We start from the raw sequence: 44590 nt of genomic DNA, 5'->3' as shown, positions 1-44590 counted from the left end.
GGCGTGTAGGGGAGGCCGTGCGCCTCGGCGACGTGGTCGTAGACGAGCGCGCCGGCCTGCGTGTTGAGGCCGCGGGCCGCCCGCCCGGCGGCCGCCCGGTCGCGGGCCAGGAACAGCGCGCACAGCGCGCCCACCAGCGTCGCGGCGGCCAGCGCCCATCCGGTGCCGTACTCGGCGTGCCGGGTCGAGCCGCCGGACTCGGCGAGGGAGAGGAACAGCGTGCCGGCGGTGGCGATGCCGATCACCTGGGCCAGCTGCATCAGCGTGAGCAGCAGCCCGCTGGCGTCGGCGGCGTCCTCGGCGGGGACGTGCCGCAGCGCGGTGGTCATGATGATCGGCATCACCCCGAGGCCGAACCCGATGACGGCGGTGAGCGCCTCGTAGGCCGCGCCGCCGCCGGCGAGCGGGCCGACGCACAGGTAGCCGGCCGCGGCGATCGCGAACCCGGCGGGGATCAGCCGCCGGTGCCAGCGCGCGGGCAGCCGCTGCCAGCTCAGCCCGACCAGCGCGAAGGCCGCCACGCACGGCACGAACGCCAGCCCCGACTCCAGGGGCGACATCCGCAGGTCGCCCTGCAGGTGCAGGGTGGTGGTGAACAGGAACGCCGCCCAGCTGCACGGACCGAACAGGATCGCGACGCAGGCCGGCACGAGCAGCGGCGCGCGCAGCACCCGCACCGAGATCAGCGGCTTCCCGCCCGCGGCGGCCACGCGGCGCTCCACGGCGACGAACGCGGCGAGGAATACGGCGCTCGCGGCGAGCGACGCCCATCCCCACGCCGGCCAGCCCAGCTCGTGGCCCATGATCAGCGGGACGACGAACAGCAGCACCGCGGCGGCGAGCGTCAGCAGCCCCGGCAGGTCCAGCTGCGCGCGGAGGTTCCGGAGGCCGGGCACGTCCTCGTCGCGGGGCAGCACGCGCGGCCCCGCGATCAGCAGCGCGATCCCGATCGGCACGTTGACGAGGAAGACCGTCCGCCATCCGGTGCCGAACAGGTCGGCGCTGACCAGCAGCCCCCCGGCCGCCTGGCCGACCACGACGGCGCCCGCGATGACGGCCGAGTAGAGGCTCAGCGCGCGGGCCCGGGCCGCGCCGGTGAAGTTCCGCTGGATCATGGACATGACCTGCGGGGTGAGCAGCGCGGCCGCGGCGCCCTGCAGGAAGCGGAACGCCACCAGCGCGCCGGTGGACGGCGCCAGCCCGCACGCCAGCGACGCCGCCGTGAACGCGGCGAGGCCGAGGTGGTACAGGCGGCGGTGCCCCGCGAGGGCGCCGAGCCGCGCCCCGGTGATCAGCAGGACGGCGAAGGAGATGATGTATCCGGCGACGACGAGCTGCAGCCCGGCCCCCGAGGCCTGCAGGTCCGCCCGCATCGTCGGGAGCGCGACGTTGACGATGCTGGCGTCGAGAACCCCCATGAACTGGCCGAGAAGGACGACGGCCAGCAGCAGGCCGCCGGGTCCGCTCCGCGACCCCCTTTCGGGAACAATCCCGCGCAGATCGGTTGTCTGTGTCATGTGTACGAGCGTGCGGCGACGCCGGTACCCGTAACGAGAGCCTGTCGATACTGGTACTGACAGCACCCGGCAGACGCCTGGTGGGCGCCGCCCGCGGGGTGCAGGCTGGGAGACGTGACGATGACCAGTGCAGAGACCAGCGCGTCCGGGCGCCCGGCCCGGAACGGGACGGGGCCGCGCCGGCGCACCGAGCTGGCGGCGTTCCTGCGCAGCCGGCGCGAGCGGATCACGCCCGACGACGTGGGGATGCCGCCGGGGCCGCGGCGCCGCACGCCGGGCCTGCGGCGGGAGGAGGTCGCGCAGCTCGCCGGGGTCGGCGTGACCTGGTACACGTGGCTGGAGCAGGGCCGTCCCATCAACGCGAGCACGCAGGTGCTGGACGCGGTGGCGCGCACGCTGCGGCTGGACGGCGCCGAGCGCGAGCACCTGTACCGGCTCGCCGACGTCCCCGACACCGCGGTGGCGGAGGAGGCCGACAACCTGCCCGAGGACGTCCAGATCGTGCTGGACGCGCTCAGCCCCATGCCCGCGTCGGTCACCAACGGCCGGTGCGACGTCCTCGCCTGGAACGCCGCCTACGCCGCGATCCTCCCCCAGCTCACGGTCGTCCGGCCGTGCGAGCGGAACACGATGTGGATGGCGTTCACGCTGCCGCCGTGCTGCAACCCGGTCGCGAACCTCGCCGAGACGGCGCCCGGGCTCGTCGCCGCGTTCCGGCACCGCTACAGCCGGCACCTGGACGAGCCGGGCTGGAAGATCCTCGTCCGGCGGCTGCAGGAAGTGAGCCCGGAGTTCGCGCGGCTGTGGGCTTCCCACGACGTCGCGCTGCCGGGGGCGAGCATCAAGATCTTCCGGCACCACGCCGCCGGTGAGATCCGGACCCGGACCATGCACCTGGAGGTCAGCGCCGCGCCGGGCGCCCGGATGGTCACCTACACGCCCATCGACGAGGAGAGCCGCGAGCGGATCGACTGGCTGCTCGCCCACCCGGAGGCCGCAGCCGCGGACCACCGCCACTGAGGCTCAGGTGCGGGCGCGCCGCGCGATCACGACGAGGTCGATCGCGGCGATGACGGCGACGGCCGCGCAGATGCCGGCCGCCGCCCACGCCCCGTCGTCGCCCTGCGCCCCGACCGCGAACACGATCGCGGCGCCGACGGAGACGACCAGCGCGATCCCGGACAGCACGGCCCGCAGCCGCAGCGGGCTGCGGGCGTTCAGCGGCTCGCTGCCGCGCGGCTGCTCGTGCCGGTAGGGCCCGCGCGAGCCCGGGCCGAGGAACTCCGGGCCGTACGGCTCCGGTTCGCGGCCCTCGGGGTCGCGCCGGTCGGGGTCCCGCCGGTCCGGGGAGCCCCTGGGGTCCTCTTCCATGTGCTGGTCGTGCCCGGTCGCGCCCGGTCGATGCGCGGCCGATCAGTGCGCGCTGGAGGCCGCCCAGATGTTGATGCCCGCCTCGACGGCGTCCCGGTCGATGGCGGCCAGCTCGTCCGCGGTGAAGTCGAGCCGGTCCAGGGCCGCGAGGTTCTCCTCCAGCTGCGCGACGCTGCTGGCGCCGATCAGCGCGGAGGTGACCCGCCCGTCCCGCAGCGACCAGGCCAGCGCCATCTGCGCGAGCGTCTGCCCGCGCCCCTTGGCGATCTCGTTCAGCGTCCGGACGTGCCGCAGGTTCTCCTCGGTCAGCAGGCCGGAGGAGAAGGACGTGCCCTTGCTCGCCCGCGACCCCTCCGGGATCCCGTCCAGGTACTTGTCGGTCAGCATCCCCTGCGCCAGCGGCGAGAACGCGATGCAGCCGACGCCCTCGCGGCCGAGCGTGTCCAGCAGCCCGCCCTCGATCCAGCGGTTGAGCATCGAGTAGGACGGCTGGTGGATCAGCAGCGGCGTCCCCATCTCCCGCAGGATCGCCGCCGCCTCGGCCGTCCGCTCGGGGGAGTACGACGAGATCCCCGCGTACAGCGCCTTCCCGGACCGGACGGCCCGGTCCAGCGCGCCCATCGTCTCCTCCAGCGGCGTCTCCGGGTCGAACCGGTGGCTGTAGAAGATGTCGACGTAGTCGACGCCCATCCGGCGCAGCGACTGGTCGAGGCTCGCCAGCAGGTACTTCCGCGACCCCCACTCACCGTAAGGACCGGGCCACATGTCGTACCCGGCCTTGGTGGAGATGATGATCTCATCCCGATAGGGCGCGAGGTCCTCCCGCAGCACCCGGCCGAAGTTGATCTCCGCGGACCCGTACGGCGGCCCGTAGTTGTTGGCCAGGTCGAAGTGCGTGACGCCGAGGTCGAACGCGCGCCGCAGGATGGCCCGCTGGACGTCCATCGGCCGGTCGTCCCCGAAGTTGTGCCACAGCCCCAGCGAGATCGCCGGCAGCCGCAGCCCGCTGCGCCCGCACCGCCGGTAGGGGATCCGCTCGTACCGCTCACCGTCCGCAACATAGGTCATGGTCACGAGTATTTCAGCCGCGCCCGGCGCGCCGCGCCGGATGCGCGGCAGCACGCCCGGCAGCGCGGTGAACCGGGGAACAGATCCACAAGAGTTGTTCCTCTGATTCGCGCTAAACCGTCCACGAGTACACAAACGGAACCCGTCCCGGCTGTCATCTCTGCGAGGCGTGAACGAAGCTCGAAGGTGGCAAGAAGACTCAGGAGATATGGACGAGGAGGTCCCGGTGGTCGTGCTGCGCAGTTATGTGTCGGGTTCATGGCGTGCTCCGGACGACGAGGGCGAGCCTTTGCACGACGCCGTCACGGGGGAGGAGATCGCCCGGATCTCGTCGTCCGGCGTCGACATGGGCGCCGCGCTCCGGTACGGGAGATCGGTCGGCGGCCCGGTGCTGCGGGAGCTGACGTTCCACCAGCGCGCGTCCCTGCTCAAGGCGCTCGCCTCCCATCTGAGGGAGCACAGGGACGAGCTGTACGCCCTGTCGGCGCGGACGGGCGCGACGCTGAACGACGCGAGGTTCGACGTGGACGGCGGCATCGGGGTCCTGTTCGGCTATGCGAGCAAGGGGAAGCGCGAGCTGCCGAACGACCGGGTGCTGATCGAGGGCGACGTCGAGCCGCTCGGCAAGGGCGGGACGTTCGTCGGGCAGCACCTGTGCACGCCGTCGCGGGGCGTCGCGGTGCAGATCAACGCGTTCAACTTCCCGGTGTGGGGGCCGCTGGAGAAGCTGGCGCCCGCGTTCCTCGCCGGGGTGCCGAGCCTGATCAAGCCGGCGAGCCAGACCGCCTACCTGACCGCCCGGCTGGTCGAGCTGATCGTCGAGTCGGGCATCCTGCCCGAGGGCACCGTGCAGATGGTCTGCGGCAAGCCGCGCGACCTGCTCGACCACCTCACCGAACAGGACGTCGTCGGGTTCACCGGGTCGGCGTCCACGGCGCGGCTGCTGCGCACGCACCCGGCGATCGTGGGCAACGCGGTGCGGTTCAACGCCGAGGCCGACTCGCTGAACTGCTCGATCCTCGGGCCGGACGCCGTGCCCGGCACGAGCGAGTTCGACCTCTACGTCGGGCAGCTCGTCCAGGAGATGACCGTGAAGGCCGGGCAGAAGTGCACCGCGATCCGCCGCGCGCTCGTCCCGGCCGCGCTGATGGACGACGTCGCCGAGGCCGTCCGCGACCGGCTGGCGGAGGTCACGGTCGGGAACCCGGCGGACCCGGACGTGCGGATGGGCGCCCTCGCCACCCTCGGCCAGCGCGAGGAGGTGCGGCGCTCCCTGAAGGCGCTCATGGACGCCGGCCGCGTCGTCTTCGGCGACCCCGAGCACGTCGAGGTCGCCGGCGCGGACGCCGAGCGCGGCGCGTTCCTCTCCCCGGTGCTGCTGCGCGCCGCCGACGCCGCCCGCGCCGAGCCGCACGAGGTGGAGGCCTTCGGCCCGGTCAGCACGCTGCTGCCGTACGAGGGCGCCGAGGAGGCGGTGGAGCTGGCGGCGCGGGGACGCGGCAGCCTCGCCGGGTCGGTCGTCACCGCCGACGCGGAGTTCGCGCGGGAGGTGGTCCTCGGCACCGCGCCCTGGCACGGGCGCCTGCTCGTGCTGAACGCCGAGGACGCGAAGGAGTCCACCGGGCACGGGTCCCCGCTGCCGCCGCTCGTCCACGGCGGCCCCGGCCGCGCGGGAGGCGGCGAGGAGATGGGCGGGATCCGCGGGGTCGTGCACCACATGCGGCGCACCGCCGTCCAGTCCGGGCCCGCGATGCTCACCTCGATCACCGGGCGCTGGGTCCCCGGCACCGACCGGACCGTCACCGACGAGCACCCGTTCCGCAAGCACCTGGAGGACCTGCGCGTCGGCGACACCGCCGTCGGCGGCCCCCGCACCGTCACCCTCGGCGACATCGAGCACTTCGCCGAGTTCACCGGCGACACCTTCTACGCCCACATGGACGAGGAGGCCGCCAAGGCGAACCCGTTCTTCGGCGGCCGCGTCGCGCACGGCTACCTCGTCGTGTCGTTCGCGGCCGGGCTGTTCGTGGAGCCGTCCCCCGGCCCGGTCCTGGCGAACTACGGGCTGGAGCGGCTGCGGTTCCTCACCCCCGTCAAGCCGGGCGACGAGCTGACCGTCACCCTCACCGCCAAGCAGATCACCCCGCGCGAGGGCGCCGGCTACGGCGAGGTGCGCTGGGACACCGACGTCACCAACCAGGAGGGCGCCTCGGTCGCCAAGTACGACGTGCTGACGCTGGTGGCCAAGAGGCCGAGGCACGACTAGACCATGTAGAGGGAGGCGTCTGCGGGGGAGACGCGCACACGGAGCCGAACGGGGTGCGCCCATGATCAGTCCCCTGCACATCCAGACGGTCCGCGAGGTGGTCCGCACCGGGTCGTTCGCGGACGCCGCCCGCAACCTCGGGTACACCGCGTCCGCCGTGTCCCAGCAGGTCGCCGCGCTGGAGCGCGCGTGCGGCCTGGTGCTGTTCGAGCGACGGGCGCGCAGCGTCCGGCCGACCAGCGCCGCGTTCCTCCTGGTCAGCAAGGGCAACGACGTGCTGTCGGCGCTGGACACGCTGGAGCGCGAGCTGCGCGCCGTCGCCAGCGGCGAGCGCGGCGCGCTGCAGCTGGGCAGCTTCCCGACCGCCAGCTCCCGCATCCTGCCGCGTGTGCTGGCGGAGCTGTCCCGGGTCCGGCCCGGAATCGAGATCACGCTGTCGGAGGGGGAGCCGGACGAGCTGCTGCCCGAGCTCCTCGACGGCGACCTCGACCTCCAGCTCGTCTACCGGTACGACCTGTTCCCCCGCGGCTGGCCCGACCAGATCATCGAGACGCCCGTGATGGACGAGCACCTCGTGCTGTGCATGCCCGAGGAGCACCCGCTGTCCGGCGGCGGCACCGTCCGGCTGCGCGACCTGCGCTCCGAGACGTGGATCGCGAGCCGGCCGGAGAGCAGCGGCGCGCAGGCGCTGCTGCGGCTGTGCGGCACGGCCGGGTTCACGCCCAACATCGCCTTCCGCAGCAACGACTACGCGGTGGTGTGCGGGCTCGTCGGCTGCGGCCTCGGCATCGCGCTCGTCCCGGCGCTCGGCTGCGTGCCGGCGCCCGGCCTGCGGACGGTGCGGCTCGGCGGGCTCGACCCGCGCCGGCACGTCACCGCGCTGCGCCGCACCACCAACACGAACCCGCTGGTCAAGGACGCCATGCGGGGGCTGACCGAGGTCGCCCGCTGCGTGCAGGCGGAGATCGGGGGAGCCGCCGGGCCGTGAGCGCGGCGGCCGCCGCGTCAGACCCGGTTGATCTCCGGGCGGAGGCGGTCGCCGGCGAACCGCGCGGCGTGCAGCGGGCCGATGCCGATGGACGGCTCGCGCCCGAGGTACAGGTCGCGGACCGCCTCGCCGACGGCCGGCCCCTGCAGGAACCCGTGGCCGGAGAAGCCCGTCGCGTACAGGAACCGGGACACGCGCCGGTCCTCGCCGATGAGCGCGTTGTGGTCCGGGGTGACCTCGTAGAGGCCCGCCCATCCGCCGGTCAGCCCGACGTCCAGGAGCCGCGGCGCGCGGGCGGCGATCGCCTCGGTGAGCCTGGGCAGCCACGCGTCGGACATCTCCAGGGAGAATCCCGGCGTCTCCTCCGGGTCGGACATGCCGAGCATCAGCCCCTCGCCCTCCGCGTGGAAGTAGAACGAGGAGGTGAAGTCGATCGTCATCGGCACGGGGCGCGGCAGGCCGGGCATCGGCTCGGTGAACACGATCTGGCGGCGCAGCGGCCGCACCGGCAGGTCGACGCCCGCCATCGCGCCGACCGCCGCGGACCAGGCCCCGGCCGCGCAGACGACCGCGGACGTCGCGACGCGGCCCTCGGACGTCTCGACCGCCGTGATCTCGCCGCCGCCCGCCTCGATGCCGAGGACCTCGCAGTGCGTGACGATCTCCGCGCCGTGCCGCCGCGCGCCCGTCGCGTATCCGAGGACGACCGACTCGGGCGTGCAGTGCCCGTCGTCGGGGGAGAACGCGGCGGCCAGCAGCCCGTCCGCGCTGATCAGCGGGGAGAGCCGGCGGGCCTCGGCCGCGGAGACCATCCGGCTGGGCACGCCCAGCTCGTTCTGCAGCGCGACACTCCGCTCGAACGACGCGACGTCCTCGGGCCGCGACAGCAGGAACAGGTACCCGACCCGGTGCAGGTCGATCTCCTGGCCGGGACGCTCGCCGAACCGGGCGAACGCCTCCAGGCTGCGGGCGCCGAGCCGGATGTTCACCTCGTCGGAGAACTGCGCCCGCACCCCGCCCGCCGCCTTGCACGTCGAGCCGGACCCCAGTTCGTCCCGCTCGATGAGGACCACGCCCCGCACGCCGGCCTCCGCGAGGTGGAACGCGATGCTCGTGCCCATGACGCCGCCGCCGACGATGGCGACCTCCGCCTCGGTCACCACGGCGGGCCCCTAGAGCCGGAAGCCGAGGTCGGGCTCGATCTCCAGGACGTCCATCTGCGCCTTCTGCAGCCTCCCCGAGTAGTCCCAGTTCATCGACTGCCAGCGGGTGAACTGGTCCAGCACCCACACCCCCGACTGGCGGCTGCCGTTGCCCGACCGCCCGTTGCCGCCGAACGGCAGGTGCGCCTCCGCGCCGGACGTGGAGTTGTTCACGCTCACCATCCCGGCCGAGATCCGCCGCCGGAACGCGAACACCTTCGCCGGGTCGGTGGTGTAGATGGACGCGGAGAGGCCGTATCCGGGCGCGTTGGCGAGCGCGATCGCCTCGTCGAGCGCCCGGTACCGGGCCACGCCGATGACCGGGCCGAACGTCTCGTTCATGAACAGCTCGTCGCCGGGGGCCACCCCGTCCACGATCACCGGGTGGTAGTACAGCCCGGCCTCGGCGTCGCCGGTGAACCCCTCGCGCGGGTTCGCCGCGGTGATCCGCCCGGTCCCGGTCGAGCCGTGCACGGTGTGGCCCGGCCCGATCCAGCCGAGCGCCTTCTCGAAGCCGTCGGCGAACCGCTCGCTGATCATCGGCCCGTACAGCACGTCGCCCGCCGGGTCGCCGACGACCGCCGCCCGCGCCGCCTCGTCCAGCAGCCGCACGAACTCCCCGTGCACCGCCTCGTGCACGATCGCGGTGCCGAGGGACGTGCAGCGCTGCCCGGCCGTCCCGAAGCCGGAGAACAGCGCGCCCTCGACGGCCAGCGGCAGGTCGGCGTCCTCGGTGACGACCATCGGGTTCTTGCCGCCGAGCTCCAGGCAGGGCGTCTGGAGGTGGCGCCCGCACAGCTCGCCGATCCGCGACCCGACCTCGGTGGAGCCGGTGAAGCCGACCTTGTCGACGAGCCCCTCGCCCAGGGCCCGCTCCAGGCCCCGGAACGTCTCTGCTCCGTCGGCGTACACGACGTTGAGGACGCCGCCCGGCAGCCCGGCGTGCGCGAACAGCTTGTAGAACGCCTCGGCGCACGCGGCCGCGTACTCCGCCGGCTTCCACACCACCGCGTTCCCGCACAGCAGCGCCGGGACGATGTACCAGGACGGCACGGCGACCGGGAAGTTCCCCGCGGTGATGACGGCGACGACGCCGACCGGGTCGCGGAACGTGAACAGCTGCTTGTCCGGCATCTCCGACGGGACGGTGCGCCCGTACAGCCGCCGCCCCTCGCCGAGGAAGAACGCGCAGGTGTCGGCGATCTCCTGGACCTCGCCGAGCGCCTCGGCGTACGGCTTGCCGACCTCGCGGGTCACGACGCGGGCCAGCGCCGCCTTGTTCGCCTCGACCAGCCGGCCGAGCGCGGCCACGGCCTGCCCGCGGACGGGCGGCGGCACGTCCCGCCAGGCGTCCTGCGCGGTGCGCGCGGCCCGGCAGGCATCGGCGAAGCCGCCGGCGTCCGCCAGGGAGACCTCGGCGACCGTCTCGGACGTGCGGGACGGGTCGGTGGAACGGTACGAGCGCGGCCCCGCCGGTATCCGGGCGCCGCCGATGACGGAGGAGAGCACGCTTCCAGCGTGAACGGACCGCGGCGCCTGAGCCAAGGCCGGGCAGAGCACGGCTTCCTTACCGCCAGCCCAAGCACGGCTGAGCCTCTGCCCGCACGGGGGTTAAGCGATCCTTGGCCAAGTCCCAACCGGTTCGCGGCCTCGCCGAGCTTGGCCCCGGCGCCGCCCGCGTCCGATGCTCGACGCATGGCCGAACCCGCCGACGCCCATTTCCTGGAGGCGGCCGCCGCCCTGGCGCCGCCGGGCCCGCCCGCCCCCGCCGGGCCGCTGAGCGGCGAACGCCTCCTGGAGCTGTTCGACGCCCAGCTCGGCAGCCGGCACCTCGACCTCGCCGCGCGGTGGCTCCGGGCACGGGGCCGCGGCTTCTACACGATCGGCTCGTCCGGGCACGAGGGCAACGCCGCCGTCGCCGCCGCGCTCCGTCCCGGCGACCCCGCGCTGCTGCACTACCGCTCCGGCGCGTTCTTCCTGGAGCGCGCACGGCAGGTGCCCGGCCGGACCCCGCTGCGCGACGTGCTCCTGGGCCTGGTCGCCGCCGCGGAGGAGCCCATCGCGGGCGGACGCCACAAGGTCTTCGGCAGCCACCGGCTGAACGTCGTCCCGCAGACGTCCACGGTCGCCTCGCACCTGCCGCGCGCGCTCGGCGTGGCGTTCGCGATCGAGCGCGCCGCACGCCTGGGCCTCGGGACGCCGTGGCCGCGCGACGCCGTGACCGTGTGCAGCTTCGGCGACGCCTCCGCCAACCACTCCACCGCCGCGGGCGCCATCAACGCCGCCGTCAACTGCGGTTACCAGGGCCTCCCCATGCCGCTCCTCCTGGTCTGCGAGGACAACGGCATCGGCATCAGCGTCCGCACCCCGCCCGGCTGGATCCGCGCCGCCTACGGCTCCCGCCCCGGCCTCGCCTACTTCCACGCGGACGGCTGCGACCTCGCCGACGCCTACGCGGTCTCGGCGCGGGCCGCGGCGCGGGTCCGCGAGCGGCGCCGCCCCGCGTTCCTGCACCTGCGCACCGTCCGCCTGATGGGCCACGCCGGCTCCGACGTCGAATCCTCGTACCGGACGCCCGCCGAGCTGGCCGCCGACCTCGACCGCGACCCCCTGCTGCGGACCGCCCGCCTCCTCGTCGAGCGGCGGGTGGCGACGCCCGCCGAGATCATCGAGCGCTACGAGGCCAAACGTGCCGAGGTCATGGCCCTGGCCGAGGAGGTCGCCGACGCGCCCCGCCTCTCGTCCGCCGCCGAGGTCATGGCGCCGCTCCGGCGCACCGCGGCGGAGACCCCCGGCGCCAGGCCGGCGCACACGCCTCCCGGCGCCGCGCCCGCGGCGTCCGGGACGGGCGCCCCCGGCCCGGGAGACGCCCGCGGGGGAGGGGGAGAGGGGGTGACGGTGGCGCAGGCGATCAACCGGACGCTCGGGGAACTGCTCGACGAGCGGCCCGGCATGGTCGTGTTCGGCGAGGACGTGGCGCGCAAGGGCGGCGTGTACGGCGTCACCCGCGGGCTGCTGGGGAGGGCCGGGGCCGCGCGGGTGTTCGACACGATCCTGGACGAGCAGTCGATCCTCGGCCTCGCGCTCGGTCTCGGCCTCGCCGGGATGGTGCCGGTCCCGGAGATCCAGTACCTCGCGTACCTGCACAACGCCGCCGACCAGATCCGGGGCGAGGCGGCGACGCTGCCGTTCTTCTCCTCGGGCCGCTACCGCAACCCGATGATCGTGCGCATCCCCGGCTACGCCTACCAGAAGGGCTTCGGCGGCCACTTCCACAACGACAACGCGGTGGCAGCGCTCCGCGACATCCCGGGCCTTGTGATCGCCTCGCCGTCCCGCCCGGACGACGCCGCCGGGACGCTGCGCGCCTGCGCGGACGCCGCCCAGGCCGCCGGCCGCGTCTGCGTGGTGCTGGAGCCCATCGCGCTCTACCACGTCCGCGACCTGCACGAGGACGGCGACGGCGGCTGGCTGGCCCCGGCCGGGGGAACGGTGCCGCTCGGCCGGGCCCGCACCTACGGGGACGGCCGCGACCTGACCGTCGTCACGTTCGCCAACGGCCTGCGCATGAGCCTGCGCGCCGCGCGCCGCCTCGCGGCCCGGGGCGTCCGCTGCCGGGTGCTCGACCTGCGCTGGCTGGCCCCGCTGCCCGTCGAGGACCTGCTGCGGGAGGCGCGCGCGACCGGCGCCGTCCTGGTCGCGGACGAGACGCGCCGCACCGGCGGCGTCTCCGAGGCCGTCCTGGCCGCGCTCGCCGACGCGGGGTTCCGGGGGCGCGCGGCCAGGGTCGCGAGCGAGGACAGCTTCATCCCGCTCGGCGACGCCGCCGGCCACGTCCTCCTCTCCGAGAAGGCGATCGAGGACGCGGCCGAGAAGCTCGTCAAGTCCCTTCTATGACCGGGTCGCCGCCGAGGTAGGCGGCCTTCACGCGGTCGTCCCGGGCGAGCTCGGCGGCCGGGCCCTCCAGGACGATCCGGCCGGTCTCCAGGACGTAGGCGCGGTCGGCGAGGCGCAGCGTCTGGTGCGCGTTCTGCTCCACGATCAGGATCGTCGTGCCCTGGTCCCTGATCTCCCGGACGACCCCCAGCACCTGCTGCGCCGTCCGCGGCGCGAGCCCCATCGTCGGCTCGTCCAGCGCGAGCAGCCGGGGCCGCAGCATCAGCGCCCGGCCGATCGCGAGCATCTGCTGCTCGCCGCCCGACAGCAGGCCCGCGAGCTGCCCGCGCCGCTCGCCGAGCCGGGGGAACATCGTGTAGACCTCCTCGCGGCGGGCCGCGACCGCCGCCCGGTCGCGGCGCCGCAGGTAGCCGCCGAGCAGCAGGTTCTCCGCGACGTTCAGCGCCGGGAACACCCGCCGCCCCTCCGGGACGTGCCCGAGCCCGGCGGCGACGACCCGGTGCGCGCCGAGCCGGGTGATGTCGCGGCCGGCGAACTCGACGCGCCCCGACCGGGCGCGGTGCAGGCCGGTGACCGTGCGCAGCGCGGTCGTCTTGCCGGCGCCGTTGCTGCCGAGCAGCGCGACGATCTCGCCCTCGCCGACCTCGAACGAGACGCCGGACAGCGCCTCCACCGACCCGTACCGGCTGTGCAGGCCGCTCACCCGCAGGAGCGTCACCGCAGCACCTCCGTGACGAGGTCGGTCTCCGGGTCGTCCGGGACGCCGAGGTAGGCGGCGATGACGCGCGGGTCGTCCTGGACCTCGGCGGGCGGCCCCTCGGCGATCGTCCGCCCGTACTCCAGGACGGTCACCCGGTCGGAGATCGACATGACCAGCGCGACGTCGTGCTCGATCAGCACGACGGCGGCGCCGAGCGCGCTGATCCGCGCGATCAGCGCCATCAGCGCCTGCTTCTCCGTCGGGTTCGCGCCCGCCGCCGGCTCGTCCAGCAGCAGGACGCGGGGCTCGGCGGCGAGGGCCCGCGCGATCTCCAGCCGGCGCCGGTCGCCGTAGGGGAGCCCGCCCGCCGGCCGGTCCGCCGCGTCGAGCAGGCCGACGAAGTCCAGGCAGCGGCGCACCGCGTCCAGGTCGGCGCGCGACAGCGGGCGCAGCAGCCCCCGGTCCCGGGCGAACCGGCCGATCAGCACGTTCTCCGCGACCGTCATCCCGTCGAACAGCCGGATGCTCTGGAACGTCCGGGCGAGCCCGGCGGCGGCCACCCGGTGCGGGGACAGCCCCCGCACGCTCCGCCCCGCGAGGACGACGGTCCCGGCGGACGGCGGGATCATCCCGGTGATGCAGTTGAACGCGGTCGTCTTGCCCGCGCCGTTCGGGCCGATCACGCTCACCACCTGCCCGGCGTCCGCGCGGAGGGAGAGCCCGTCCACGGCGGTGACGCCGCCGAACCTCCGGGACAGGCCCTCCACCTCCAGGAGCGTCCCCGGCGCGGACGGCGGCTCCGGGGCCGGCCCCGCCGCGTCGGGAAGGCGCAGGCGGCGCGGCCGGTACGGCCACACCCCCTGCGGGCGGAGGATCACGATGAGGATGAGCAGCAGCGCGAAGAACAGCCCCCGGTACTCCTGGACGGTCCGCAGCACCTCCGGCAGCGCCACGATCACGACCGCGCCGATCATGACGCCCGGCCGCGACCCCATCCCGCCGATGATCACCACGAGCAGGATCATCAGCGAGGTCAGGAAGGTGAAGCTGGACGGGTCCACGGTGCCGAGCTGGGCCGCGTTCAGCGGCCCGGCGACCGCGCCGACCATGGCGCCGAGCACGTACGCGAGCAGCTTCACCCGCCGGGCGGGGACGCCGACCGCCTCCGCCGCCGTGTCGTCGGCCCGGATCGCGCGCCACGCGTAGGCGAGGCGCGACCGGGCCAGCAGCGCCGTCGCGGCCAGCACCGCGACGAAGAACGCGAGCGCGAGGTAGAAGAAGTCCTGCGGCAGGACGATCTGCCGGCCGCCGACCGACACCGGCGGGATCCCGGTCAGCCCGTTCGGCCCGCCGGTGACCTCCAGGTTCACCACCGTGATCCGGATGATCTCCCCGAAGCCGAGCGTGACGATGGCGAGGTAGTCGCTGCGCAGCCGCAGCGTCGGGTACCCGATCACCGCCCCGGCGACGGCGGCGGCCGCGATCGAGGCGGGCAGGGTCGGCCAGAAGCCCCAGCCGAGCTTGAGCATCAGCAGCCCGGACGTGTAGGCGCCGATCGCGAAGAACGCCGCGAAGCCGAGGTCCAGGAGCCCGGCGTAGCCGACGACGATGTTGATGCCGAGCCCGAGGATCGCGTAGACCAGGATCGTCCCGGCGACCGTCAGCGCGTAGTCGTCGAGGCCCTGCCCGGCGGCGAGCGCCAGCGCCACCAGCAGCGGCCAGCCCCCGTACCGGACGGCCGCCTCCGCGCCCGCCGGCCGCCTCATGCGCGCTCCACGACGCGCTCGCCGAACAGGCCGGTCGGCCGCAGCGCCAGCACCGCGATGAGCAGCCCGAAGATGATCACGTCCGTCCAGCGGGACGAGACGTACCCGGCGGAGAACGACTGGACCAGCCCGATCGCGACGCCCGCGACCATCGTCCCCGGCAGGTTCCCGATGCCGCCGAGCACGGCGGCGGTGAACGCGCGCAGCCCGATGAGGAACCCCATCCCGAAGCTGATCTGCACGTAGTAGAGCCCGTACATGACCCCGGCGGCGCCCGCCAGCAGCGAGCCGATGAAGAACGTGACCAGGATGAGCCGCTCCACGTTGATGCCCTGCAGCCGGGCGGCGTCGCGGTCCATCGCGAGGGCGCGCATCGCCGTCCCGGTCATGGTCCGGGTGACGAACAGCCAGAGCGCCGCCATCAGCACCACCGACAGCACGACGAGGGCGAGCTGGCCCCAGGTGACGTGGACGGCGCCGCTGAAGATGCGGCCGCCGTCCAGCGCGTTCGGGTACGACTTGAACCGGGCGTGGGTGAGGACCTTCACGCCCTCCTCCAGCGCCAGCGACACCCCGATCGCCGAGATCAGCAGCGCCAGGCGCGGCGACGACAGCAGCGGGACGTAGGCGGCCTTCGCGATCCCGGTGCCGACGGCGCCGGTGGTGAGCGCGCCGACCAGCACGGCCGCGACGATCGCGGGCAGCGCCATCCCGCCGGTCGCGCCGAGCGCGGTCAGCGTCCCGAACCCGGCGAACGCCCCGATCATGAACACGTCGCCGTGCGCGAAGTTGATCAGCCGGACCACCCCGTAGATCATCGAGTAGCCGAGCGCGATCAGCGACAGGAACGCCCCGATCGTCAGGCCGTTCACCAGGTACTGGACGAACTCGGTCATGTCACGACGTCTTGGCGTCCACCCAGGTGGCGCCGCTCTTGTCGAGCTTCTTGTAGGCGGTGAACGCCCCGTCCCGGACGCGGACGGTGATGTAGAGCGGGTCGGTCCGGTCGCCCTTCTCGTCGAACGTGATCGGCCCGGTGATGCCGGGGAAGTTCGCGATCTTGTGCAGGGCCTCGGTGATGTCCGGCCCCTTCGTGGAGCCGGCGTCGTCGATGGCCTTCGCGACGACCTTCACCGCGTCGTACTCGTACACCGAGAACGGGCCGGGGTCGGCGCCGTTCGCCGACTTGTAGGCCGACACGAACTTCCCCGCCGCGGGCAGGTCCTTGGCGAGCGGCGCGGTCGTCGCGATGTAGCCGTCGGCGGCCGGGCCGGCGGTCTTCAGGACGGTCGAGTCGGTCGTCGCGTCCCCGCCCATCAGCGTGAACTTCAGCCCGAGCTGCCTGCGCTGCTTCATCAGCAGGCCCGCCTCGGCGAAGTAGCCGGTGAAGTACAGCACGTCCGGCCGCGTCGAGGCGATCTTCGTCAGGACGGGGCTGTAGTCGGACTGGCCGGGCTGCAGCGCGTCCTCGTAGACGACCTGCCCGCCGACCTGCTTCAGCGAGTCGGCCGTCGCGTCCGCGAGGCCCTTGGCGTAGGTGGTGTTGTCGTGCAGCAGCGCGATCCGCTTGGCGCGCAGCTCGCCCGTCATGAACTTCGCGGCGACCACGCCCTGGTTGTCGTCGCGCCCGCAGGTGCGGAACACCTTGCCCTTCCCGGTGTCGGTGAGGGACGGGTTCGTCGACGCGTCCATCACGAATGGGACGTTCCGCCGCCCGTAGATCGGGATGGCCGGCACCGCGGCGCCCGAGCAGTACCCGCCCGCGACGGCGACGACCCCGCTGTTCAGCAGCTTCTGCGCCGCCTGCGCGCCCTGCTGGGCGCTGCACTGGTCGTCGGCCTGCACGATCTCGATCTGGCGGCCGTCCACGCCGCCCGCCCGGTTGATCTCGGCGGCGGCGACCTTCGCGGCGGCGAGGATGTCCTGCCCGGCCGAGGCCGAGTCCCCGCTCAGCGGCGCCGGGACGCCGATCTTGATGGGGCCGGACCCGCCCGCGCCGTCCGAGCCGCAGGCCGCGGCGAGCGGCACGAGCAGCAGCCCCGCGCCGGTCGCGGTGAGGAGGCGGAACCGGCGGCCGCGGTCCCGCGGTGCCGGCTGGTTCATCGGCGAGGTCATCGGCGCATCTCCGTCGCTCGCGGGCCGGATGATGTCAGCGTGGAACGTCCCGGGACGGCCGTCGAGGCGGCCGAGCATGCGATCTCATGTAGTGATCGGTAAGAACCGCTTGCCCTTCCGCCCTCGACAGCGCCGCCGCGTCCTCGCGAGGATCACCCCATGGCCGATGTCCTGCTGCTGTCCGCGGCCGACGTGCGCGCAGTGTTCGACCTCCCGGCGGCGATCGCCTCGCAGCGGGCCGCGTTCGGCGCGCTCGGCCGCAAGGAGGCGCGGCTCGCGCCCCGGCTGCTGCTGGACGGCCCGGACGGCGACGTCGCGTTCTGCTACGTCTCCCGGCTGCCCGGCACCGGCGCGGTCGCCAAGTTCGGCAGCGTCAACCCGGGCAACGCGGCGCGCGGGCTGCCGACCGTCGCCGCGCTCGTGACCGTCCAGGACCCGGTGGACGGGCGGCCCGTCGCGATCATCGAGGGGGAGGCCGTCACGACGCTGCGCACCGCGGCGGCGAGCGCGGTGGCCGCCGACCACCTCGCGGTCCCGGACGCGTCCCGCCTGGCGGTGGTCGGCTGCGGCGTGCAGGGCCGCGCGCACGTCCGGGCGATGGCCGCGGTCCGCCCGATCGAGCGGGCCGCCGTCGCCTGCCGCCACCCCGACACCTGCACCGCCGCCGCCGAGCTGTCGGCCGAGCTGGGGACGCCGGTCGAGCGGGCGGCGTCCGCCCGCGCGGCGGTCGAGGGCGCGCAGATCGTCGTCACCGCCACCACCAGCGCCGAACCGGTCGTCCTCGGCGCGTGGCTCGGCCCCGGGTGCACGGTGCTGAGCGTCGGCTCGTTCGCGCCGGACCGCGCGGAGGTGGACGACGAGGTCCTCACCCGCGCCGCCGCCATCGTCGTGGACGACGTGCCCACCGCCCTCGACCACGCCGGCCCCGTCGTGGCCGCCGTCCGCGCCGGGCACCTGAGCCCCGCGGACGTCCGGCCGCTCGGTCCGGTCGTCGCGGGCCTCGCCGCCGGCCGGGAGGACCCGGGCGGCATCGTCTTCTACAACAGCGTCGGGATCGGCGTGCAGGACACCGCCGCCGCGTCCGTCATCGTGGAGCGCGCCCGCGAGGCCGGCGTCGGCCGGCGCGTGGAGCTGTGAGCCGGGTCAGCCGACCCACACGGTCTTGGCGTTGCAGAACGCGCGCAGGCCGTCCGCCGACAGCTCCCGCCCGTAGCCGGAGCGCTTCACCCCGCCGAACGGCAGCTCCGGGTAGGAGGTCGTCTTGCCGTTGATGAACACCTGCCCGGCGTCCAGCTCCCGGACGAACCGGTCCCGCTCGGCGGCGTCCCGCGTCCAGGCGTTCGAGCCCAGCCCGAAGCCCGTCGCGTTCGCGAGCTCCACCGCCTCCGACACCCCGCGCACCCGGAACAGCGACGCGACCGGCCCGAAGACCTCCTCGTGGTACATGCGCATCCCGGGCGTCACCCCGGAGACCACGGTCGGCGGGTAGAACCAGCCCGGCCCGGCCGGGCGCTCCCCGCCGCACAGCACCGTCGCGCCCTTCTCCACGGCGTCCGCGACCAGCGCCTCGACCTCGGCGCGGCCCTCCTCGCTGACGAGGGGGCCGACGTCGGTGGCGTCGTCCATCGGGTCGCCGACCTTCTGCGCGCGCATGTTCTCCACGAAGAGCCGCTCGAACTCGTCGGCGCAGCCGATGTCGGAGATGAACCGCTTCGCCGAGATGCAGCTCTGCCCGTTGTTGAGGCACCGCGACTCCGCCGCCGTGCGCGCCGCCGCCTCGATGTCGGCGGACGGCATCACCACGAACGGGTCGCTGCCGCCGAGCTCCAGCACGCTCGGCTTGATCTCGTCCCCGGCGATCGCCGCGACCGACCGCCCGGCGGGCTCGCTCCCGGTCAGCGTCGCGGCCTTCACGCGCGGGTCGCGCAGCACCCGCTCGACCTTCGCCGAACCGATCAGCAGCGTCTGGAACGCGCCCTCGGGGAACCCGGCGCGGCGGAACAGGTCCTCCAGGAACAGCGCCGTCTGCGGGACGTTCGAGGAGTGCTTCAGCAGCCCCGTGTTCCCCGCCATCAGCCCCGGCGCCGCGAACCTGATCACCTGCCAGAGCGGGAAGTTCCACGGCATGACCGCCAGCACCGGCCCGAGCGGCTCGTAGCGGACGTAGGCGTCGGACGCCCCCACGTCTGCCGCCCCGGCGGGCCGCCGGTCGGCGAGGAACTCGGCCGCGTGCCCGGCGTAGTACCGGCACGCCTTCGCGCACTTCTGCGCCTCCGCCCCGGCGGCCTTCAGCGTCTTGCCCATCTCCGTCGTCAGCATCGCGCCGATCTGCTCGGCCTCCCGGTCGAGGATGTCCGCCGCCGCGTTCATCCACTCCGCGCGCCGCTCCAAGGGCGTGTGCCGGTATGAGGCGAACGTCTCAGCCGCCAGCGCGATGCGGCGGTCGACCTCCTCGTCGGTGTGGGCGTCGAAGGTCTTCTCGACCTCGCCCGTCGCGGGGTTGGTCGTCGCGATCGTCGTCATGTCGGGATGCTCCCTGATAGTCCGGTCCGTTGACCGGCACGTGCCCGGGTGGCCTCCCAGGAAACGCCCGTCAGGCGGGGACCACGCACACCGGCGACGGCACGGCGAGGGGCGTTCCGGCCGGCACCGGGACGCCGTCGCCGCCGATCCGGAAGGTCGTGATCGTGCCTTCGCGCTCGTTCGCCACGTGCATCCACTCGGCGTCCGCGTGCAGGTCGCGGGGCCAGTGCCCGCCGGACGGGACGTCCGCGACCGGCGCGAGCGCCGCGCCCCCGTCCAGCACCCGGTGCGCCGTCACCACGTCCGCGCCGCGCATGGAGGTGTACACGAACCGGCCGCCGTCCCCGAGCTTGATCGCCGCGCCCTGGCCCGTGCCCGGACCGGCCGTCGCCGGCGACTCGGCCGCGACCTCCAGGGCCGCGTACCCGCCCAGCGGCCGCAGCACGAGCACCGCCGCGGCCAGCTCGGTCAGCACGTACACGTGCCCGCTCGGATGGACCGCCAGGTGCCGCGGCCCGTACCCGGCCGGCAGCGGCGTCTCCCCGGCGAGCCGCAGCGCGCCGCCCTCGACGCGGAACGACCGGACGAGGTCGGCGCCGAGGTCGGTGGTGAGCACGGTCCCGTCGGGGGCGTGCACCGCCATGTGGGCGTGCGGGCCCTCCTGCCGGTCGGCGCGCGGCCCGCTGCCGTGCCCCTCGGCCACGCCGGCGTCCCCGGCGAACCCGCCTCCGGCCGCCAGCGGGTAGGCCCGGACCGTCCCCGACCCGTAGTCGGCGGCGACCAGGTGGCTCCCGTCCGGCGCAACGGACAGGTGGCACGGCAGCGCACCGGCCTCCCGCCGCCCGATCTCCCGCAGCCGCCCGCCCTCGGCCGCGTAGGCGGTGACGCCGCCCGCGTCCTCCTCGCGCACCGCGTACAGGGCGCCCCCGTGCACCGCCAGGTAGGACGGGCAGACCGCCTCGGCCGCGAGCTCCGGCGGCTCCAGCGCCCCGCCGGCGCCCCGCAGCACCCGGTAGATCCCGGCGCCGTCCCCGGCCTCGCCGGTGTACGTGCCCACCCAGAACGCCCGCTCGCTCACCCGGCCCCACCCCGATCGTGATCCACACTGAGACGGCCGACGGCGAGCCTAGCCCCGGCCGCGCCCGAGATCCCCCGCGACACGGCCACCGGGACCCGACCCGGCGGAACACGATGAACCGCGGCGAGCGGCCGAGTGCGGGAGTCAGCGCAACGAGGCGACGACGGCTCGGGCGATCCGCTGGGCGTCGCGGTTAGCGGTGGCCTGGTCCAGCCCGGTTCCGGTGGTCACCGCCCAAGGACGGGAGTAGTCCTGCCCTTCCCAGTCGATCACCATGTTGACGTTCTGGACGCGGCAGTACAGGTAGCGGCCGCTCATCGAGTAGTCCTGCCGGGGGTCTCCGATCACCCCGCTCACGGCGTTCTTGCGTGATATCCGGAATCCCAGGCATTCGTCCGCGATGTTGGCCACCTTCTCGACCGGCCCGGTCTCCACGACCTGCCGCCCCTCGCGCGTCCGGTCGTCCGCCAGCTCTTTCCGCACGTACGAGGCCTTCTTCTTCGCCTCCGCGATGCCGGCCTTCAGCGTCACCTGGAGGGTGAGGACGCGATTGCGCCGGGCGCCGAGCACCGTCCAGGAGAAGTGCTCCTCTCTCGTCCGGTTGTTGAACGGGTCGCTCCAGAGCTTGCTCCCGGCGAGATCGGCGGGGAGCGCGCCGGAGACGGCGCGGTCGATCTCGGGAAGTCCGGTGACAAGGCCCTCCGCGTTCGTTTCGACCGCGGACGGCGTGCCCGGAGCGGGCGCCGCGGAGTCGCGGCCGTCGCCCGTCGCGTCCGAGAGCGGGCCGCACGCGCCCGCGCCCACGATGCAGAGGAGCCCTATCACGGCCCTTGCCCCGCCGCGCCTCACGCCGTTCGGATGCGGCGCCGTCATGGCCGGCACCTCACTTGCCGAAATGCTCGGTGACCTCACCGAGCTGGGACACGACGCCGCCGACCGTGTTCACGGTCTCACCGGCCGGCTTCAGCGGCCCGATGAGCCCCATCAGATCGCCGACGGTCTGCGCCCCTCCGCCGATCTTCTGCATGTCCGCTCCGACGGTCTTGGCATCCAGGTTCAGGCCCTCAAGGTGCTCTTTCTCCGATTTCAGCTGCTTGCTCAGTTCGTCGATCCGCGGGGAGTACCACTGGACCTGCCCCTGCCGCAGGAGCCCGCCGGGATCCAGCTGCCCCACCTTGGACTTGCCGCGGTAGTAGTTGAGCATTTCCAGGAGCACTTCACCGATCTTCGCCAGCTCTTGGGCGGCTATCTCGCGGGCCTCCTGGGCCTGCTTTATGTACTGAGCGCCTCGATGGACGTATTGGCTCATCAGGGTGTTCGATCCGGGATAATCGAGATTGGGGCGGGGCGCGCCCGTCTTCTCCCAATCGTGCCCCCGCAGGAAGTAGCCCTTCTCCAGGCCTTCGCTCACCTCCTGCTCGATCGCGTGCTCAAGGGTGGCGAGCTTCTCCGCGAGATGATCGACGATGCCGGCGGTGGCGGCCACTATCTTGTCCAGTGCGGAGAGCATGGACGAATCCTGGCCGTAACTGGCTCTGAAGGCCCCGGCGCTCCGGCCGCTCCACTGCACCCCGTCCTACCTGTCCAGCAGTTTGTTGACCGTGCCGCGCAACTGATCGACGAGCGGGTTCCCCTTCAGCGCCAGATCGTAGAGCGAGGTCGCCAGGTTCTGCAGGCCGTAGAAGTCGCCGTGCACGTAGTGCCCCCATGTGGGGGGAAGGTAAGGGCGCACATCCGGCATCTCGGCGGGAGTGAACGCGTGAATGGCCGGTGCGTCCGGGTCCGGGTCCGGTGCCACGGTGGTCCTCAGCCTTTCGGTCCGGTGAGTGCGCTGAAGTTGGGCAGGTCCGTCCGCAGGGTGGAGGCGGTCACCGCGGCCTGCATGATGGAGGCGATCGACTCGTCATCGGCCGCCTGGTAGTTCTCGGCCACCAGCTGGAGTTTCTCCCCGTGCTGCCATACGGCGTCCGCGAGGGCCCCGTGCACCAGGTAGATCATGTCCAGGACGGTGCCGAGCGTCTCGTCCGTGTGCGGGTCGCCCGTCGGGGGCTTCGCCAGGCTCCCGGACGTTACGTAGCTCTTATATTCTTCGGCCACTTTCTTGAAGCCGTGGCCGGCATAGATGATCGCGTCGATGTCGGCTTGGTATCCGCCCATCTCATCCCCCTGTTCGCGTGATGGCGCTAGCCGATGGCCGATCTCAAGGCCGGGTCGACCACGACGGGAACCCTTCCGGCCACCTGCCGGAGAAGTTCGATGATCTCGACCTCCACGTAGTTCTGCTCCGCGCCCAGCACCTGGAGGAGCTTGTCAGGTGATGTGTAGACGGCGAGTCCCGCCGTTCCCTCGTTCAGTTCCCGCAGCTCGTAGGCCGCCCCGGTTCGTTCCGTCGTCCCCGAATGCGGTGCCGACGTGGGGACGAACACGAGAGAGGACGTCCGCTGGGAGTCGGGAACGGCTCGACGGCCGTTATCCGCCTGCGGTGGCGCTCCGGGACTTTCTCCCGTGCCGGGCGGCGAACTTCGCAGGCGGCCGGCCGCATCCTCTGGATCGCTCGGGGCGAAAGGGGTCGCGTGATTCAGCAAATCATTCAGTCTGTCAGACATGCCGGCCCCTTCTTCTAGAGTGCGAGGGTTAAGCGGAGCGTGCCTCGTCTTACAGGCAGGTTGACTCGATGCTAGATGTCGATGGCCGCCCAGGCAGTCCCCAACCGTGCACTTCGGTATCCGTTTCACGGGTAATGGACGACTGAAATGGGGCGCGGGAATCGGGGACGCTCCGCAGGGTGCGGACGTCCACTGTGAGGCCGGCTCCGCCGACGAGACTCCGCTACGGCGCGCCGCAGGTCGCCGCGCTCGTGCTCACCTGGCACGACTTCGCCATCAGAGGCATCCGGCTCACCTGCCGCACCAGCATCGCCTTCCGGCACCCGCCGCTCGGTTCCGCCCGACGACGGTCCTCAAAGACGGCCGGGAAACGGACATCGGTGTCGGCTGCGGGCAATTCGACGGTGCCGGGTCGTCCGGGCCCGGTCAGGGGGCGGGGCGTAGGAGGGCCTCCTGGGCCACCGAGGCCAGGAGGGTGCCGTCCGCCGTGTGGAGCGTTCCGCGGGCCAGGCCGCGGGCGCCGTGGTTGGTGACCGGGGCGACCGAGTACAGCAGCCACTGGTCGACGCGCGGCGGGCGGTGGAACCACATGGCGTGGTCCAGGGTGACGGCCGTGACCAGGTGCTTCGGCGATCCCGGGGCGCGGGCGCTGCTGACCACCGCCATGTCGGACAGGTAGGCGACCAGGCACGCGTGCAGGGCCGGGTCATCGCCGATCGGCGCCGACGCGCGGATCCAGAACGGGTGCGGCATCGGGAACTCGTCCTCGGCGGGCGTGTTCACCAGCCGGATGTCGAACCCGATCGGATGCTTGAAGAACGAGGGGAGCGCGGGCGCGCTCAGCCCCTCGGGGCCCGGGACGTCCGGGGGCGGGGCGGCCTGCCAGTCGAAGCCGTCCTCCGGGTCGTGGAACGAGGCGATCAGCTCCAGGATCGGCTTGCCGCCCTGGCTCGCGGTGACGTGCCGGGTCGAGAACGAGCGGCCGTCGCGGGTGCGGGCCACGTCGAACGTCAGCGGCTCGTCCGGCGTCCCCGGGCGGATGAAATAGGCGTGCAGGGAGTGCGGCGGGCGCCCGCCGGCGGTCAGGCACGCGGCGCGCAGGCTCTGCCCGGCGACCTGCCCGCCGAACAGCCTCGGCCGCCCCACCGACGGCGAGGCCGCCAGGAACGAGTCCTCGCCGAGCGGGGTCAGGTCGAACATCCGCGTGATGCCGTCACTCATCCGGGAACCTCCTGCAAGCGGTGACCCTACTGGGCGGCGGGACGGTCCCGGTGATCCGGGGCGGTCGCCTGCGCGGCCGGGGACGGCCCTGATACGGTCACGCGCGGTCGACCTATGATCGCCGTGGGGAGGGCGCCCGGGGGACTTCGGCGCCCGCCCGCGAGGAGATGAGAGAGGCAATGGCTGATATCACCGAGTCGCCCGAATGGTCCGCGCTGGCCGAGCACCACGCCGCGCTCGCCGGGCGGCACCTGCGCGACCTGTTCGCGGACGATCCGGGGCGCGTCGACCGCATGACGGTGACCGCGGGGGACCTCCACCTGGACTACTCCAAGCACCGCGCCACGGGCGAGACCATGGAGCTCCTCGCGGCCCTCGCCGAGCGGGCCGGGCTGCGCGCCCGGATCGAGGCGATGTTCACCGGGGAGCACATCAACGTCAGCGAGGACCGCGCCGTCCTGCACACCGCGCTGCGGCTCCCGCCCGGCGAGGCCCTCACCGTCGACGGGCAGGACGTCGCCGCCGACGTGCACGCCGTCCTGGACAAGATGTCCGACTTCGCCGGACGCGTCCGCTCGGGGGAGTGGACGGGCTTCACCGGCAAGCGGATCACGACCGTCGTCAACATCGGCATCGGCGGCTCCGACCTCGGCCCCGCCATGGCCTACGAGGCCCTCCACGACTACGCCGACGCCGGGATCGCCTGCCGGTTCGTCTCCAACATCGACCCCGCCGACATCGTCGGCAAGCTCGCCGGCCTCGACCCCGAGCAGACCCTGTTCGTGATCAGCTCCAAGACGTTCGGCACGCTGGAGACCCTCACCAACGCCAAGGTCGCGCGGCGGTGGCTCACCGAGCGGCTCGGCGACGACAAGGCGGTCTCGCGGCACTTCGTCGCCGTCTCCACCAACGCCGAGCGCGTCGCGGACTTCGGCATCGACACCGCCAACATGTTCGGCTTCTGGGACTGGGTCGGCGGCCGCTACTCCTTCGACGGCGCCATCGGCCTGTCCCTGATGATCGCGATCGGCGGCGAGGCGTTCCGCGAGATGCTCGCCGGGTTCCGGGAGATCGACGAGCACTTCCGCAGCGCCCCGCTCCAGGCGAACATGCCGGTGATCATGGGGCTGCTCGGCGTCTGGTACACCGACTTCTTCGGCGCGCAGACCCGGGCCGTGCTGCCCTACAGCCAGCGGCTGTCCCGCTTCCCCGCCTACCTCCAGCAGCTCACGATGGAGTCCAACGGCAAGTCGGTGCGGGCCGACGGGGCGCCCGTCGTCGCGCAGACCGGCGAGATCTTCTGGGGCGAGCCCGGCACCAACGGCCAGCACGCCTTCTACCAGCTGCTGCACCAGGGCACCCGGCTCGTCCCGGCCGACTTCATCGGCTTCGCCGAGCCGTTCGAGGACCCTCCCGTGGACGGGCCGGCGGGGATGCACGACCTCCTCACCGCGAACATGCTCGCGCAGACGTCGGCGCTCGCGTTCGGCAAGACCGCCGAGGAGATCGCCGCCGAGGGCGCGCCCGCCGCGGTCGTCCCGCACAAGGTCATGCCGGGCAACCGGCCGAGCAGCACGATCCTGGCGCCGAAGCTGACGCCGAAGACGCTCGGCTCCCTCGTCGCCCTCTACGAGCACATGGTCTTCGTCGAGGGGACGATCTGGGGCATCGACTCCTTCGACCAGTGGGGCGTCGAGCTGGGCAAGGTCATGGCGATGGACCTCGCGCCCGCGCTCACGTCCGAGGAGCCGCCGGCGCAGGCGCCCGACCCGTCCACCGCCGCGCTGGTGCGCCGGTACCGGGAGCTGCGCGGCCGGCGGGTCTGACCCCCGGCGCTCGAACAGGGCGAACAGGGCGCGAACGGGGCGCGCATGCGAAAGGCCCGCCGGAGACGTCCGGCGGGCCTTCTCCGTCCGTCAGGCGCCGGCGGCCGGCAGCGGCCCCTCGACCCAGCCCTGGGACTCCATGATCGCGCGGAACTCCTCGTAGGAGATGAACCCGTCGAGGTTGCTGTCCGCCTGCTCGAACCTGTCCTGCGTCTCGGCGCGTGTCCAGGCGAGCCCCAGCTCGTCCAGCACGAGTGTGAACTCCATCAGGTCGAGCTTCTGGTCGCCGCCGAGGTCCGCGCGCGTGAACACCGCAAGAAGGTCGTCCTCGGTCGGTCGTGTCGTCATCTCGCTCCTTCGGTCCGATGGTAGCCACGCATCATCTCATAGGGAGCGATCCAGGCAATGTGTAAAACGCCGCAGGAAGACGGCGTGTTCCGGCTAGCCGCCGCCGGTCAGCTCGGGGACGCGGTGCCGGTAGCGGGCGAGCAGCGCGGCGTTCATCTCGTCGCCGCCGGGGACGTTCGCGCTCGTCCAGCGCGGCGGGTCCACGCCGCGCTCGGCCGCCAGGTCGTCCAGGGCGGCCAGCACGCGCGACCACGCGTACGCGGCGAGGATCGTGGACGCCGCGGCGGTGCGCGGCGCCGCCGCCGGATGCAGCACGTCGCCGGGCGGGACGCGCGTGTCCAGCACGATGTCGGCGTGGTCGGCCAGGGTCGTCTCGGTGCGCGCCGCAGCGCCCTCCGACGCCCGCGTCGACGTCACCGCGACGACCGGCACGCCCCGCGCCCGGCACTCCGCCGCGACCTCCACCGGGTACGGGTTGCGGCCGCTGGTGGAGAACACCACCGCCACGTCGGGCGGGGCGGGCGCCGCGTTCCGCACCACCGCGCGCCCGACCCCGTCGCGCCGCTCGATGCGGGTGCTGCGCACCGCGTCCCCGATCGGGGCCACGCGGGGATCCCAGATCGGGCGGACGGCGGCCAGGCCCCCGGCCCGGTAGAACGTCTCGAACACCATCGCGAGGGAGTGCCCGGCCCCGGCGACGTGCACGATCCCGTCGGCCTGGACCGAGTCGAGGACGAGCGCGGCGGCGGCGCCGATCGCCTCGCCCGACGCCGCGTCCAGGTCGTCCAGCAGGGCCCGTACCCGGTCGGGGAAGCTCGGCCGGGCGGCGTCAGGCATCGGGCAGGGCCTCCTTCAGGGCGCGGGCCATGTCGTCCTCTCCGGCGGCGGCGCGGAGCCGGCCGGCCAGGCCGCCGGACAGCGCCCGCGCCAGCCCGGACAGGACGCCGACGTGCGCGTCCGGTTCCGGGGTGCAGAACGCGAGCAGCAGGTCGACGGGGTCGTTGTCAGGATGACCGAATTCGACCGGCGCCGCCAGCCTGGCCGCGCCGACGCCGACGGCCAGCCCGCCCTCCTCGGGCCGCGCGTGCACCAGCGCCAGCCCCTTGGTCAGCACGATGTACGGGCCGTTCTCCTCGACCACCCGGACGCACGCGTCCGGGTAGCCCTCGCCGGCCGCGCCCGCGCCGACCAGCACGGAGGCCGCCTTCCGCACGGCCTCCCGCCAGTCGCGGGCGGCGACGCCGTCGCTCACCGCGATGACCGTCATGAGAGCCAGCCCTGCTCGGCCAGCCGCTCCCTGAGCTGCGCTTCGAGGCCCTCCTTGTCGAGGAAGTCGCTGATCGTGATCACGACGGGCGCCAGGCCGGCGATCTCGCTGGTGTGCATGCCCTGGCCGATCACCACGTCGGGCGACATCCCGCGCGCCGTGGACACGTCGGTGTTCTCCACCCGCGCGTCCACGCCGAGCGAGCGCAGCGCGTCCTCGGCGGTCATCTTCAGCATCAGGCTGGAGCCCATGCCGACGCCGCAGACCGCGAGGATCTCCAGTTGCCGGTCCAGTGCCATCTCGGCTCTTCTCCCTCGGTCGGTTCGGTCAGGTCTTCGCCGACGCCGCGTCGTCGGGCGCCGCGTCACCGGGCGCCGCACCCTCGGGCGCGGCCTCGCCGGGCGCGTCCTCCTCCTCCGCCGCGGCGCGGCGCTTCTCGGCGCGGCCGAGGAGCAGCAGCGACGCGACCATCGCGGCCAGCGCCACCGCGGGGACGAGCCAGACCGCGCGGCCGCCGGCGACGGGGTCCACGGCCTTCAGCAGCCACGCGATCGCGTACCAGTCGGGGTCGGCGAGGGTGGCCAGCTCGGGCGCGGTCTTCTCGTACAGGTCCCAGGTGACGGCCTGCCCCACCGCGAGGATCAGGCCGGTGATCGCGCCGCCGAGGACGGCGCCGCGCCAGCCCGCCACCACGTTGCCGAACAGCGCGGCGGCGCCGCCGACGAAGAACAGCATGATCATGGGCGGGGCGAGGGTGAACCAGCCGGCCGCGGCGAACACGCCCAGGCAGACCAGGAACACTGCGGTGGAGGCCACGAAGCCGACCATGACGGCGGTCGGCGCGACGGGGAACACGGTCGGCGCGTCCAGCGCGGGGCGGGTGCCGGGGATCACCCGGTCGCTGAACCCCTTGAACGCCGGGACGATCTCGGCGAGGAACATGCGCACGCCGAACAGCAGGATCGCGATGCCTCCCGCGAACCGGAGGCCGACCAGGATCGCCCACACCCACGGGGACAGTTTGTCGTCCATCTCGGCCGCGGCCTTGGCTACCACGCCGCCGTCGGCGAGCGCGACCCCGATCAGCATGATCACGGTGATGACCAGGGCGGTGCTGACGTTGACGTCCTTGAAGAACGACAGCTGCCGGGGCAGCTTCAGCTTCTCGGTGTCGTGCTTCTCGCGGCTGCCGAGCGGCCGCGCGGCGTACCCGGCGATCAGGCAGGCGAGCGAGCTGGTGTGCGCGAACCCGAACCGGTCGTCGGGCATGACGCGGCGCATCAGCGGCCGCATCCACAGCGGCTGCAGCGTCCAGTACGCGGCGACGAACCCGGCCCCGCACAGCACCAGCGTGAGCTGGTCGGCGTCCGGCGCGATCGTCACCAGCGACGCGACCGTCACCGTGCTGATCCAGAACATCAGGTGCCCGGTCAGGTACAGGTAGCGCGCCGCGGGGAACAGCCGGACGACCAGCACGTGGACGAGGAACGCGACCGTGATGACGAGCGCGATCGTGCCGCCCTGCTGGGCGAGGAAGTCGGCGAGGGTGTTGTCCGCCTTCGGCGGCGCGGTGTCCATCGCGCTGGCGAGGACGGTCTGGAAGCTCGTCAGCCCGCCGGTGAACACCTCGACGCCGATGAACAGGATGACGACGCCGATCGTGGCGCGCAGCGCGCCGGCGAAGACGTCCTCGAACCGCTTGCGCTGCAGGATCAGCCCGATCAGCGTGATGAGCCCGATGAGGATGGGGACCTGGCCGAACACGTTGTCGGCCAGGAAGGTGAGGATGTCCTTGATGACGTCCATGGTGAAGTCGCCTCACTTCCCGGGGTGGGGGACGGTCAGTGGGTCGGCGGCCGGAGGTCGAGTTCCAGCCGGTAGCGGTCGCCCCGGTAGACGGATCGGACGTATTCGAGGGGCCGTCCGTCCGGGTCCTTGGTGATGCGCTCGAAGAGGAACGCCGGCATGTGCACCGGCACGCCCAGCTCGGCGGCCTCCTCGGCGGTGGTGACGGTCGGCTCGATCGTCTCGGTGCCCGAGGCGATCACGATGCCGCGGCCGCGCAGCAGGTCGTAGAACGACTGCCCCTCCAGGTCGTGCCGCCGCAGGTCCGGCAGCAGCGCCCGGGGCAGGTACAGGGTCTCGATGGCCATGGTCGCCTCGTCGGCCAGCCGGAGCCGCCGAATGGTAAATACCTCTTCCTCGGGCGGGAGGGCGAGCCGCCTGCCGATCCGCGCCCCCGCGGTCTCGGTGCGGAACGACAGGACCCGGCCGCCCGGCTTCATGCCCCGCCTGATCATGTCCTCGGTGAACGACGTCATCGTCAGCGACACCGCGATCCGGGGTTCGGCCACGTAGGTGCCGCTGCCGTGCCGCCGCTCCAGCAGCCCCTCGGCCGCGAGGCCGTCGACGACCTGCCGCAGCGTGGGCCGGGAGACGCCGAGCTCCTCGGCGAGCCGGCGCTCGGACGGCAGGGCGTCCCCCACGTCCAGGCCGTCCATCATCGCGAGCAGCTCGCGGCGCACCGCCTGCCGTTTCGTGCTCCCGGACCGGGCCTCACCGGCGGATGGCACGCGGTTCACCTCCGTGGACGCTGTTCCTGTGGTTGCACACGGTATGTCCCGTTCATGCGACTGGTCAATACCACTTTGCGATGTTCGCCGCGGCGGCCGTCCGGCGGCCCGGCCCGCGGCCGCGCGATGGGGCATCGCGCACGCGGCGCCCTGGCGATGGCGCGTTCGGCGCCGGCTGGACGTGGGAGGGGCCGGGCGGCGCCCTGGCCGGCCGCGGCGCCCGGCCCGGCGGGTCCGCCCACCCGGACCGGTTCATGACCGGCGATCCGCTCATGAACTTCTGCGAGGGATCTGCGCAGGTGGACGGCATCCGGTTGTACGTTCCAATGTAAGAACGTCCGAGGCGGGGGCTAAGGTCCGGATGATCTCGCCCACGCCGCGCCACGGGGGGCCTCGTGACACAGCAGACCGCGACGGGACGGGCGCCCGAGCCGTCCCTCGCCGACCCCTGCGCGGAGCGGGAGCAGGCGGGGGAGCGGCTGCGCGCCGGCGGGGGCGGCCGGGTGCTGGACGTGTTCCTGTCCGGCCAGGTGTTCATGGACATGATCTTCACCGGGCTGCCGAGCCTGCCGCCGCCCGGCACCGAGATCGTCACCGACGGGCTCGGCTCGGCGCCCGGCGGCGTCGCCAACATCGCGGTCGCGATGAGCCGGCTCGGGCTGCGGGTCGGGCTGGCGGCGCCGTTCGGCGACGACATGTTCGGCGCCTACCTGTGGAGCACCCTCGCCGAGCAGGAGGGCGTCGACCTCGGGCTGTCGCGGCGGGTGCGCGGCTGGTCGACGCCCGTCACCGTGTCGATGGCCTACGACTCCGACCGCAGCATGGTGACGTTCGCCAAGCCCGTCCCGTCCTCGCCGGACGACCTGGGCGCGCCCCCGCCGGACGCGCGGGCGTGCTTCGTCGACGTCGGCCGCCCGGTGCCGCCGTGGGCGGCGGAGATGCGCGCGGGGGGCGCGCTGGTGTTCGGCGACCTCGGCTGGGACCATACCGGCGCCTGGCCGGCCGAGGTCCTCGACCGGCTCGCGCACGTGGACGTGTTCCTGCCGAACGCGGCCGAGGCGATGGCCTACACCCGGACGGACGCCCCGGCGGACGCGGCCGAGGCGCTCGCCGAGCGGGTGCCGGTGGTCGTGGTCAAGCGGGGCGGCGACGGCGCCATCGCGATCGACGGGGAGACGGGGGAGCGGGCCGAGGTCGGGGCGCTGCCGGTGGAGGCGCTCGACCCGACCGGCGCGGGCGACGTGTTCGCCGCCGGGTTCGTGTTCGCCACGCTCGCCGGGCTCCCGCTCGCCGAGCGGCTGCGGTTCGCGAACCTGTGCGCGGGGCTGTCGGTGCGGCACCGCAGCGGCTCGCTCGGCTCGCCGTGCTGGGGCGAGATCGCCGCGTTCGGCGAGTCGGGGGAGGTGTCCGAGGCGGTGCTGGCGGAGTACGCGTTCATCGTCCCGTTCATCCCGGACGCGGCGGACGACTCGCCCGTCCGCGCCGAGCCCACCCTGCGCAAGCAGCAGATGGCGGGCCGCCGGGCCGCGCCGCGGAGGCCGGCCTAGCGGGAGCCGGCGCGGTACTCCTGCGGGCTCACGCCGTGCTCGCGCTTGAACGCGGTGCTCAGCGCGAACGCGGTTCCGTAGCCGACCTGGCGGGCGATGGCGTCGAGCGTCGCGTCGCTCTCTCGCAGCAGGTCGGCGGCCTGCGCGAGGCGGGCGCCGGTCAGGTACGCCATGGGCGGCTCGCCGATCAGCCTGGTGAACCGCTGCGCGAGCGCGGCCCGGGACACCCCGACCTCCGCGGCCAGGTCGGCGACCGTCCACGGGTGCGAGAGGTCGGCGTGCAGGAGCCGCAGCGCGGGGCCGGCGACGGGGTCGCCGTGGGCGCGGTACCAGCCGGGCGCCTCGGCGTCCGGGCGGGAGAACCAGGCGCGCAGGGTCGCGATGAGCAGCAGGTCGAGGAGCCGGTCGAGGACGACGTCCTGGCCGGGCTCGTCCTTGCCGATCTCCTCGCCCAGCACGTCGACGAGCGGCGACTTCCACGTGTCGCCGCGGACGACCGCGATCGGCGGCAGCGCGGACAGCAGCCGCTGGGTCACGGCGCCGCGCATCTGGTAGGTGCCGATCAGCATGACGGTCGTGCCGGCCGGGTCGTTGCCCCAGGCGCGGACGCCGAGGTCCATCGCCTCCGACAGGCTCGTCCCGTCGGGGGTGGTGCAGCGCTGCCCGGGATGGATGACGATCTGCGGCTCGGTCGCGGGATCGTCGCTGACGGTGTAGGGGTCGGGCCCGCGGAAGATGACCATGTCGCCGGGGCCGACGCGCTGCGGCTCCCCGTCGTCGGGGACGAGCCAGGCGTCGTCCCGGACCATGGAGAGCAGCGTCAGCGGCGCCTCGTCCTGGATGCGGATCGACCAGGGCGGGGCGAGGGTCGAGCGGAGCATGAACGCCCCCCGGGCGCGCGGCCCGTCGAGGAGGTCGGTGAGAGCGTCCACGGGTCAAGCGTAGACGCTCGCGTATGGGGGCGAGCTTCTCAACGATGGTCGCTGGAGACGCCCGGCTGTTGACTCGAAGGCATGACGAACACGGCATCCGAGAACGGCCTCACCCTCGTCCTCGGCGGGACCGGCAAGACCGGCCGCCGCGTGGTGGAGCGGCTGGAGGCCCTCGACGTCCCGGTCCGGATGGGCTCGCGGTCGGCGTCCCCGGCCTTCGACTGGCAGGACCGGTCGACCTGGGCGCCCGTCCTGCGGGACGTCGAGAAGGTGTACCTGTCCTACTACCCGGACCTGGCGGCGCCCGGCGCCGCAGAGGCCGTCGCCGCCTTCGCCGCGCAGGCGGCCGGGGCGGGCGTGCGGCGCGTGGTCCTGCTCTCCGGGCGGGGCGAGCCGGAGGCGCGGGAGTGCGAGCGGATCGTCCAGGGCGCCGGCCCGGAGTGGACGGTCGTGCGGGCCGCCTGGTTCGCGCAGAACTTCAGCGAGGACTACCTGCTCGACCCCGTCCGCGCCGGCGAGGTCGTGCTCCCGGCGGGCGACGTGCCGGAGCCGTTCGCGGACGCCGGCGACATCGCGGACGTGGCCGTCGCGGCGCTCACCGGGGACGGGCACGCCGGCGAGGTCTACGAGGTGACCGGCCCGCGCGCGCTCACCTTCGCGGAGGCCGTCGCCGAGATCGGCCGCGCGGCCGGGCGGGAGATCGCCTTCGTCCCGGTGAGCGCGGACGACTACGCGGCCGCCCTCAAGGAGCACGGCGTGCCCGACGAGGTCGCCGGGTTCCTCCTCTACCTGTTCACGACCGTCCTGGACGGCCGCAACGCCCGCCCCGCCGACGGCGTCCGGCGGGCGCTCGGCCGAGCCCCGCGCGACTTCGCCGAGTACGCGGCGGAAGCCGCCGCCAGCGGCGTCTGGAACCTCTGACCCGGAAAGTGGGACGACGATGAGAACTGCGTTCGCGGGCGTCTCGGTGACGCTCTCCCTCATCATGGCGGCCGGCATGGCCGGGACGTTCTTCGGCTTCTCGACCGGCGTGATGCCCGGCTTGGACGCGGCGAAGCCGGCATCGGCGATCGACGCGATGCAGAGCATCAACCAGCGCATCCAGAACCCGCTGTTCGTGGCGATGTTCCTGCTGGTACCGGTGCTGGCGATCGCGGCGGGCGTGCTGCTGCTGACCCTGGAGCAGAGGTCGGCGGCGATCCTGTTCTTCGCCGCGGCCGGCGTCTACTTCGCCGGAGCCCTCCTCCCGAGCTTCGCGGTGAACATCCCGATGAACAACGACCTGGACGGCGTGACGATCCCGGCGGACGCCGCGGAGGCCGCGAAGACCTGGTCGGACTACTCAGGCCGCTGGACGGCGTGGAACACCGTCCGCGCGGTGTCCAGCTGGGCGAGCCTCCTCGCGATGAGCCTGGGCGTCTACTACTGGGGCAAGAACGACTGACCATGAGAAGCGGCCCGCTCCCCGGCCAGGGGCGCGGGCCGCTTGCCGCGCCGCCCGGCGAGGCCGGGTCCGCGGCGGGCTTACGATCTCTGGATGGGCGGTGTCTACGCGATCAGCGACCTGCACGTGGGGTTCCCGGAGAACCGGGCGTTCGTCGAGGGGCTGCGGCCCGAGTCCGGAGACGACTGGCTGATCGTCGCCGGAGACGTCGCGGAGCGGTTCTCCGACGTCGAGTGGGCGCTCCGCACGCTGCGCGAGCACTTCGCCACCGTGGTCTGGGTCCCCGGCAACCACGAGCTGTGGACGACCGGGAACGACCCGGTGCGGCTGCGCGGCGAGGCCCGGTACCGGCGCCTGGTCGACATGTGCCGCGGCCTCGGCGTCCTGACCCCCGAGGACCCGTACCCGGTGTGGGACGGCGAGGGCGGGCCCGTCACCGTCGCGCCCCTGTTCGTCCTCTACGACTACACGTTCCGGCCGGAGGGGACGTCCACCAAGGAAGAGGCCCTCGCGGTCGCGCACGAGTCGGGCGTCGTGTGCACCGACGAGGTCTACCTGCATCCCGACCCGCACCCGACGCGCGACGCCTGGTGCGAAGCCCGCGTCGCCTACAGCGAGAAGCGCCTGGCCGCCCTGGAGCCGGGGACCCGGACCGTCCTCGTCAACCACTGGCCGCTCGTCCGCGAGCCCACCCGCGTCCTGTGGTACCCGGAGTTCGCGCAGTGGTGCGGCACCGAGCGCACCGCCGAGTGGCACGACCGGTTCCGCGCGGTGTCGGTCGTCTACGGGCACCTGCACATCCCCCGGACGATCTGGACCGGCGGCGTCCCGCACATCGAGGTGTCGGTCGGCTACCCGCGCGAGTGGCGCAAATGGCGCGGGTCGCCGCGCGGCCCGCGCCGGATCCTGCCCGACCCCGAGACGAGCTGACCTAGCGGCGGCCGGGCACCATGCCTGCCGCGGCGAGCGACAGCAGCCGCCCGGCCGCCTCCGGCTCCCGCTCGGTGACCGCCGCGATCGCGCCGGTGAGCCACAGGACGTCGGCGAACGCCGCGCCCGCCGGCGCGTCCCCGGCCCGCTGCGCGCGGGCGAACAGCGCCTCGCCCGCCTCGCACATCGCCCGCCGCGCGGCCGCCCCCTCCGGCCGCCCGTCCCGCAGCGACACCACCGCCGACGCGGCCAGCCCCCGGAACACCGTCACCCGCGCCATGAACGTCCGCAGCCAGGTCATCAGCGCCTCGCCGGGCGCGGGCGCGACCATCAGGTCGCGGGCCGCCGCGGCGAGCTCCTCGTAGGCGTCGGCGAGCAGCGCCTCCAGGAGGTGCTGGCGGGTCGGGAAGTGGCGGTAGAGCGTCCCGATGCCGACGCCGGCGGTGCGGGCGACGCCCTCCAGGGACGCGCCGGCCCCCTCGCGCTGGAACGTCTCGCGGGCCGCGGCGAGCAGCCGCGCCCGGTTGCGGCGCACGTCGGCGCGCACCGCGCGGGCGGGGGCCGTCGGCGTGTCGTCGCTGGTCACGTGGGTCCTCGGTCCTTTCCCGGCGGGTATGGGCCTGCGGCGATTCGGGGGGATCCGCGGCTTTGGAACGGTCCCTCGATACTATCCGCGCCGGGCCGCCCGTTCCGCGCCGGGAGGGGCCGGCCCGCCGCGGCCGGTGCCGCGGCGGGCCTGCGCCGACCTGCGCCGACGTCAGGACGGGCCGGGGGAGACGGGCAGCTGCACCCGCCCGCCCGCGGCGCGGAACTCCGCCGCCTTCTCCCGCATCCCGGCGGCGAGGGCCGCCTCGCCGTCCAGCCCGCGCTCGTCGGCGTACCGCCGGACGTCCCGGGTGATCTTCATCGAGCAGAAGTGCGGGCCGCACATCGAGCAGAAGTGCGCGGTCTTCGCCGGGGCCGCCGGGAGCGTCTCGTCGTGGAACGCGCGTGCCGTGTCCGGGTCGAGGGACAGGTTGAACTGGTCCTCCCACCGGAAGTCGAACCGCGCCTCCGACAGCGCGTCGTCCCACGCCCGCGCCCCCGGATGGCCCTTGGCCAGGTCGGCGGCGTGGGCGGCGATCTTGTAGGCGATGACGCCCGCCTTCACGTCCTCGCGGTCCGGCAGCCCGAGGTGCTCCTTCGGGGTGACGTAGCAGAGCATCGCGGTCCCGTGCCAGCCGATCATCGCGGCGCCGATCGCCGAGGTGATGTGGTCGTAGCCGGGCGCGATGTCGGTGGTCAGCGGGCCGAGCGTGTAGAACGGCGCCCCGTCGCACCACTCCTGCTGCAGGTCGACGTTCTCCTTGATCTTGTGCATCGGGACGTGGCCGGGCCCCTCGTTCATCACCTGGTTGCCGTGCTCGGCCGCGATCCGCGTCAGCTCGCCCTGCGTGCGCAGCTCGGCGAACTGCGCCTCGTCGTTGGCGTCCGCGATGCAGCCGGGGCGCAGGCCGTCCCCGAGGGACCAGGTGACGTCGTAGGCGGCGAAGATCTCGCACAGCTCCCGGAAGTGCGTGTACAGGAAGTTCTCCTCGTGGTGCGCGAGGCACCACGCCGCCATGATCGAGCCGCCCCGCGACACGATGCCCGTCTTGCGCCGCGCGGTCAGCGGCACGTACCGCAGCAGGACCCCCGCGTGGACGGTCATGTAGTCGACGCCCTGCTCGGCCTGCTCGATCACCGTGTCGCGGAACAGGTCCCAGGTCAGCTCCGCGGGGTCGCCGCCCGCCTTCTCCACCGCCTGGTACAGCGGGACGGTCCCGACCGGCACCGGCGAGTTGCGCAGGATCCACTCCCGCGTCGTGTGGATGTCCCGGCCGGTGGACAGGTCCATGATCGTGTCGGCGCCCCACCGGGTCGCCCAGGTCATCTTCTCGACCTCGTCCTCGATCGAGGACGCCACCGCCGAGTTGCCGATGTTCGCGTTCACCTTCACGAGGAAGTTCCGCCCGATGACCATCGGCTCGATCTCGGGGTGGTTGACGTTCGCGGGCAGCACCGCCCGGCCGGCGGCCAGCTCGTCCCGGACGAACTCCGGGCGCACGCCCTCCCGCAGCGCCGCGAACTCCATCTCCGGCGTGATCTCGCCCCGCCGCGCGTACGCGCGCTGCGTCACCGCGCCGCCGGTCGCGCGCCGCGGCCGGCGGGGCGGGAAGTCCTCCCGCGCGGGCGCCCGCCGCCCGTCGTCCCCGGGCCGCGCCGGGCGCCCCTCGTACGGCGCGGTGTCGCCCCGCTCGGCGATCCACGCCTCCCGCAGCGCAGGCAGCCCCCGCCGGACGTCGACCTCCCGCGCCGGATCGGTGTACGGCCCCGACGTGTCGTACAGGACGACGACATCGCCGTTGGTCAGCGGCACCTCCCGCATCGGGACCCGGAGGTCCGGCCGCGACCCCTGCAGGTAGGTCTTGCGGGCAGCTGGAACCACACGTTGTGTCATGACGACTCGATCTCTCCCTACGCCGGCATTACCCGGTCAGGTTCATGCGGTCAGCGGCCGTCCCAGCCGCTATCTCAGCCCGGTTCGCCGGGCACCCGCGATCTGTCGCCCCCGACGCTAACCCGCGGCACCCCGGTTGCCGCAACCGCCGCCTCCGGGGTAGAACGCGCCCGCGCGAGGCCCTGAGAGGATCGGGGCATGTTCGACCCTCACCAGGAGTACACGCTGACCCCGGTCGGCCATGTCTCGTCCGCGCTGACCGACCGCGAGTCCGCGCCCAAGCAGGGGACCGAGGGCGCGCCCGAGGCATGGCTGGTCTTCGAGCCGGCCGTGCTCCCGGCGCTGGAGGGCCTCCGCCCGGGCGACCGGGTCTTCGTGCTGACGTGGCTGCACCTGTCGCCCCGGGACGTCCTGCGCGTCCACCCGCGCGACGACCCGTCCACCCCGATGCGCGGGGTGTTCGCGACGCGCTCCCCGGACCGCCCCAACCCGATCGGCCTGCACCCGGTCGAGGTCCTGGAGGTGACGGGCCGCTGCGTCCGCGTCAGCGGCCTGGAGGCCCTCGACGGCACCCCGATCGTGGACGTGAAACCGATCCTCGCCTGCGAACCCGGCGGGTAGGCCGCCGGGCCGGGGGAGCGCGGCGGGTTCGCGGTCGCCGCCCGCCCCCCGCCCGCCGCGCCGTCAGCCCGCGGTGACGAGGTAGAGCAGGCCCGCCAGCGTCGAGGCCGAGCCGATCTCCCCGCGCGCGGCGCGCGCGGGGACCGACGCCAACGGGACCCACTCGATCCGCTCGGCCTCCACGTCGGTCGGCGCCCCGACCCGCTCGGCGCCGTCCGCCCGGTAGATGTGATAAACGCCATCGTGGACGCCGGGTGACGGCCGCACGTCGAGCAGGTGCCGGACGGTCCCCGCGCGGTATCCGGTCTCCTCGACCAGCTCCCGCGCGGCCGCCTCGCCGGGGTCTTCGCCCGGTTCGACTCGTCCGCCGGGAATCTCCCAACCCCACTGGTCGGTGATGAACCGGTGCCGCCAGATCAGCAGCACCCGGCCCTCCCCGTCGACCGCCGCGACGCCCGCCGCGGGCCGCACCCGCACGAGATGATGGTCGAACCGGCGCCCGTCCGGGAGTTCGACATCGGCCAGCCGCACGTCCATCCAGGGGCTGTCGTAGACCGACCTCTCCCCGTAGACCGTCCATCTCATGGATGGACGCTATCGGGGCCTTTCAAACCCTTACCGGTAGGGTCAGGATCAAGGGGACCAGGGGAGGCGATCGCGTCGGTGAGCACACTGCAGGAGGCCCCGCAGGACCGGATCTTCACGGTGCCCAACGTGCTGAGCGTGGCACGGCTCGTGGGCGTCCCGCTGTTCCTGTGGCTGGTCTTGGCCGAGGCGGACGGGTGGGCGATCGGCGTGCTGGTGTTCGCCGGCCTGTCCGACTGGCTGGACGGCAAGCTGGCGCGCGCGCTGAACCAGACCAGCAAGCTCGGCACGGTGCTCGACCCGGCCGCCGACCGCCTCTACATCCTCGCCACGCTGATCGGGCTCACCATCCGCGACATCATCCCGCTGTGGCTGGTGGTGCTGCTCGTCGCCCGGGAGTTCGCGATCCTGCCGATCGCGCCGATCGTCCGGCGGCTCGGGTACGGCGGCACGCTGCCCGTCCACTTCATCGGCAAGGCGGGCACCATGTGCCTGCTGTACGCCTTCCCGCTGCTGCTGCTGGGCGACCACGACGGCGGCGCGGCGACCGCGGCGAAGGTCGCCGGCTGGTCCTTCGCCATCTGGGGGACGGGCCTGTACTGGTGGGCGGCCGTCCTCTACTGGACGCAGACGCGGCAACTGGTGCTGGCCGGCCGCGACTCGCCCCCGGCCCCCGGGCCGGACGCCGCGCGCGCACCGGACGACCGGCGCGATCCGGGCGCGGACCCGCCGGCCGGCGACCAGAAGGGAGCTGAGACCCCCCGATGAAGGCCGTCGTGATGGCGGGAGGCGAGGGGACGCGGCTGCGTCCGATGACCGCCAACCAGCCCAAGCCGCTGCTGCCGCTCGTCAACCGGCCGATCATGGAGCACGTGCTCCGGCTGCTGAAGCGGCACGGGTTCACCGAGACCGTGGTCACCGTCCAGTTCCTGGCCGCGCTGATCCGCAACTACTTCGGCGACGGCGAGGAGCTCGGCATGTCGCTGAGCTACGCGACGGAGGAGATCCCGCTCGGCACCGCCGGCAGCGTCAAGAACGCCGAGGAGGCGCTGCGCGACGACCGGTTCCTCGTGATCTCGGGGGACGCGCTCACCGACATCGACCTCACCGACATGGTGCGGTTCCACAAGGAGAACGACGCGCTCGTCACCATCGGGCTGAAGCGGGTCCCGAACCCGCTCGAATTCGGCATCATCATCGTGGACGACGAGGGCCGCGTGCAGCGGTTCCTGGAGAAGCCCACCTGGGGCCAGGTGTTCTCCGACACCGTCAACACCGGCATCTACGTGATGGAGCCCGAGGTCCTCGAACACGTCGCGGAGGGCGAGCCCGTCGACTGGTCGGGGGACGTGTTCCCTAAGCTCCTCGCCGAGGGGGCCCGCCTGTTCGGGTACGTGGCCGACTGCTACTGGGAGGACGTCGGCACCCACGAGAGCTACCTCAAGGCCCAGGCCGACATGCTGTCGGGCCAGGTCGGCATCGAGCTGGACGGCTTCGAGATGTCCCCGGGCGTGTGGGTCGCCGAAGGAGCCGAGGTGGACGCCGAGGCCGTGCTCAAAGGGCCGCTCTACATCGGCGACTACGCCAAGGTCGAGGCGGGCGTCGAACTGCGCGAGTACACCGTCCTCGGCAGCAACGTCGTGGTGAAGGAGGGCGCGTTCCTGCACCGCGCCATCGTCCACGACAACGTGTTCGTCGCGCCGTCCACGAACCTGCGCGGCTGCGTCATCGGCAAGAACACCGACATCATGGCCGGAGCCCGCGTCGAGGAGGGCGCGGTCATCGGGGACGAATGCGTCATCGAGGCCGAGGCGTACGTCTCCAGCGGCGTGAAGGTCTACCCGTTCAAGACCATCGAGGCCGGCGCGGTCGTCAACACCAGCGTCATCTGGGAGTCGCGCGGGCAGCGCAACCTGTTCGGGCCGCGCGGCGTGTCCGGGCTCGTCAACGTCGAGATCACCCCCGAGCTGGCGGTGCGGCTGGCCTCCGCCTACGCCACCACGCTGAAGAAGGGCTCCACGGTCGTCACCGGACGCGACGTCTCGCGCGCCGCCCGCACCCTCAAACGCGCCGTGAACAGCGCGCTCACCGCCAGCGCCATCAACGTCAACGACCTGGAGGCGACCCCGCTCACCGTCGCCCGGTTCGAGACCGGCCGCGAGGACGCCGTCGGCGGCATCTACATCCGCACCACCCTCGGCGACCCGCAGGGCGTCGACATCCTGTTCCTCGACGCGGGCGGCGCCGACCTGTCCCAGGCGGCGCAGCGCAAGCTGGAGCGCGTCTTCGGCCGCCAGGAGTACCGCCGCGCGTTCCCCGGCGAGATCGCCGAGCTCACCTACCCGCCGCGCGTCGTCGAGACCTACACCCGCGACCTGCTGCGCCGCGTCGACATCCGCGGCGTCCGCGAGGCCGGGCTGAAGATCGTCCTGGACTGCGCGGGCGGCGTCGCCTCCCTCGTCCTGCCGAACCTGCTCGGCAAGGTCGGCGTGGAGGTCCTCACCCGCAACGCCGGGCTGGACGAGGCCAACCCGACCGAGACGCTCGCCGAGCGCATGCGCGACCTGGAGCGCCTCGGCGACCTGGTGTCCTCCTCGCGCGCCGCCTTCGGCGTCCGCTTCGACCCGGTCGGCGAGCGGATCTCCCTCGTGGACGAGAACGGCGAGCTGGTCGGCGACGACCGCGCCCTCCTCGTCATGCTCGACCTGGTCGCGGCCGAGCGGCGCGGCGGAAAGGTGGCGCTGCCGGTGACCACGACGCGGGTCGCCGAGCAGGTGTGCCGGTTCCACGGCGTGCAGGTCGAGTGGACCTCCACCTCCCAGGACGTCCTCACCAAGGCCGCCGCCCAGCCCAGCGTGATCTTCGCCGGGGACGGCCGCGGCGGGTTCCTGATGCCCGAGTTCAGCGGCACCGTCGACGGCATCGCGGCGTTCGTCCGCCTCGTCGGCCTCGTCGCGCGCACCCGCCTGACGCTGTCCCAGATCGACCGCCGCATCCCCGACGCGCACCTGCTGCGCCGCTCCGTCCCGACGCCGTGGGCGGCCAAGGGCAGCGTGATGCGGCACGTCGTGGAGGCCGCCGGGGACCGCACGATCGACACCACCGACGGCGTCCGCGTGGTGGAGGACGACGGCCGCTGGGTGCTGGTCCTGCCCGACCCGGCGGAGGCGGTGACCCACCTGTGGGCCGAAGGGCCCGACGCCGACGCCGCCCAGGCCCTCCTGGAGGAGTGGGCCGCCGTCGTCGAGCGCGCCGGCTCCTGATCCCGCGTCAGTCGGCGGCGGTGTCGTCGGGGTCGCCGGCGGCGATCTCGGCGAGGACGTCCAGGGCGCGCGCCAGGGCGTCCAGGGGCGGGGAGGCGAGGCCGAGCCGGACCGCGCGGGGGGCGGCGGCCGTCCCCACGACGAAGGCGGCGGCCGGGGTCACGGCGATGCCGCGGCGCGCCGCCGCGGCCACGAACGTCTCCGCGCGCCACTGCGGCGGCAGATCCCACCAGGAGAAGTACGAGCACGGCGCGGACCGGGCGTCGGGGACGCGCTCGGCGAGGAGCCTCTGGCGGGCCGCGGCGTCCGCGCGCTTGGCCCGGGCGACCGCCTCCACCGTGCCGTCGGCGATCCAGCCGGCCGCCGCGTCGAGCGCGAAGCGCGCGGGTCCCCATGCGCCCGAGCGCAGCGCCGCGGCGACGGGCCCGGCGAGCGCGGCGGGCGGGACGGCGAACCCCACGCTCAGGCCGGGCGCGAGGCGCTTGGACAGGCTGTCGACCACCACGGTGCGCCGCGCCGCGAGGCTCGCCAGCGGCCGCGGGCCGTCCTCGTCGAGGAACGCCCAGACGCGGTCCTCGATCGCGTAGAGGCCGAGCCGTTCGAGGGCGGCGGCGAGCTCGACGCGGCGCTGCCCCGGCATCGTCGTCCCGGACGGGTTGTGGAGCGTCGGCTGGACGTACAGCGCGCCGAGCGGGGCGGCGCGGTGCGCGTCGGCGAGGGCGTCGGGGCGCAGCCCGTGCTCGTCCCCGGCGACCGGGACGAGCGTGACGCCGAGCCGGGCCGCGATGCCCTTGACCACCGGATAGGTGAGCGCCTCCACGGCGAGCCGCCCGCCGGGCGGCACGAGCGCCGCCACGGCGCCCGCGATCGCCTGCCGGCCGCTCCCCGCGAACAGCACGGAGCCGGGTGCGGGGCGCCAGCCGGGCGCGGCCAGGAGGGCCGCCGCGGCCTCCCGGGCGGCGGCGGTCCCCGTGACCCGGCCGGGCCCGAGCGCCGCCTCCAGGACGTCCGGGCGCAGGAGGCGCTCCATCCCCGCGGCGAGCAGCGCGTTCTGCTCCGGCAGCAGGGGCTGGCTCAGCTCCAGATCGACCCGCGCCCCGGCCGGCTCCGCCAGCGCGGGGACGGGCGCGGGCCCGGCCGCGCGGACGAACGTGCCGCGCCCCACCTCGCCCACCACGAGGCCGCGCCTGGCCAGCTCCCCGTAGACGCGGCTCGCCGTGGACACGGCGATGGCGCGCTCGCGGGCGAAGGCCCGCTGCGGCGGGAGCCGGTCACCGGGCCGCAGCCGCCCCGCGGCGATGTCGGCGGCCACCTCGTCGGCGACCCGGCGGAAATCCTCCATGCGCTCCCCACATTGCTCCGACTTCAATGGAAAGTATTGCACCGAGTAAATGCCGAGATCTAGTCTCAGATCAATTCCACTGTTCGGAGTGCAATGATCTCGCTCACCGCCGCCGCGGCCGTGGCCGCCTTCGCCCTCGGGCTCGTCCTGACCCCGGGGCCCAACATGATCTACCTGGTGTCGCGGTCGGTGACGCAGGGCCGCCGCGCCGGGCTCGTCTCCCTCGGCGGCGTCGCCGCCGGCTTCCTCGTCTACGTCGCCGCCGCCACCGCCGGGCTCACCGCCGTCTTCACGCTCGTCCCGGCCGTCTACACGGTGATCAAGCTGGCCGGCGCGGCGTACCTGCTCTGGCTCGCCTGGCAGGCGCTGCGGCCCGGCGGCACGACGGCGTTCGCGCCGAAGGAGCTGCCCGCCGACCCGCCGCGCCGTCTCTTCACCATGGGCCTGGTCACCAACCTGCTCAACCCGAAGATCGCGATCCTCTACGTGTCGCTGCTGCCGCAGTTCGCCGACCCCGGCCGCGGGCACATGGCCGTCCAGATCATGCTGCTCGGCCTCCTCCAGATCACCATCGCGATCACCGTGAACGGCCTCATCGTCATCGGCGCCGGGGGCATCGCCGCGTTCCTCGCGCGCCGCCCCGGCTGGCAGCGCGTCCAGCGCTACCTGATGGGCTCCGTCCTCGCCGGGCTGGCGCTGCAGATCGGCCTGCACCGCCCCGCCACCGCCTGACCGGCGCGGACCCGGTCTCGCCGGCGGCGGCCCGCGCGCTCCCCGGGCTTGCCATGATGGGGCGGTGATCGCACGACGGGACGACCGGCGGCCCGGCGCCTCGACGCCGCTGCTCGCCGACCTGCTCGCCGGGAAGCTCCTCGACCCCGGCTACGCGGAGGCCGCCGCGCGGCGGGCCGCCTCCGCCCCGCCGCGCCGCCTGCGGGGCCCGGGCGTCCTGCTGGTCCTCCTCCTCGCCGGGATCCTGATCGCCGTCGCCGGGGCGCAGGCGCGGCGCGGCGAGCCGGTGGCGGCCGAGCAGCGGGCCCGGCTGATCGACGAGATCCACGCCCGCACCGCCGAGACCGACGGCCTGCAGGACCGCGTGGACCGGCTGCGCGCCC

Annotated in this window: 43 protein-coding genes and 1 riboswitch; of the genes, 15 read left to right on the top strand and 28 right to left on the bottom strand. The window is 73.7% G+C overall.

What is annotated here, in order from left to right; all coding sequences use genetic code 11:
- The coding region (locus ABTW95_RS31420; protein WP_500228212.1) for an MFS transporter at nucleotides 1–1517 on the bottom strand (1517 nt) is incomplete at its 3' end.
- A gap of 120 nt (nucleotides 1518–1637) precedes the next feature.
- Here ABTW95_RS31420 and ABTW95_RS31415 point away from each other — a divergent pair.
- Entirely contained in the window at nucleotides 1638–2537 is a 900-nt protein-coding gene (locus tag ABTW95_RS31415) for a helix-turn-helix transcriptional regulator (protein ID WP_500228211.1), read from the top strand.
- 3 nt (nucleotides 2538–2540) lie between these two features.
- Here the strand turns inward: ABTW95_RS31415 and ABTW95_RS31410 are convergent, their stop codons facing one another.
- Together ABTW95_RS31410 and mgrA are read right to left on the bottom strand one after the other, a co-directional pair.
- Nucleotides 2541–2888 carry a DUF6343 family protein gene (locus ABTW95_RS31410; RefSeq protein ID WP_396449780.1) on the bottom strand — a complete coding sequence of 116 codons (348 nt, stop codon included), beginning with the start codon at nucleotides 2886–2888 and terminating at the stop codon, nucleotides 2541–2543.
- A gap of 42 nt (nucleotides 2889–2930) precedes the next feature.
- A complete protein-coding gene (gene mgrA / locus ABTW95_RS31405) occupies nucleotides 2931–3956 on the bottom strand; it encodes an L-glyceraldehyde 3-phosphate reductase (protein ID WP_500228210.1) in 1026 nt (341 codons plus the stop codon).
- Between the two features lie 208 nt (nucleotides 3957–4164).
- Here mgrA and paaZ point away from each other — a divergent pair, with 208 nt between their 5' ends.
- Both paaZ and ABTW95_RS31395 read left to right on the top strand, forming a co-directional pair.
- Complete coding sequence (gene paaZ / locus ABTW95_RS31400; RefSeq protein ID WP_500228209.1) at nucleotides 4165–6222, top strand: phenylacetic acid degradation bifunctional protein PaaZ; 2058 nt, start codon at nucleotides 4165–4167, stop codon at nucleotides 6220–6222.
- Between the two features lie 61 nt (nucleotides 6223–6283).
- Nucleotides 6284–7210, top strand: coding sequence for a LysR family transcriptional regulator (locus ABTW95_RS31395; RefSeq protein WP_500228208.1), 927 nt, complete (start codon nucleotides 6284–6286; stop codon nucleotides 7208–7210).
- A gap of 17 nt (nucleotides 7211–7227) precedes the next feature.
- On the opposite strand, the gene ABTW95_RS31390 is transcribed toward ABTW95_RS31395, so the two are convergent.
- Nucleotides 7228–8373, bottom strand: a complete 1146-nt coding sequence (locus tag ABTW95_RS31390) for an NAD(P)/FAD-dependent oxidoreductase (protein WP_500228207.1) — start codon at nucleotides 8371–8373, stop codon at nucleotides 7228–7230.
- A 9-nt stretch (nucleotides 8374–8382) separates the two neighbouring features.
- Nucleotides 8383–9921 carry an aldehyde dehydrogenase family protein gene (locus tag ABTW95_RS31385; RefSeq protein WP_500228206.1) on the bottom strand — a complete coding sequence of 513 codons (1539 nt, stop codon included), beginning with the start codon at nucleotides 9919–9921 and terminating at the stop codon, nucleotides 8383–8385.
- A 186-nt stretch (nucleotides 9922–10107) separates the two neighbouring features.
- Here ABTW95_RS31385 and ABTW95_RS31380 point away from each other — a divergent pair, with 186 nt between their 5' ends.
- Nucleotides 10108–12309, top strand: coding sequence for a thiamine pyrophosphate-dependent enzyme (locus ABTW95_RS31380; protein WP_500228205.1), 2202 nt, complete (start codon nucleotides 10108–10110; stop codon nucleotides 12307–12309).
- Here the strand turns inward: ABTW95_RS31380 and ABTW95_RS31375 are convergent.
- From ABTW95_RS31375 to ABTW95_RS31360, 4 genes are read right to left on the bottom strand one after another with little or no spacing between them, the layout of a single operon-like run.
- Nucleotides 12293–13027, bottom strand: a complete 735-nt coding sequence (locus ABTW95_RS31375; RefSeq protein WP_500228204.1) for an ABC transporter ATP-binding protein — start codon at nucleotides 13025–13027, stop codon at nucleotides 12293–12295. The genes ABTW95_RS31380 and ABTW95_RS31375 overlap by 17 nt on opposite strands.
- Nucleotides 13024–14775, bottom strand: a complete 1752-nt coding sequence (locus tag ABTW95_RS31370) for a branched-chain amino acid ABC transporter ATP-binding protein/permease (RefSeq protein WP_500228203.1) — start codon at nucleotides 14773–14775, stop codon at nucleotides 13024–13026. Before ABTW95_RS31370 ends, ABTW95_RS31375 begins: the two co-directional genes overlap by 4 nt.
- Entirely contained in the window at nucleotides 14772–15671 is a 900-nt protein-coding gene (locus ABTW95_RS31365; RefSeq protein WP_396449789.1) for a branched-chain amino acid ABC transporter permease, read from the bottom strand. The genes ABTW95_RS31370 and ABTW95_RS31365 overlap by 4 nt, the downstream gene beginning before the upstream one ends.
- A gap of 1 nt (nucleotide 15672) precedes the next feature.
- Entirely contained in the window at nucleotides 15673–16890 is a 1218-nt protein-coding gene (locus ABTW95_RS31360) for a branched-chain amino acid ABC transporter substrate-binding protein (RefSeq protein WP_500228202.1), read from the bottom strand.
- 159 nt (nucleotides 16891–17049) lie between these two features.
- On the opposite strand from ABTW95_RS31360, the gene ABTW95_RS31355 reads away from it, so the two are divergent.
- On the top strand, nucleotides 17050–18027 hold the full coding sequence (locus ABTW95_RS31355) for an ornithine cyclodeaminase family protein (protein ID WP_500228201.1): 978 nt from the start codon (nucleotides 17050–17052) through the stop codon (nucleotides 18025–18027).
- Nucleotides 18028–18033: 6 nt separating this feature from the next.
- Here the strand turns inward: ABTW95_RS31355 and ABTW95_RS31350 are convergent, their stop codons facing one another.
- The 8 genes from ABTW95_RS31350 to ABTW95_RS31315 all read right to left on the bottom strand — a co-directional run bounded on the left by ABTW95_RS31350 (nucleotide 18034) and on the right by ABTW95_RS31315 (nucleotide 24318).
- Nucleotides 18034–19413: an NADP-dependent succinic semialdehyde dehydrogenase gene (locus ABTW95_RS31350; RefSeq protein ID WP_500228200.1), complete on the bottom strand. Its 1380-nt coding sequence runs from the start codon at nucleotides 19411–19413 to the stop codon at nucleotides 18034–18036.
- Between the two features lie 70 nt (nucleotides 19414–19483).
- Nucleotides 19484–20491 (bottom strand): lactonase family protein, encoded by a 1008-nt coding sequence (locus ABTW95_RS31345; RefSeq protein WP_500228199.1) that lies wholly within the window; start codon nucleotides 20489–20491, stop codon nucleotides 19484–19486.
- A 144-nt stretch (nucleotides 20492–20635) separates the two neighbouring features.
- Nucleotides 20636–21364, bottom strand: a complete 729-nt coding sequence (locus ABTW95_RS31340) for a hypothetical protein (protein WP_500228198.1) — start codon at nucleotides 21362–21364, stop codon at nucleotides 20636–20638.
- Between the two features lie 10 nt (nucleotides 21365–21374).
- Nucleotides 21375–22001 carry a hypothetical protein gene (locus ABTW95_RS31335; protein WP_500228197.1) on the bottom strand — a complete coding sequence of 209 codons (627 nt, stop codon included), beginning with the start codon at nucleotides 21999–22001 and terminating at the stop codon, nucleotides 21375–21377.
- Nucleotides 22002–22067: 66 nt separating this feature from the next.
- Nucleotides 22068–22289 (bottom strand): hypothetical protein, encoded by a 222-nt coding sequence (locus tag ABTW95_RS31330; RefSeq protein WP_500228196.1) that lies wholly within the window; start codon nucleotides 22287–22289, stop codon nucleotides 22068–22070.
- Between the two features lie 8 nt (nucleotides 22290–22297).
- Entirely contained in the window at nucleotides 22298–22648 is a 351-nt protein-coding gene (locus ABTW95_RS31325) for a DUF6317 family protein (RefSeq protein ID WP_500228195.1), read from the bottom strand.
- A 26-nt stretch (nucleotides 22649–22674) separates the two neighbouring features.
- Entirely contained in the window at nucleotides 22675–22917 is a 243-nt protein-coding gene (locus tag ABTW95_RS31320) for an SseB family protein (protein ID WP_500228194.1), read from the bottom strand.
- 606 nt (nucleotides 22918–23523) lie between these two features.
- The gene (locus tag ABTW95_RS31315) at nucleotides 23524–24318 is read right to left on the bottom strand and encodes an acyl-CoA thioesterase (RefSeq protein WP_500228193.1); all 795 of its coding nucleotides are present in this window, start codon (nucleotides 24316–24318) and stop codon (nucleotides 23524–23526) included.
- Between the two features lie 179 nt (nucleotides 24319–24497).
- Between ABTW95_RS31315 and pgi the strand changes: the two genes are divergently transcribed.
- On the top strand, nucleotides 24498–26144 hold the full coding sequence (gene pgi / locus ABTW95_RS31310; RefSeq protein WP_396448545.1) for a glucose-6-phosphate isomerase: 1647 nt from the start codon (nucleotides 24498–24500) through the stop codon (nucleotides 26142–26144).
- A 90-nt stretch (nucleotides 26145–26234) separates the two neighbouring features.
- Here pgi and ABTW95_RS31305 read toward each other — a convergent pair whose 3' ends face one another.
- From ABTW95_RS31305 to ABTW95_RS31280, 6 genes are all read right to left on the bottom strand, one after another.
- Nucleotides 26235–26492 (bottom strand): EF-hand domain-containing protein, encoded by a 258-nt coding sequence (locus ABTW95_RS31305; protein WP_396448544.1) that lies wholly within the window; start codon nucleotides 26490–26492, stop codon nucleotides 26235–26237.
- Between the two features lie 93 nt (nucleotides 26493–26585).
- Entirely contained in the window at nucleotides 26586–27329 is a 744-nt protein-coding gene (locus ABTW95_RS31300; protein WP_500228192.1) for a sugar isomerase domain-containing protein, read from the bottom strand.
- A complete protein-coding gene (locus tag ABTW95_RS31295) occupies nucleotides 27322–27759 on the bottom strand; it encodes a PTS sugar transporter subunit IIA (RefSeq protein ID WP_500228191.1) in 438 nt (145 codons plus the stop codon). Before ABTW95_RS31295 ends, ABTW95_RS31300 begins: the two co-directional genes overlap by 8 nt.
- Nucleotides 27756–28058, bottom strand: coding sequence for a PTS sugar transporter subunit IIB (locus tag ABTW95_RS31290; RefSeq protein ID WP_396448541.1), 303 nt, complete (start codon nucleotides 28056–28058; stop codon nucleotides 27756–27758). Before ABTW95_RS31290 ends, ABTW95_RS31295 begins: the two co-directional genes overlap by 4 nt.
- A gap of 28 nt (nucleotides 28059–28086) precedes the next feature.
- Entirely contained in the window at nucleotides 28087–29565 is a 1479-nt protein-coding gene (ulaA, locus tag ABTW95_RS31285) for a PTS ascorbate transporter subunit IIC (protein WP_500228190.1), read from the bottom strand.
- A gap of 35 nt (nucleotides 29566–29600) precedes the next feature.
- Nucleotides 29601–30332, bottom strand: a complete 732-nt coding sequence (locus tag ABTW95_RS31280) for a GntR family transcriptional regulator (RefSeq protein ID WP_396448539.1) — start codon at nucleotides 30330–30332, stop codon at nucleotides 29601–29603.
- Between the two features lie 395 nt (nucleotides 30333–30727).
- Here ABTW95_RS31280 and ABTW95_RS31275 point away from each other — a divergent pair, with 395 nt between their 5' ends.
- Entirely contained in the window at nucleotides 30728–31879 is a 1152-nt protein-coding gene (locus tag ABTW95_RS31275; protein WP_500228189.1) for a carbohydrate kinase family protein, read from the top strand.
- On the opposite strand, the gene ABTW95_RS31270 is transcribed toward ABTW95_RS31275, so the two are convergent.
- A complete protein-coding gene (locus tag ABTW95_RS31270; RefSeq protein ID WP_500228188.1) occupies nucleotides 31876–32811 on the bottom strand; it encodes an AraC family transcriptional regulator in 936 nt (311 codons plus the stop codon). The two genes, ABTW95_RS31275 and ABTW95_RS31270, sit on opposite strands and share 4 nt — an antisense overlap.
- An 81-nt stretch (nucleotides 32812–32892) precedes the next feature.
- On the opposite strand from ABTW95_RS31270, the gene ABTW95_RS31265 reads away from it, so the two are divergent.
- The 3 genes from ABTW95_RS31265 (at nucleotide 32893) to ABTW95_RS31255 (ending at nucleotide 35185) form a co-directional block, all read left to right on the top strand.
- Nucleotides 32893–33732 carry a Rossmann-fold NAD(P)-binding domain-containing protein gene (locus tag ABTW95_RS31265; protein WP_500228187.1) on the top strand — a complete coding sequence of 280 codons (840 nt, stop codon included), beginning with the start codon at nucleotides 32893–32895 and terminating at the stop codon, nucleotides 33730–33732.
- Between the two features lie 19 nt (nucleotides 33733–33751).
- On the top strand, nucleotides 33752–34255 hold the full coding sequence (locus ABTW95_RS31260) for an anthrone oxygenase family protein (protein WP_500228186.1): 504 nt from the start codon (nucleotides 33752–33754) through the stop codon (nucleotides 34253–34255).
- A gap of 93 nt (nucleotides 34256–34348) precedes the next feature.
- Entirely contained in the window at nucleotides 34349–35185 is an 837-nt protein-coding gene (locus ABTW95_RS31255; protein WP_500228185.1) for a metallophosphoesterase family protein, read from the top strand.
- Nucleotide 35186: 1 nt separating this feature from the next.
- Here ABTW95_RS31255 and ABTW95_RS31250 read toward each other — a convergent pair whose 3' ends face one another.
- Entirely contained in the window at nucleotides 35187–35771 is a 585-nt protein-coding gene (locus ABTW95_RS31250) for a TetR/AcrR family transcriptional regulator (protein ID WP_396448533.1), read from the bottom strand.
- A 171-nt stretch (nucleotides 35772–35942) separates the two neighbouring features.
- On the bottom strand, nucleotides 35943–37664 hold the full coding sequence (gene thiC, locus ABTW95_RS31245) for a phosphomethylpyrimidine synthase ThiC (RefSeq protein WP_500228184.1): 1722 nt from the start codon (nucleotides 37662–37664) through the stop codon (nucleotides 35943–35945).
- A riboswitch (TPP riboswitch) is annotated at nucleotides 37660–37773 on the bottom strand. Its footprint overlaps the gene before it by 5 nt.
- An 89-nt stretch (nucleotides 37774–37862) precedes the next feature.
- Here thiC and tsaA point away from each other — a divergent pair.
- Nucleotides 37863–38285, top strand: coding sequence for a tRNA (N6-threonylcarbamoyladenosine(37)-N6)-methyltransferase TrmO (gene tsaA / locus ABTW95_RS31240; RefSeq protein ID WP_500228183.1), 423 nt, complete (start codon nucleotides 37863–37865; stop codon nucleotides 38283–38285).
- A gap of 63 nt (nucleotides 38286–38348) precedes the next feature.
- Here tsaA and ABTW95_RS31235 read toward each other — a convergent pair whose 3' ends face one another.
- The gene (locus tag ABTW95_RS31235) at nucleotides 38349–38870 is read right to left on the bottom strand and encodes an NUDIX hydrolase (protein ID WP_396448530.1); all 522 of its coding nucleotides are present in this window, start codon (nucleotides 38868–38870) and stop codon (nucleotides 38349–38351) included.
- A gap of 78 nt (nucleotides 38871–38948) precedes the next feature.
- Between ABTW95_RS31235 and clsA the strand changes: the two genes are divergently transcribed.
- Together clsA and ABTW95_RS31225 are read left to right on the top strand one after the other, a co-directional pair.
- On the top strand, nucleotides 38949–39638 hold the full coding sequence (gene clsA, locus ABTW95_RS31230) for a cardiolipin synthase ClsA (protein ID WP_396448529.1): 690 nt from the start codon (nucleotides 38949–38951) through the stop codon (nucleotides 39636–39638).
- Nucleotides 39635–42133, top strand: coding sequence for a sugar phosphate nucleotidyltransferase (locus tag ABTW95_RS31225; protein WP_500228182.1), 2499 nt, complete (start codon nucleotides 39635–39637; stop codon nucleotides 42131–42133). Before clsA ends, ABTW95_RS31225 begins: the two co-directional genes overlap by 4 nt.
- Before the next feature lie 7 nt (nucleotides 42134–42140).
- On the opposite strand, the gene ABTW95_RS31220 is transcribed toward ABTW95_RS31225, so the two are convergent.
- A complete protein-coding gene (locus tag ABTW95_RS31220) occupies nucleotides 42141–43475 on the bottom strand; it encodes an aminotransferase-like domain-containing protein (protein WP_500228181.1) in 1335 nt (444 codons plus the stop codon).
- Between the two features lie 93 nt (nucleotides 43476–43568).
- Between ABTW95_RS31220 and ABTW95_RS31215 the strand changes: the two genes are divergently transcribed.
- Together ABTW95_RS31215 and ABTW95_RS31210 are read left to right on the top strand one after the other, a co-directional pair.
- Complete coding sequence (locus ABTW95_RS31215; protein WP_500228180.1) at nucleotides 43569–44207, top strand: LysE family translocator; 639 nt, start codon at nucleotides 43569–43571, stop codon at nucleotides 44205–44207.
- 64 nt (nucleotides 44208–44271) lie between these two features.
- Nucleotides 44272–44590, top strand: a 319-nt coding sequence (locus ABTW95_RS31210) for a hypothetical protein (RefSeq protein WP_500228179.1), incomplete at its 3' end; no start/stop codon positions are given.

The organism is Spirillospora sp. NPDC127506, assembly GCF_040302145.1.
GTDB lineage: Bacteria > Actinomycetota > Actinomycetes > Streptosporangiales > Streptosporangiaceae > Spirillospora.
Note: the sequence above shows the minus strand (reverse complement) of the source record. Positions and strands in the feature narration are given on the sequence as shown.

Excerpts from the sequence above, each read along its gene's own strand:
- ABTW95_RS31415 (WP_500228211.1), top strand. The coding sequence starts at position 1,638 with ATGACCAGTGCAGAGACCAGCGCGTCCGGGCGCCCGGCCCGGAACGGG.
- ABTW95_RS31410 (WP_396449780.1), bottom strand. The coding sequence starts at position 2,888 with ATGGAAGAGGACCCCAGGGGCTCCCCGGACCGGCGGGACCCCGACCGG.
- mgrA (WP_500228210.1), bottom strand. The coding sequence starts at position 3,956 with ATGACCTATGTTGCGGACGGTGAGCGGTACGAGCGGATCCCCTACCGG.
- paaZ (WP_500228209.1), top strand. The coding sequence starts at position 4,165 with ATGGACGAGGAGGTCCCGGTGGTCGTGCTGCGCAGTTATGTGTCGGGT.
- ABTW95_RS31395 (WP_500228208.1), top strand. The coding sequence starts at position 6,284 with ATGATCAGTCCCCTGCACATCCAGACGGTCCGCGAGGTGGTCCGCACC.
- ABTW95_RS31380 (WP_500228205.1), top strand. The coding sequence starts at position 10,108 with ATGGCCGAACCCGCCGACGCCCATTTCCTGGAGGCGGCCGCCGCCCTG.
- ABTW95_RS31370 (WP_500228203.1), bottom strand. The coding sequence starts at position 14,775 with ATGAGGCGGCCGGCGGGCGCGGAGGCGGCCGTCCGGTACGGGGGCTGG.
- ABTW95_RS31365 (WP_396449789.1), bottom strand. The coding sequence starts at position 15,671 with ATGACCGAGTTCGTCCAGTACCTGGTGAACGGCCTGACGATCGGGGCG.
- ABTW95_RS31360 (WP_500228202.1), bottom strand. The coding sequence starts at position 16,890 with ATGACCTCGCCGATGAACCAGCCGGCACCGCGGGACCGCGGCCGCCGG.
- ABTW95_RS31355 (WP_500228201.1), top strand. The coding sequence starts at position 17,050 with ATGGCCGATGTCCTGCTGCTGTCCGCGGCCGACGTGCGCGCAGTGTTC.
- ABTW95_RS31350 (WP_500228200.1), bottom strand. The coding sequence starts at position 19,413 with ATGACGACGATCGCGACGACCAACCCCGCGACGGGCGAGGTCGAGAAG.
- ABTW95_RS31340 (WP_500228198.1), bottom strand. The coding sequence starts at position 21,364 with ATGACGGCGCCGCATCCGAACGGCGTGAGGCGCGGCGGGGCAAGGGCC.
- ABTW95_RS31335 (WP_500228197.1), bottom strand. The coding sequence starts at position 22,001 with ATGCTCTCCGCACTGGACAAGATAGTGGCCGCCACCGCCGGCATCGTC.
- ABTW95_RS31325 (WP_500228195.1), bottom strand. The coding sequence starts at position 22,648 with ATGGGCGGATACCAAGCCGACATCGACGCGATCATCTATGCCGGCCAC.
- ABTW95_RS31315 (WP_500228193.1), bottom strand. The coding sequence starts at position 24,318 with ATGAGTGACGGCATCACGCGGATGTTCGACCTGACCCCGCTCGGCGAG.
- pgi (WP_396448545.1), top strand. The coding sequence starts at position 24,498 with ATGGCTGATATCACCGAGTCGCCCGAATGGTCCGCGCTGGCCGAGCAC.
- ABTW95_RS31305 (WP_396448544.1), bottom strand. The coding sequence starts at position 26,492 with ATGACGACACGACCGACCGAGGACGACCTTCTTGCGGTGTTCACGCGC.
- ABTW95_RS31300 (WP_500228192.1), bottom strand. The coding sequence starts at position 27,329 with ATGCCTGACGCCGCCCGGCCGAGCTTCCCCGACCGGGTACGGGCCCTG.
- ABTW95_RS31295 (WP_500228191.1), bottom strand. The coding sequence starts at position 27,759 with ATGACGGTCATCGCGGTGAGCGACGGCGTCGCCGCCCGCGACTGGCGG.
- ABTW95_RS31290 (WP_396448541.1), bottom strand. The coding sequence starts at position 28,058 with ATGGCACTGGACCGGCAACTGGAGATCCTCGCGGTCTGCGGCGTCGGC.
- ulaA (WP_500228190.1), bottom strand. The coding sequence starts at position 29,565 with ATGGACGTCATCAAGGACATCCTCACCTTCCTGGCCGACAACGTGTTC.
- ABTW95_RS31265 (WP_500228187.1), top strand. The coding sequence starts at position 32,893 with ATGACGAACACGGCATCCGAGAACGGCCTCACCCTCGTCCTCGGCGGG.
- ABTW95_RS31260 (WP_500228186.1), top strand. The coding sequence starts at position 33,752 with ATGAGAACTGCGTTCGCGGGCGTCTCGGTGACGCTCTCCCTCATCATG.
- ABTW95_RS31255 (WP_500228185.1), top strand. The coding sequence starts at position 34,349 with ATGGGCGGTGTCTACGCGATCAGCGACCTGCACGTGGGGTTCCCGGAG.
- thiC (WP_500228184.1), bottom strand. The coding sequence starts at position 37,664 with ATGACACAACGTGTGGTTCCAGCTGCCCGCAAGACCTACCTGCAGGGG.
- tsaA (WP_500228183.1), top strand. The coding sequence starts at position 37,863 with ATGTTCGACCCTCACCAGGAGTACACGCTGACCCCGGTCGGCCATGTC.
- ABTW95_RS31235 (WP_396448530.1), bottom strand. The coding sequence starts at position 38,870 with ATGAGATGGACGGTCTACGGGGAGAGGTCGGTCTACGACAGCCCCTGG.
- ABTW95_RS31225 (WP_500228182.1), top strand. The coding sequence starts at position 39,635 with ATGAAGGCCGTCGTGATGGCGGGAGGCGAGGGGACGCGGCTGCGTCCG.
- ABTW95_RS31220 (WP_500228181.1), bottom strand. The coding sequence starts at position 43,475 with ATGGAGGATTTCCGCCGGGTCGCCGACGAGGTGGCCGCCGACATCGCC.
- ABTW95_RS31215 (WP_500228180.1), top strand. The coding sequence starts at position 43,569 with ATGATCTCGCTCACCGCCGCCGCGGCCGTGGCCGCCTTCGCCCTCGGG.